Annotated in this window: 53 protein-coding genes (1 of these 53 running past the window's edge); 42 read left to right on the top strand and 11 right to left on the bottom strand. The window is 68.5% G+C overall.

All coding sequences use genetic code 11. The annotated features are described in order from the left end of the window. The 15 genes from CVH10_RS02415 to CVH10_RS02345 form a co-directional block, all read left to right on the top strand. Positions 1-252, top strand: the final stretch of a protein-coding gene (locus CVH10_RS02415) for a FimV/HubP family polar landmark protein (RefSeq protein ID WP_106487710.1). Its footprint begins 2265 nt before the window's first position; 252 of the gene's 2517 nt are visible here — the last part of the coding sequence; the start codon falls outside the window, past its left edge; its stop codon occupies positions 250-252. A gap of 7 nt (positions 253-259) precedes the next feature. Further along, on the top strand, positions 260-1207 hold the full coding sequence (truA, locus tag CVH10_RS02410; protein ID WP_035596075.1) for a tRNA pseudouridine(38-40) synthase TruA: 948 nt from the start codon (positions 260-262) through the stop codon (positions 1205-1207). Then, positions 1200-1841: a phosphoribosylanthranilate isomerase gene (locus tag CVH10_RS02405; RefSeq protein WP_035596073.1), complete on the top strand. Its 642-nt coding sequence runs from the start codon at positions 1200-1202 to the stop codon at positions 1839-1841. Before truA ends, CVH10_RS02405 begins: the two co-directional genes overlap by 8 nt. A 58-nt stretch (positions 1842-1899) precedes the next feature. Continuing rightward, on the top strand, positions 1900-3114 hold the full coding sequence (gene trpB / locus CVH10_RS02400; RefSeq protein WP_106487709.1) for a tryptophan synthase subunit beta: 1215 nt from the start codon (positions 1900-1902) through the stop codon (positions 3112-3114). A 9-nt stretch (positions 3115-3123) separates the two neighbouring features. Continuing rightward, positions 3124-3927, top strand: coding sequence for a tryptophan synthase subunit alpha (trpA, locus tag CVH10_RS02395; protein WP_046080225.1), 804 nt, complete (start codon positions 3124-3126; stop codon positions 3925-3927). Between the two features lie 72 nt (positions 3928-3999). Next, positions 4000-4983, top strand: coding sequence for an acetyl-CoA carboxylase, carboxyltransferase subunit beta (accD, locus tag CVH10_RS02390; protein ID WP_106487708.1), 984 nt, complete (start codon positions 4000-4002; stop codon positions 4981-4983). A gap of 7 nt (positions 4984-4990) precedes the next feature. Then, complete coding sequence (gene folC / locus CVH10_RS02385) at positions 4991-6337, top strand: bifunctional tetrahydrofolate synthase/dihydrofolate synthase (RefSeq protein ID WP_106487707.1); 1347 nt, start codon at positions 4991-4993, stop codon at positions 6335-6337. Beyond that, the gene (locus CVH10_RS02380; RefSeq protein WP_106487706.1) at positions 6334-7053 is read left to right on the top strand and encodes an SPOR domain-containing protein; all 720 of its coding nucleotides are present in this window, start codon (positions 6334-6336) and stop codon (positions 7051-7053) included. Before folC ends, CVH10_RS02380 begins: the two co-directional genes overlap by 4 nt. After that, positions 7050-7613: a CvpA family protein gene (locus CVH10_RS02375; protein ID WP_035596057.1), complete on the top strand. Its 564-nt coding sequence runs from the start codon at positions 7050-7052 to the stop codon at positions 7611-7613. Before CVH10_RS02380 ends, CVH10_RS02375 begins: the two co-directional genes overlap by 4 nt. A 58-nt stretch (positions 7614-7671) precedes the next feature. After that, on the top strand, positions 7672-9192 hold the full coding sequence (gene purF, locus CVH10_RS02370; protein ID WP_035596055.1) for an amidophosphoribosyltransferase: 1521 nt from the start codon (positions 7672-7674) through the stop codon (positions 9190-9192). Positions 9193-9204: 12 nt separating this feature from the next. Next, positions 9205-10401: an O-succinylhomoserine sulfhydrylase gene (locus CVH10_RS02365; protein WP_035596052.1), complete on the top strand. Its 1197-nt coding sequence runs from the start codon at positions 9205-9207 to the stop codon at positions 10399-10401. 141 nt (positions 10402-10542) lie between these two features. Then, entirely contained in the window at positions 10543-11121 is a 579-nt protein-coding gene (locus CVH10_RS02360; RefSeq protein WP_106487705.1) for a cytochrome b, read from the top strand. 27 nt (positions 11122-11148) lie between these two features. Beyond that, a complete protein-coding gene (locus CVH10_RS02355) occupies positions 11149-11733 on the top strand; it encodes a YceI family protein (RefSeq protein WP_106487704.1) in 585 nt (194 codons plus the stop codon). A gap of 205 nt (positions 11734-11938) precedes the next feature. Next, positions 11939-13219: an MATE family efflux transporter gene (locus tag CVH10_RS02350; RefSeq protein WP_106487775.1), complete on the top strand. Its 1281-nt coding sequence runs from the start codon at positions 11939-11941 to the stop codon at positions 13217-13219. Positions 13220-13440: 221 nt separating this feature from the next. Then, positions 13441-14700, top strand: a complete 1260-nt coding sequence (locus CVH10_RS02345; protein WP_035596040.1) for a D-amino acid dehydrogenase — start codon at positions 13441-13443, stop codon at positions 14698-14700. A 147-nt stretch (positions 14701-14847) separates the two neighbouring features. Here CVH10_RS02345 and CVH10_RS02340 read toward each other — a convergent pair whose 3' ends face one another. From CVH10_RS02340 to phhA, 3 genes are all read right to left on the bottom strand, one after another. Further along, positions 14848-16038: an amino acid aminotransferase gene (locus CVH10_RS02340; RefSeq protein ID WP_035596038.1), complete on the bottom strand. Its 1191-nt coding sequence runs from the start codon at positions 16036-16038 to the stop codon at positions 14848-14850. After that, complete coding sequence (locus tag CVH10_RS02335; protein WP_035596035.1) at positions 16039-16377, bottom strand: 4a-hydroxytetrahydrobiopterin dehydratase; 339 nt, start codon at positions 16375-16377, stop codon at positions 16039-16041. It abuts the gene before it with no gap. Between the two features lie 94 nt (positions 16378-16471). Further along, positions 16472-17302, bottom strand: coding sequence for a phenylalanine 4-monooxygenase (phhA, locus tag CVH10_RS02330; protein WP_106487703.1), 831 nt, complete (start codon positions 17300-17302; stop codon positions 16472-16474). Between the two features lie 286 nt (positions 17303-17588). On the opposite strand from phhA, the gene CVH10_RS02325 reads away from it, so the two are divergent. Together CVH10_RS02325 and CVH10_RS02320 are read left to right on the top strand one after the other, a co-directional pair. Next, entirely contained in the window at positions 17589-19151 is a 1563-nt protein-coding gene (locus tag CVH10_RS02325; RefSeq protein ID WP_106487702.1) for a sigma-54-dependent transcriptional regulator, read from the top strand. Further along, positions 19148-19759, top strand: a complete 612-nt coding sequence (locus tag CVH10_RS02320; protein WP_106487701.1) for a hypothetical protein — start codon at positions 19148-19150, stop codon at positions 19757-19759. Before CVH10_RS02325 ends, CVH10_RS02320 begins: the two co-directional genes overlap by 4 nt. A 4-nt stretch (positions 19760-19763) precedes the next feature. Here CVH10_RS02320 and CVH10_RS02315 read toward each other — a convergent pair whose 3' ends face one another. The 3 genes from CVH10_RS02315 to cfa form a co-directional block, all read right to left on the bottom strand. Continuing rightward, entirely contained in the window at positions 19764-21713 is a 1950-nt protein-coding gene (locus CVH10_RS02315; RefSeq protein WP_106487700.1) for an ATP-dependent DNA helicase RecQ, read from the bottom strand. An 80-nt stretch (positions 21714-21793) separates the two neighbouring features. Further along, positions 21794-22711 (bottom strand): sensor domain-containing diguanylate cyclase, encoded by a 918-nt coding sequence (locus CVH10_RS02310; protein ID WP_035596020.1) that lies wholly within the window; start codon positions 22709-22711, stop codon positions 21794-21796. A 487-nt stretch (positions 22712-23198) separates the two neighbouring features. Further along, positions 23199-24350, bottom strand: coding sequence for a cyclopropane fatty acyl phospholipid synthase (gene cfa, locus CVH10_RS02305; RefSeq protein WP_035596018.1), 1152 nt, complete (start codon positions 24348-24350; stop codon positions 23199-23201). A gap of 165 nt (positions 24351-24515) precedes the next feature. On the opposite strand from cfa, the gene CVH10_RS02300 reads away from it, so the two are divergent. The 5 genes from CVH10_RS02300 (at position 24516) to CVH10_RS02280 (ending at position 29298) form a co-directional block, all read left to right on the top strand. Next, positions 24516-24845 (top strand): MTH1187 family thiamine-binding protein, encoded by a 330-nt coding sequence (locus tag CVH10_RS02300; protein WP_035596016.1) that lies wholly within the window; start codon positions 24516-24518, stop codon positions 24843-24845. A gap of 215 nt (positions 24846-25060) precedes the next feature. Continuing rightward, positions 25061-26173 carry a 4-hydroxyphenylpyruvate dioxygenase gene (hppD, locus tag CVH10_RS02295; protein ID WP_106487699.1) on the top strand — a complete coding sequence of 371 codons (1113 nt, stop codon included), beginning with the start codon at positions 25061-25063 and terminating at the stop codon, positions 26171-26173. Positions 26174-26337: 164 nt separating this feature from the next. Next, on the top strand, positions 26338-27798 hold the full coding sequence (locus tag CVH10_RS02290) for a sodium-dependent transporter (protein ID WP_035596014.1): 1461 nt from the start codon (positions 26338-26340) through the stop codon (positions 27796-27798). Between the two features lie 161 nt (positions 27799-27959). Then, on the top strand, positions 27960-28835 hold the full coding sequence (cobA, locus tag CVH10_RS02285) for a uroporphyrinogen-III C-methyltransferase (protein ID WP_369335708.1): 876 nt from the start codon (positions 27960-27962) through the stop codon (positions 28833-28835). A gap of 121 nt (positions 28836-28956) precedes the next feature. Then, positions 28957-29298, top strand: a complete 342-nt coding sequence (locus tag CVH10_RS02280) for a septal ring lytic transglycosylase RlpA family protein (protein ID WP_046080522.1) — start codon at positions 28957-28959, stop codon at positions 29296-29298. Positions 29299-29347: 49 nt separating this feature from the next. On the opposite strand, the gene CVH10_RS02275 is transcribed toward CVH10_RS02280, so the two are convergent. Genes CVH10_RS02275 through CVH10_RS02260 form a run of 4 tightly spaced genes read right to left on the bottom strand, consistent with a single transcriptional unit; the run spans position 29348 to position 33073 of the window. Next, a complete protein-coding gene (locus CVH10_RS02275; RefSeq protein ID WP_106487698.1) occupies positions 29348-30436 on the bottom strand; it encodes an ABC transporter substrate-binding protein in 1089 nt (362 codons plus the stop codon). Next, the gene (locus CVH10_RS02270; protein ID WP_106487697.1) at positions 30436-31809 is read right to left on the bottom strand and encodes a sensor histidine kinase; all 1374 of its coding nucleotides are present in this window, start codon (positions 31807-31809) and stop codon (positions 30436-30438) included. Before CVH10_RS02270 ends, CVH10_RS02275 begins: the two co-directional genes overlap by 1 nt. Next, positions 31806-32465, bottom strand: a complete 660-nt coding sequence (locus CVH10_RS02265; RefSeq protein ID WP_035596006.1) for a response regulator transcription factor — start codon at positions 32463-32465, stop codon at positions 31806-31808. The genes CVH10_RS02270 and CVH10_RS02265 overlap by 4 nt, the downstream gene beginning before the upstream one ends. After that, positions 32462-33073, bottom strand: coding sequence for a helix-turn-helix domain-containing protein (locus tag CVH10_RS02260; RefSeq protein ID WP_106487696.1), 612 nt, complete (start codon positions 33071-33073; stop codon positions 32462-32464). Before CVH10_RS02260 ends, CVH10_RS02265 begins: the two co-directional genes overlap by 4 nt. Positions 33074-33284: 211 nt before the next feature. Here CVH10_RS02260 and CVH10_RS02255 point away from each other — a divergent pair, with 211 nt between their 5' ends. The 20 genes from CVH10_RS02255 to CVH10_RS02160 all read left to right on the top strand — a co-directional run bounded on the left by CVH10_RS02255 (position 33285) and on the right by CVH10_RS02160 (position 55496). Beyond that, on the top strand, positions 33285-34271 hold the full coding sequence (locus CVH10_RS02255; protein WP_046080248.1) for a tripartite tricarboxylate transporter substrate binding protein: 987 nt from the start codon (positions 33285-33287) through the stop codon (positions 34269-34271). Beyond that, positions 34271-34723, top strand: a complete 453-nt coding sequence (locus CVH10_RS02250; protein WP_035595999.1) for a tripartite tricarboxylate transporter TctB family protein — start codon at positions 34271-34273, stop codon at positions 34721-34723. The genes CVH10_RS02255 and CVH10_RS02250 overlap by 1 nt, the downstream gene beginning before the upstream one ends. Next, complete coding sequence (locus CVH10_RS02245) at positions 34723-36249, top strand: tripartite tricarboxylate transporter permease (RefSeq protein ID WP_035595997.1); 1527 nt, start codon at positions 34723-34725, stop codon at positions 36247-36249. The genes CVH10_RS02250 and CVH10_RS02245 overlap by 1 nt, the downstream gene beginning before the upstream one ends. Positions 36250-36628: 379 nt before the next feature. Beyond that, a complete protein-coding gene (locus tag CVH10_RS02240) occupies positions 36629-39199 on the top strand; it encodes an EAL domain-containing protein (protein ID WP_106487695.1) in 2571 nt (856 codons plus the stop codon). Continuing rightward, positions 39196-41229, top strand: a complete 2034-nt coding sequence (locus CVH10_RS02235) for a diguanylate cyclase (RefSeq protein ID WP_369335707.1) — start codon at positions 39196-39198, stop codon at positions 41227-41229. The genes CVH10_RS02240 and CVH10_RS02235 overlap by 4 nt, the downstream gene beginning before the upstream one ends. Before the next feature lie 232 nt (positions 41230-41461). Continuing rightward, entirely contained in the window at positions 41462-42781 is a 1320-nt protein-coding gene (gene urtA, locus CVH10_RS02230; protein WP_106487694.1) for an urea ABC transporter substrate-binding protein, read from the top strand. 62 nt (positions 42782-42843) lie between these two features. Beyond that, positions 42844-44448, top strand: coding sequence for an urea ABC transporter permease subunit UrtB (gene urtB / locus CVH10_RS02225; protein ID WP_106487693.1), 1605 nt, complete (start codon positions 42844-42846; stop codon positions 44446-44448). Positions 44449-44451: 3 nt separating this feature from the next. Then, positions 44452-45594 (top strand): urea ABC transporter permease subunit UrtC, encoded by a 1143-nt coding sequence (gene urtC / locus CVH10_RS02220; RefSeq protein WP_035595988.1) that lies wholly within the window; start codon positions 44452-44454, stop codon positions 45592-45594. Continuing rightward, entirely contained in the window at positions 45591-46439 is an 849-nt protein-coding gene (gene urtD, locus CVH10_RS02215; protein WP_106487692.1) for an urea ABC transporter ATP-binding protein UrtD, read from the top strand. The genes urtC and urtD overlap by 4 nt, the downstream gene beginning before the upstream one ends. After that, complete coding sequence (gene urtE, locus CVH10_RS02210) at positions 46433-47131, top strand: urea ABC transporter ATP-binding subunit UrtE (RefSeq protein ID WP_106487691.1); 699 nt, start codon at positions 46433-46435, stop codon at positions 47129-47131. The genes urtD and urtE overlap by 7 nt, the downstream gene beginning before the upstream one ends. Before the next feature lie 263 nt (positions 47132-47394). Further along, positions 47395-48300, top strand: coding sequence for an urease accessory protein UreD (locus CVH10_RS02205; RefSeq protein WP_106487690.1), 906 nt, complete (start codon positions 47395-47397; stop codon positions 48298-48300). Between the two features lie 77 nt (positions 48301-48377). After that, positions 48378-48680 (top strand): urease subunit gamma, encoded by a 303-nt coding sequence (gene ureA, locus CVH10_RS02200; protein WP_035595980.1) that lies wholly within the window; start codon positions 48378-48380, stop codon positions 48678-48680. A gap of 159 nt (positions 48681-48839) precedes the next feature. After that, complete coding sequence (locus CVH10_RS02195; protein ID WP_035595978.1) at positions 48840-49163, top strand: urease subunit beta; 324 nt, start codon at positions 48840-48842, stop codon at positions 49161-49163. Then, positions 49160-50899, top strand: a complete 1740-nt coding sequence (gene ureC / locus CVH10_RS02190; protein WP_106487689.1) for an urease subunit alpha — start codon at positions 49160-49162, stop codon at positions 50897-50899. Before CVH10_RS02195 ends, ureC begins: the two co-directional genes overlap by 4 nt. Positions 50900-50909: 10 nt before the next feature. Next, a complete protein-coding gene (gene ureE / locus CVH10_RS02185; RefSeq protein WP_106487688.1) occupies positions 50910-51425 on the top strand; it encodes an urease accessory protein UreE in 516 nt (171 codons plus the stop codon). After that, complete coding sequence (locus CVH10_RS02180) at positions 51415-52098, top strand: urease accessory protein UreF (protein WP_181244346.1); 684 nt, start codon at positions 51415-51417, stop codon at positions 52096-52098. The genes ureE and CVH10_RS02180 overlap by 11 nt, the downstream gene beginning before the upstream one ends. Before the next feature lie 93 nt (positions 52099-52191). Then, positions 52192-52827: an urease accessory protein UreG gene (ureG, locus tag CVH10_RS02175; RefSeq protein WP_035595974.1), complete on the top strand. Its 636-nt coding sequence runs from the start codon at positions 52192-52194 to the stop codon at positions 52825-52827. Between the two features lie 32 nt (positions 52828-52859). Then, positions 52860-53453: a HupE/UreJ family protein gene (locus tag CVH10_RS02170; RefSeq protein ID WP_035595972.1), complete on the top strand. Its 594-nt coding sequence runs from the start codon at positions 52860-52862 to the stop codon at positions 53451-53453. Positions 53454-53742: 289 nt separating this feature from the next. After that, positions 53743-55167: a phospholipase D-like domain-containing protein gene (locus tag CVH10_RS02165; RefSeq protein WP_106487687.1), complete on the top strand. Its 1425-nt coding sequence runs from the start codon at positions 53743-53745 to the stop codon at positions 55165-55167. A gap of 101 nt (positions 55168-55268) precedes the next feature. Next, complete coding sequence (locus tag CVH10_RS02160) at positions 55269-55496, top strand: lipopolysaccharide assembly protein LapA domain-containing protein (RefSeq protein ID WP_035595967.1); 228 nt, start codon at positions 55269-55271, stop codon at positions 55494-55496. A gap of 33 nt (positions 55497-55529) precedes the next feature. Here the strand turns inward: CVH10_RS02160 and CVH10_RS02155 are convergent, their stop codons facing one another. Further along, the gene (locus CVH10_RS02155) at positions 55530-56462 is read right to left on the bottom strand and encodes a YihY/virulence factor BrkB family protein (protein WP_052052464.1); all 933 of its coding nucleotides are present in this window, start codon (positions 56460-56462) and stop codon (positions 55530-55532) included. Positions 56463-56546: the final 84 nt, after the last annotated feature.

Genomic DNA, 56546 nt, shown 5'->3' with positions numbered 1-56546 from the left:
CCGGGCGGCGGGGGCGGCCGTGACGCGGACTCTTGGGAGGTCGAGGAGGTGGCGTTCCCGCCGCTGCCCGGGGATAATGATGGTCCCGACGACGCGGCGCCCGCGATCGCCACCCTGGACGAGGCACGCCACCTGTTCGAGGTCGGCGAGGTTCGCGAGGCGCGCGTCATGCTGGAGCGCTTCCTCGAGGCGTCCAACGACGCCGCCGCCCGGCAAGAGGCGCGCGACCTGCTCGACCGCCATCAGCCATGAAGAACGCATGACCTTCTTTCATCGTCTCGACGACAAGCAACCCCTTCGCGGCCGATTGGCCATGGCCGTGGAATACGACGGTACCGCTTACTGCGGCTGGCAGCGCCTGAAGCACAGCGCCTCGGTGCAGGCCTCCCTGGAACAGGCGATGTCCCGCGTCGCCGCCGCACCGGTCTCCGTGATGTGCAGCGGCCGCACCGACTCCGGCGTGCACGCCACCCGCCAGGTGATTCACTTCGACCCGCCTTCGCCGCGTTCGGAGAAGGCCTGGGTGTTCGGCACCAACGCCAACCTGCCCCGTGATATCGCGGTGCGCTGGGTCAAGCCGGTGGCCGACGACTTTCACGCTCGCTTCTCGGCACTGGCGCGGCGCTATCGCTACGTGATCCTCAATCGCACCAGCCCGCCGGTGCTCGAGCGCCACAACGTGACCTGGTGTCGCGATCCGCTCGACGCCGAGGCCATGCACCGCGCCGCCCAGGCGCTGGTCGGCGAGAACGACTTCTCCACCTTCCGCGCCGCCGGCTGCCAGTCGACGACGCCCTGGCGTCACCTGCACTTCATCGAGGTGAATCGCTACGGCCCGCTGGTGGTCATCGACGTCCAGGGCAACGCCTTCCTGCACCACATGATCCGCAACATCGCCGGTGCGCTGATGTCGGTGGGGCGCGGGGCCCAGGACGAGGGCCACATCGGCCGGCTGCTGACCCTGCGCGATCGCACGCTGGGCGACGTCACCGCGCCGGCCCACGGCCTCCACTTCGTCGACTGCCTCTTCGACGAGAGCTGGGGGCTGCCCGCCGAGCCGCTGGGCCCCAATCTGCTGGCCTTCCTCGGCGAGTGGAGCGGCGAGCGGGCGGTGCCCGATTCGCCCATGGCCGCCTACCGGCGCGACCGCTCCCGGGCGGCCAATGCCGCGGCGGCGCTGGCGGCGGAGGAGGGCGACGATGCTTGAGCATGGCGCGGCCCTCGGCCGCACCCGGGTCAAGTTCTGCGGCCTGACCCGCCCCGAGGACGTAGACGCCGCGGTGGCGGCCGGGGCCGATGCCCTGGGCTTCGTGCTGTGGCCCGGCAGCAAGCGGGCGGTGGGCCTCGAGCGGCTGGCCGCGCTGGCCGCCCGGGTGCCGGCCTTCGTCACCCGGGTCGGTCTGTTCGTCGACCCCGACGAGGCGCTGGTGGCCCGGGCCGCCGAGCACCTGGACCTGCTGCAGTTCCACGGCGAGGAGACGCCGGCGTTCTGCGCGGCCGCGCCCCGGCCCTGGATCAAGGCGCTACGCATGCGCGACGGCTTGGATGTTCACGCCGCGGCCCGCGACTACGTAGGCGCCCGGGCGCTGCTGCTCGACGCCTATCGCCCCGGCGTGCCCGGCGGCACCGGCGAGACCTTCGACTGGTCGCGCATCCCCGCGTGCCTGGCGAAACCTGTTATTCTCGCCGGAGGCCTGACGCCGGCCAACGTGGCCGAGGCCATCGCCGCGGTGCGCCCTCTGGCGGTGGATGTCTCCGGCGGCATCGAGACCGCGCCCGGCATCAAGGGCGGCGCGGAAATGGCCGACTTTCTCCGCGCGGTCCGGCACGCCGATGGCTGACTCCCGTGGCCGACGCATTCCCGACCATTCCCTGTTGGCGATCCTGTGAGGTGTCCTTGTGAGCAAGTTCAGTGACCTGACCCGGCTGCCGGATGCCCGCGGCCACTTCGGCCCCTACGGCGGGCGGTTCGTCTCGGAGACCCTGAGCTTCGCCCTGGAAGAGCTGGACAAGACCTACGCGCAGCTGCGCGACGATCCGGCGTTCCAGGCGGAATTCGACCATGACCTGGCCCACTATGTGGGTCGGCCGTCGCCGCTCTATCACGCCGAGCGATGGTCGCAGCGGCTGGGCGGCGCCCAGATCTGGCTCAAGCGCGAGGACCTGAATCACACCGGCGCGCACAAGGTGAACAACACCATCGGCCAGGCGCTGCTGGCGAAGAAGAGCGGCAAGCCGCGGGTGATCGCCGAGACCGGCGCCGGCCAGCACGGCGTGGCCACCGCCACCGTGGCGGCGCGTCTGGGTCTCGAGTGCGAGGTCTACATGGGCGCCGAGGACGTCGAGCGACAGAAGCTCAACGTCTATCGCATGCGCCTGCTCGGCGCCAACGTGATCCCGGTGGAGTCGGGCACCCGTACCCTGAAGGATGCCATGAACGAGGCGCTGCGCGACTGGGTGACCAACGTCGACGACACCTTCTACATCATCGGCACCGTGGCCGGGCCGCATCCCTATCCGATGCTGGTGCGCGACTTCAACGCCGTGGTCGGCCGCGAGGCGCGCCGCCAGTCGCTGGAGGAGTTCGGTCGCCTGCCCGATGCGCTGATCGCCTGCGTGGGCGGCGGCTCCAACGCCATGGGGCTGTTCTATCCCTTCGTCGAGGACGACGGGGTCGCCATGGTTGGCGTCGAAGCCGGTGGTGATGGCGTGGCCACCGGCCGTCACGCCGCACCGCTGGCCTCCGGGGCGCCACGTGGCGTGCTGCACGGCAATCGCACCTACCTGATGTCCGACGAGGGCGGTCAGGTCAGCGACACCCATTCGATCTCCGCCGGGCTCGACTATCCGGGCGTGGGGCCCGAGCATGCGCTATGGAAGGACGTGGGCCGGGTCAACTACGTGGCGGCGGACGATGATGCGGTGCTCGAGGCCTTCCGCGAGCTGACCCACGTCGAGGGCATCATGCCGGCGCTGGAGTCGGCCCATGCGCTGGCCCATGCCAAGGTGCTGGCGCCGCAGATGCGGCCCGACCAGCATATCGTGGTCAACCTCTCCGGACGCGGCGACAAGGATATCCTGACGGTCGCCAAGCTCGACGGCATCGAACTCTAGGGGACACCGATGAATCGTATCGACCAACGCTTCGCCGCGCTGAAGGAAGAGGGGCGCCGCGCGCTGATTCCCTACATCACCGCCGGCGATCCCGCGCCCGAGCACACCGTGGGCTTCATGCACGCCCTGGTGCGCGCCGGCGCCGACGTCATCGAGCTGGGCGTGCCGTTCTCCGATCCCATGGCCGATGGCCCGGTGATCCAGAAGGCCTGCGAGCGCGCCCTCGTGCACGGCGTGCGCCTGGCCGACCTGATCGAGATGGTGCGGGCGTTCCGGCGCGACGACGCCGAGACCCCGGTGGTGCTGATGGGCTATCTCAATCCCGTCGAGCGCATGGGGCTCGAGGCCTTCGCCGACGCCGCTCGCGACGCCGGCATCGACGGCGTGCTGCTCGTCGACATGCCACCCGAGGAGGCCGACCTGATGGGTCCGGTGCTCAAGGAGCGCGGTCTGGCCTCGATCTTCCTGGTGGCCCCTACCACTTCCCGTGCCCGGGCCGCTACAATATGCGCCCATGGCGAGGGTTATCTGTACTACGTCTCGCTCAAGGGTGTCACCGGAGGCGCCAGCGTCGATGCCGCGGACGTGGCCGAGCATCTGGCCCCACTGCGCGAGATGACCGACCTGCCGCTGTGCGTGGGCTTCGGCATCCGCGATGGCGCCTCGGCCGCCGAGGTCGGCCGAGTGGCCGACGGCGTGATCGTCGGCAGTGCCCTGGTTTCGCGCATCGCCGAGAACGCCGAGCGCCCGGCGGCGATTCCCGCCAAGCTGGAAGCCGTGCTGAGCGAGATGCGCCAGGCCCTGGACGCCTGACGGACCCCGAATATCGATTCGACAGTCGCCCCGCTCGGAGGGGGCGACCGCAAAAATGGAAGCGTTTCTGACATGAGCTGGCTAGACAAGATCGTGCCCTCGGTGGGCCGCATTCAGCGCAAGGACCGCCGTTCGAGCGTGCCGGACGGCCTGTGGCGCAAGTGCCCCAAGTGCGACGGGGTGCTCTACCTGCCGGAACTCGAGAAGCACCACCACGTCTGTCCCAAGTGCGAGCATCACCTGCGTCTCACCGCGCGCAAGCGCCTCGACTGGTTCCTCGACAAGGAAGGTCGCGAGGAGATCGCGGCCGATCTCGAACCGGTCGACCGCCTCAAGTTCCGTGATTCCAAGAAGTACAAGGACCGTCTGACCGCGGCCCAGAAGTCCACCGGCGAGAAGGATGCGCTGGTGGCCATGCGCGGCCAGCTGGACGGCATGCCGGTCGTGGCGGTGGCCTTCGAGTTCACCTTCATGGGCGGCTCCATGGGCGCCGTGGTGGGCGAGAAGTTCGTTCGCGCCGCCGAGCAGGCCCTGGACGCGGGCGTGCCGCTGGTGTGCTTCGGCGCCTCGGGCGGTGCACGCATGCAGGAGGCGCTGTTCTCGCTGATGCAGATGGCCAAGACCTCCGCCGCGCTGGAGAAGCTCAAGCAGGCCGGCGTGCCCTACATCTCGGTGCTCACCGACCCGGTGTTCGGCGGCGTCTCCGCCTCGCTGGCGATGCTGGGCGACCTCAACGTCGCCGAGCCCAACGCCCTGATCGGCTTCGCCGGCCCGCGGGTCATCGAGCAGACCGTGCGCGAGAAGCTGCCGGAAGGTTTCCAGCGCAGCGAGTTCCTGCTCGAGCACGGCACCGTGGACATGATCGTCCATCGCCACGAGATGCGTGAGCGCCTCGGCGGCGTGCTGCGCAAGCTGACCCACCAGCCCGCCAATGGCCCGGCCGACGCGCCCGAGGCCGCCGAGCCGGATCTGGTCGATACCGCTCAGCAGGCCGAGGATGCCCCGGTCGAGCCGGCGGACGAGGGCGCCGAGCCGCGTCAGGACGCCGAGCGTTGATGGCGTCATGAACGAGGCTCCTTCCGCTTCCCTCGGGGACTGGCTGGCGCGGCTTGAAGCGGCGCATCCGGTCAGCATCGACCTCGGTCTGGAACGGGTGGCCGAGGTCGCCCGCCGCATGGGGCTGCTCGACGGCCCCATCGCCGGGCGCGTGATCACCGTGGCCGGCACCAACGGCAAAGGCTCCACCGTGGCCATGCTGGAGTCGCTGGCCCGGGAGCACGGGGTCGGCACCGCCACCTACACCTCGCCTCATCTGCTGCGCTACAACGAACGCCTGCGCCTCGACGGCGCGGAAGCCGGCGATGCCGAGCTGGTGGCGGGCTTCGAGGCCGTCGAGGCCGCGCGTCTCGACGGCGAGCCGATCAGCCTGACCTACTTCGAGGCCGGCACTCTGGGGGCGCTGCATGCCATCCGTGAACGCTCGCCGGCACTCGCCATCCTCGAGGTCGGCCTCGGCGGTCGCCTGGATGCGGTCAACGTGCTCGACGCCGACGTCGCGGTGGTGACCACCATCGCCCGCGATCATGCCGCCTATCTGGGCGACGATCTCGAGGTCATCGGCCGCGAGAAGGCCGGCATCATGCGCGCGGGGCGTCCCGCGGTGCTGGGCAGCCAGGCGCTTCCGCAAAGCGTCGCCGCCACCGCCGAGGCGCTGGGCGCCCAGGTGCATGCCCTCGGGGCGGCATTCACGCGTGTCGAATGCCGGGGCGAGACTTCCTGCCGAGAGACGGGCGAGGGCGGCTGGACCTGGCAGGGGCACGATGCCGAAGGCGCCGTCGTGCGCCTCGAGGCGCTCCCCGATCCGGGGCTGCCGCTGGACAACGCCGCCACCGCCCTGCAGGCGTTTGCCCTGGGCGGCTGGAAGCTGGAGGCCGAGGCCTGCCGCCGAGCGCTGGCCGGCGTCGAGTTGCCCGGGCGCATGCAGTGGCGCGGGCAGTGGTGCCTGGACGTCGGCCACAACCCTCATGCCGCCGAGTATCTTGCCCAGCGTCTGGCCGAGCGGCCCTGCGAGGGGCGCACCGTCGCCCTGCTGGGCATGCTCGCCGACAAGGACGCCGAGGGCGTGATCGGCGCCCTGGCGCCGGCCATCGATGCCTGGCTGCCGGTCACTCTCGAGGGCGATCGGGCGCGTAGCGCCGAGGCGCTGGCCGCGACCCTCGAGGCACTCGGCCAGCCGGTGTGGCATCGGGCGGATTCCCCGGCGGCGGGGGTGGCATGGCTGGGCGAGCGCCTGAGCCCGGCGGACCGGGTCCTGGTGTGTGGCTCCTTCTTCACCGTGGCCGATGTACTGGCGGCCTGGGCCGAGCCGGCGCAGACTGCCATGGAGGCCGGCAGCGAGGGAACGAGATGAAGTACGGATGGCGAGAGCGGATCAGCGGTGCGCTGATCCTGTTGGCCCTGGCGGTGATCTTCCTGCCGCTGCTGTTCGATGACCCGGCGCCGCGGGAAGATCGCCCGCAGCCGACCATGAGCATCGAGCAGCCGATCGAGGTGCCACACCGCGAACCCGAAGCGCCCGAGCCGCCGGAGGAACTGTCGGCGAACGCCGAGTCTCCGGCGCAAGAGGGGGCATCCGGTGTCGACGCGATGTCCTCCGCCGATGACGTCGTCTCGGTCGAGGCGGGGCAGGCGTCGGTCGAGGCCTCGTCTTCCGATGGCGACGATGCGCCGGCCGTCCAGGACACCACGCAGCAGGCCTCGACGGAGGCCGCGTCGGTCTCTGGCGATGCCGAGTCTTCCGAGGCCGATGCGCCCGCGTCGGACCCCATCGCCGATCTGGCCCGTGCCGCCGACGAGCGCATGGCGGCCTCGGACGCACCGACCCGAGAGGCGGTCTCCGGCGGCGAATGGGCGGTGCAGGTGGGCAGCTTCGGTGAGCCGGCCAACGCCGAGCGGCTCGAGGCGCGCCTCGAGGAGCAGGGCTTTCCGGCCTATCGCCGCCCGCGCAACAACGATCTGACCACCGTGTACGTCGGGCCCTATGCCCGTAGTGAGGTCGCCGAGCAGGCGATGAGCGAGCTCAAGGCCGACCTCAATCTCCAGGGATTGCTGGTGGAGGCCGAGTGACCCTGACCTGGCTGGATTGGGTGTTCGTGGCGGTGCTCGCCGTCACCGGCATCGCCGGGCTGGTACGTGGCCTGGTACGCGAGGCCCTGGGCCTGGCGGCCTGGGTGGTGGCGCTGCTGGCGGCGCGCTGGCTCGCCGAGCCCCTGGCCGTCCGGCTCGAGGGCCTGATCGACAGCCCCGACGGTCGCCTGATCCTCGCCTTCGTGCTGGTGGTGCTGGGCGTCATCCTGGCCTGCGGCGTGGTCATCCGCCTGATCCAGGCGGCGGTGGAGTGGGTCGGCATGGGCCTGTTCAACCGCGTGGCCGGTGCCGCCTTCGGCCTGGCCAAGGGCAGCGCCATCCTGGTGGTGGCGACCCTGCTGATCGGCCTGACCCCCTTGCAACAACTCGAGGCCTGGCAGCAGGCCAGCCTGCGGCCGCCCTTCCTGCAGTTGAAGGACTGGGCGGTCGGTCGCCTGGCCGCCTGGGAAGGGCGGCTGCCGGTCTCCCCCGAATCCCTCGGCGACCCCGTCTCCCTGATGCCGTCGCAGGCACGGGATGACGAGGTCGCCACCCCCTGACATGATCGATCGAGGCGGCTCCAGCGCCGCCCAACCAAGGCAAGCGAGGTAAGGTGTAATGTGCGGTATCGTGGGCCTGATGGCCAAGCAGGCGGTGAACCAGGGGATCTACGATGCCCTGACGGTGCTCCAGCACCGAGGCCAGGATGCCGCCGGCATGATGACCTGGAACGACGGTCGCTTCCTGCTGCGCAAGAGCAACGGTCTGGTGCGCGACGTCTTCCATACCCGTCACATGGCGCGTCTCCAGGGTAACCTGGGCATCGGCCACGTGCGCTATCCCACCGCCGGCTCCTCCAGCGAGGCGGAATCCCAGCCGTTCTACGTCAACTCGCCGTACGGCATCTCGCTGGCCCACAACGGCAACCTGACCAACGCCGACCAGCTCAAGCAGGAGCTGTTCTCCTCCGACCTGCGTCACATCAACACCAGCTCCGACTCCGAGGTGCTGCTCAACGTCTTCGCCCACGAGCTGGGCAAGCAGGGGCCGCACCTGGCGCCGGGCGACATCTTCGACGCCGTGCGTCGCGTGCATCGTCGCTGCCTGGGCGGCTATGCCGCGGTGGCGATCATCAACGGCGTGGGCATGGTGGCCTTTCGCGACCCCAACGGCATCCGCCCGGTGGTGTTCGGCAGCCGTGATGAAGGTGAAGGTCAGGAAGTGATGATCGCCTCAGAGTCGGTGGCGCTGGACGTGGGCGGCTTCGAGCTGCATCGCGACCTGGCCCCGGGCGAGGCGATCTTCGTCAGCATGGATGGCGAGATCCACACCCAGCAGTGCGCCGACGCGCCGCGCCTGGCGCCCTGCATCTTCGAGCACGTCTATCTGGCGCGCCCGGATACCCTGCTCGACGGTGCCTATGTCTACGGCACCCGCATGGCGATGGGTCGCAAGCTCGCCGATCGCATCAAGCACGAGTGGCCGGAGCACGACATCGACGTGGTGATCCCGATCCCCGACACCTCGCGGACCTCGGCCCTGGAGCTGGCCCAGCACCTGGGGGTGACCTATCGCGAAGGCTTCATGAAGAACCGCTACATCGGGCGGACCTTCATCATGCCGGGCCAGACCCAGCGCAAGAAGTCGGTGCGCCAGAAGCTGAATGCCATCGACATCGAGTTCGAGGGCAAGAACGTGCTGCTGGTCGACGACTCCATCGTGCGTGGCACCACCTGCAACCAGATCATCCAGATGGCCAGGGAGGCCGGCGCGAAGAACGTGTACTTCGCCTCCGCGGCGCCGCCCGTGCGCTACCCGAACGTCTACGGTATCGACATGCCGGCGGCCAGCGAGCTGATCGCCCACGGTCGCACCGAGGCCGAGGTGGGCGAGCTGATCGGCGCCGATCGCATGATCTATCAGGACCTCGAGGATCTGAAGACCGCCTGTCGCGAGATCAATCCGGCCCTGGACGAGTTCGACTGCTCGGTGTTCGATGGCCGCTACATCACCGGCGACATCGACGACGCCTATCTGGCCGCCCTGGAAGCCAGCCGCAACGACGATGCCAAGTCGGAGCAGAGCGCCGGTGACCACGCGTTGGTGGGCATGCACAATCAGGAAGACGACACCGACTGACAGGGAGGCGCCATGCACGACGAATCCAACCCGGCGGACGACTGGGGGCTCGATACCCTGGCGATCCGCACCGGACATCATCGTACCGCCGAGCAGGAACACGGCGAGCCGATCTTTCCGACCTCGAGCTTCGTCTACGGCAGCGCCGCCGAGGCGGCGCGCAAGTTCGGCGGCCAGGAGCCGGGCAACGTCTACTCGCGGTTTACCAACCCGTCGGTGCAGACCTTCGAGCGCCGCCTCGCCGCCCTGGAGGGCGGCGAGCGCTGCGTGGCGACCAGCTCCGGCATGTCGGCGATCCTGTCCACGGCCCTGGCGCTGCTGCAGGCCGGCGACGAGATCGTCGCCTCGCGCTCGCTGTTCGGCTCCACGGTCAGCCTGTTCGACAAGTATCTGGGCAAGTTCGGCATCACCACCCGTTACGTCGAGCTCTCCGACCTGGCGGCCTGGGAAGCGGCGATCACGCCGGCCACCAGGCTGCTGTTCGCCGAGACGCCGTCCAACCCGCTGTCCGAGGTGGGCGACATCCCGGCGCTGGCCGAGCTCGCGCATCGTCACGGTGCCTGGCTGGCGATCGACAACTGCTTCCTGACCCCGGCGCTGCAGACGCCCATCGCGCTGGGGGCGGATCTGGTGATTCACTCCGCTACCAAGTACCTGGACGGCCAGGGCCGTGCCGTTGGCGGTGCGGTGGTCGGCCCCGAGGCGCTGCTTCAGGAGGTCTTCGGGGTGGTGCGCACCTGCGGGCCCTGCATGAGTCCCTTCAACGCCTGGATCTTCACCAAGGGCCTGGAGACCCTGGGGCTGCGCATGAAAGCCCATTGCGCCAATGCGCTGCAGCTGGCCGAGTGGCTCGAGGCGCATCCGGCGGTGGAACGGGTGTATTACAGCGGGCTGGCCAGCCATCCGCAGCATGCGCTGGCCGCGCGTCAGCAGAAGGCGTTCGGTGCGGTGCTCGGGGTCGAGGTCAAGGGCGGTCGTGAGGGCGCCTGGTCGGTCATCGACGCGACCCGGATGCTGTCGATCACCGGCAACCTGGGCGACGTCAAGACCACCATCACCCATCCCGGCACCACCACCCATGGCCGCCTCTCCGACGACCAGAAAGCCGCCGCCGGCATCCGCGAGGGTCTGATCCGCATTGCGGTGGGGCTCGAGGACATCGCCGACATCCGGGCCGACCTGGCCCGGGGCCTCGACGCCCTGATCTAGCCGGGCGTCATCGGCTTCCTCCGCATGCCGCCGCGGGGCGGCATGCGGAATTTCCGAACGAAGCGTTCATCTTTTTTCAGCGGAATCGCCCGCCTTGCTCGGGTAGTCTGCTTCCTCCGTGACACGCATTCGGGAGCGCTCATGTGGCGTAACACTTCGACCGGCTGGGGATGGACCAGCATCCTGCTGCACTGGCTGAGCGCGTTGGCCTTCGTCGGGCTCTTCGTGCTGGGCTGGTGGATGACCGGGCTCGGCTATTACGATGCCTGGTACAACCTCGCGCCCTGGTGGCATCGTTCCCTCGGCATGCTGGTGTTCGCCGCGACCCTGGGCCGTCTCGTCTGGCGCGCCGTTCAGCCGACGCCGTCGTTGCCCGGGTCGCGTCTGGAACGCCTGGCCGCCCATGTCGGCCACATCGCCCTCTACGCGCTGATGCTGCTGGTGCTGGTCAGCGGCTATCTGATCTCCACCGCGGAAGGTGCCGGCATTGATGTGTTCGGGCTCTTCCAGGTGCCGGCGCTGATGACCGGATTGCCCAACCAGGCGAGTCTCGCCGGCACGGTGCACTGGTACGCCGCCCTGGCGCTGATGGTGCTGGCCGGCGGGCATGGCCTGGCCGCGTTCAAGCATCACTGGGTCGATCGCCACGACACCCTGATGCGCATGCTCACGCCTCGTTACACTCGGGCTCGCCGCCGTGGCGGGTCCGCTTCCCACTGACCCATCGAGTCACGCAAGGAGTTAGCGATGTACAAGAAGACCGCCCTGACCGCCGCCCTGGCCGCCGCGTCCCTGGTGCCGCTCGCCCAGGCACAGGCCGCCGACTACGCCATCGACACCGACGGCCAGCACGCCTTCGTGCAGTTCAAGATCAGCCACCTGGGTTTCTCCTACATCCTGGGCAGTTTCGAGGCGTTCGACGGCGGGTTCAGCTATGACCCCGAGAACCCGGAAGCGTCATCCGCCAACCTGGAGGTCGAGGTCGACAGCCTGACCACCAACCACGCCGAGCGCGACAAGCACATCCTGAGCGATGACTTCCTCGACGCGGCCGAATATCCCACCGCGAGCTTCGCTTCCACCGGCTTCGAGCCTACCGGCGAGGGCGAGGGCGTGCTGACCGGCGATCTGACCCTGCACGGCGAGACTCAGTCCATCGAGATGCCGGTGACCCTGCTGGGTGAGGGCGACGATCCCTGGGGCAACTATCGTGCGGGCTTCGAGGGCTCCACCACCCTGACGCTGGCCGACTACGGCATCGACATGTCGGACTTCCCGGAGTCGATGCACGAACTCGAGCTTTATGTGACCTTCGAGGGCATTCGCCAGTAAATCTTCTCGTCCTCGACTCGTCTACGCGACACATCCCGGCCTCGGCCGGGATGTGTCGTTCCGGGCACGGCAACGCTGCGCCTCAGTCGCATGGCGACTTCGCGTAGAATGGGCCGCCCTCGACGATTCCCGCGGAGTCCCTGTGTTGCGAAACGACGCTACCTCTTCCTCGCTGGGTGTGACGCTGTGGCGTCAGACCTGGCCCATGGCCATCGGCGTGCTGTCTCTGCTGGGTTTCCAGCTGATCGACAGCGCCTTCGTGGCCAGGCTCGGCACCGCGCCGCTGGCCGCCCAGTCCTTCACCCTGCCGCTCTCCTTCCTGATCATCGGCGTCCAGGTGGGCATGGGCATCGCCATCGCCGCGCTGATCTCCCGGGCCCTGGGGGCCGGCGAGACCGCGCGGTCCCGTCGCCTTGGCAGCCTGGTGCTGGTGGTGGGGGCACTGGTCATCGCGCTGCTGGGGTTGGGGCTGTGGCTGGGCCAGGCGCCGATCTTCCGGCGGCTGGGTGCCGAAACCGAGTCTCTGGCGCTGATCCGTGCCTACTGGGGCCCCCAGCTGCTGTCCGCCTGGGCGGGGGCGGTGCTGTATTTCGGCTACAGCCTGTTCCGCGCCCACGGCAACACGCGTCTGCCCGGTTCGCTGATGGTGATCACCAGCCTGGCCAACCTGATCCTGGATCCGTTGTTGATCTTCGGGGTCGGCAACTGGCAGGGCCTGGGGCTGCCGGGGGCGGCCTGGGCCACGGTGCTGGCCATGCTGGTGGGGCTCGGCGTGATGGCGATGCGCCTGGCCGGCACCGGCTGGTTGGCCACAGGGGGGCTGTGGGAGGAGGCGAGTCAGTCGCTGCGGCCCTTCCTGGGCATCGCCGGGCCGGCCATGATCAGCCAGCTGATGCCGCCGCTGGCCGCGATGCTGGCGATCTCGGTGGTGGCCCGGCTCGGCGAGTCCCAGGTCGCGGCCTGGGGCCTGGCCAGTCGCTTGGAGACCCTGTCGCTCATGGCGGTGCTGGCGATGACCATGTCGCTGCCGCCCTGGTTGGGGCGCTGCTACGGCGCCGGCGACTGGCCGCAGGTGCACCGCCTGATGCGCCTGGCGCTGAAGGTGGCGGTGCTCTGGCAGCTGGGGCTGGGGCTGGCGCTGGCGCTGGCCGCGCCCTGGGTGGCCGCGGCTCTGGCCGGCTCCGCCGAGGTGAGCGAGGACCTGACGGTGCTGCTGCACTGGCTGCCGCCGAGCTATGCCGCGCTCGGGGTCTGCATGCTGGTGGTCTCCGCCGGTAATGCGCTGGGCTGGCCGCTGCGGGCGATGATGATGTCCGCCGCCCGGCTGTTCGCGTTCTACCTGCCGTGCCTGGGGCTAGGTGCCTGGCTGGGCGGCCTGCCGGGCCTGGCACTGGGGGCGGCAATGGGCAATCTGCTGGCCGGTCTGGCGGCCTGGGGGCTGCTGCGGCGTACCCTCGCCAGCCCGCGGCGCCAGGCGGTCGGATAGCGGGTAGTGGTTTTTTCTGTTTATGATGGTTTATATTTATTTTAAGCCCAATATTTGATGATTATTTGAATCTTGTGCAATGCGGATCGGTGAATAACAGAAAAATCATCTGAAGCGCGTCTCCTATACTCGTCTTATCGCACCGCCCGGGCCTGGCCCGGGCGGTCTCGTTCCCGCAGATGGCAGGGCGATCCAACAAGACGATCAGGGGAGAGGACGGCATGAAGGTATTGATTCTCGGCAGTGGCGTGGTCGGCGTCACCAGCGCTTACTATCTGGCGCGTCAGGGCCATGAGGTCACCGTGGTGGATCGCCAGCCGGCGCCGGCCATGGAAACCAGCTACGGCAACGCGGGCCAGGTGTCCTTCGGCTTCTCCTCGCCCTGGGCCGCGCCCGGCATCCCGCAGAAGGCGGTGAAATGGATGTTCCAGGAGCATGCGCCGCTGAAGATCCAGCCGCGCATGGACCCGACCATGGCCCGCTTCATGATGAAGATGTTCGGCAACTGCAATCCCGAGCGCTATGCGGTGAACAAGGAGCGCATGGTGCGCATCGCCGAGCATAGCCGTGCCTGCATCGACGCCCTGCGCGCCGAGACCGGCATCCGCTACGAGGATCGTCAGAAGGGGCTGCTGCAGCTGTTTCGCCACGACAGCCAGGTGGAGGCCGTGGCCAAGGACATGCAGGTGCTCGAGCGCTGCGGCGTGCGCCATCGGTTGCTGGGCGCCGGCGAGATCACTGCGGTCGAGCCCGCGCTGGCCCGGGTGCCGGGCAAGTTCGTCGGCGGCCTGCACCTGCCGGACGACCAGACCGGCGACTGTCACCTGTTCACCAATCGCCTGGCCGACTACTGCCGTGACCGCCTGGGCGTCAGCTTCCGCTTCGGTGTCGACATCCAGCGCATCCGCCGCGGCAATGCCGGCATCGAGGGCGTGATCACCAGCGCCGGCGAGCTCACCGCCGATGCCTACGTGGTCTGCCTCGGCAGCTATTCGCCGTTCCTGGTCAAGGACCTGGGCATTCGCCTGCCGATCTACCCGGTCAAGGGCTACAGCCTGACCGTGCCGGTGGTCGACGACGGCGGGGCGCCCCAGTCCACGGTGATGGACGAGACCTACAAGGTGGCGATCTCGCGCTTCGACGACCGCATCCGCGTGGGCGGCACCGCCGAGCTGGCGGGCCACGACCTGAGCCTGCCGGAGAAGCGCCGGGCGACCATCGACATGGTGGTGCGCGATGTCTTCCCCGAGGGCGGCGACGTCGACCGCGCCGAGTTCTGGAGCGGCCTGCGCCCGATGACGCCGGACTCTACCCCGATCATCGGCGCCACCCGCTACGACAACCTGTGGCTCAACACCGGTCACGGCACCCTGGGCTGGACCATGAGCTGCGGCAGCGCCCAGCTGCTCGCCGATCTGATGGCGGCGGAATCGCCGCGCATCGACCCGCAGGGGCTCGATGTTTCGCGCTACGCCGCCTGACGCAGTGTTGTACGCTGCTTGATCGAGAACGGCCCGCGCATGGCGCGGGCCGTCGTCGTATCGGGCGGCCGGATCATGGCGTCGTGGCACAAAAAAGCGCCCGGGCCATCAGGCCCGGGCGCTTTTCTGCCGAACGGCGTCAGCCGATCAGTCGTTGACCGCGGCGATCGCCTTGGCCAGGTAGGGCAGGTTCTCGTGGGAGAAGCCGGCCACGTTGGCGCGGCCGGAGCGCACCATGTAGATGCTGAACTCGTCGCGCAGGCGATCCACCTGTTCCGGCGTCAGGCCAGTGTAGGAGAACATGCCGCGCTGCTCGGCCACGTGGGCGTACTTCTCGTCCAGGCCGTACGGCTTCAGGGCCTCGACGAAGTCGCGACGCAGGGTGTTGATGCGGTCGCGCATCTCGGTGAGCTCCTCGCGCCAGACGGCGGTCAGCTCGTCGGAGTGCAGGACCTCGGAGACGATGGCGCCACCGTGGGCCGGCGGATTGGAGTAGTTCTCGCGGGCGACGATGGCCACCTGGGAGCGCACGTTCTCCATCTGCTCGGCGTTCTTGGCGACCATGATCAGGCAGCCGGTCCGCTCGCAGTAGATGCCGAAGTTCTTGGAGCAGGAGCTGGTGATGATCACCTCGTCGAGGTTCTCGGCCAGCAGGCGCGGGCCGAAGGCGTCCTCGTCCAGGCCCTCGCCGAAGCCCTGGTAGGCGAAGTCGACCAGCGGCAGCAGCTTGCGCTCCTTGAGCACCTCCAGCACCTGCTTCCACTGATCCCGGGACAGGTCGAAGCCGGTCGGGTTGTGGCAGCAGGCGTGCAGCAGCACCACGTCGCCCTCGGGGATCTGCTTCAGGGCCCCGAGCATGCCGTCGAAGTCGAGCCGGTTGTCGGCGTCGACGTAGGGGTACTTGTGCAGGGTGAGACCGGCCGCCGGGAAGATGCCGAGGTGGTTCGGCCAGGTCGGGTCGCTGACCCAGATGTCCTTGCCGGGCAGCTGGGTAGCGATGAAATCCGCCGCCAGGCGCAGCGCGCCGGTGCCGCCGGGAGACTGGGTCGCGCTGGCGCGACCGGCCTCGAGCACCGGTGAGCCCTGGCCGAGCACCATCGGCAGCACCACTTCACCGTAGGCCGGGGCGCCGTGGGAACCGATGTAGGTCTTGGTGGTCTCGTTGTTGAGCAGCAGGGCCTCGGCTTCCTTAACCGCGCGCATCACCGGGGTGTTGCCCTGGGCGTCGCGATAGACGCCGACACCGAGATCGACCTTCTGGGGGTTGGTATCCTTCTTGAAGGCCTCGATGAGCCCGAGGATGGCATCCCCGGGAACCCGCTCAATCTGTTCGAACATTTACTTCGCTACCTCGTCGGTTCTGGCGGCTAGGATGAAATCGTTCCTGTGCAGGCCCTTCATCTCGTGGGACCACCAGGTCACGGTGACCTTGCCCCACTCGGTCAGCAGGGCGGGGTGGTGACCCGCTTCCTCGGCGATCTCGCCGACCCGGTTGGTGAACGCCAGGGCCTGTCGGAAGTTGCGGAACGTGAAGACCCGCTCCAGCTGCATGATGCCATCGCGCTCGACGATCTGCCACTCGGGGATGTCGCGGCGATACTGCTCGATTTCGCTCTCGGTGACGTGGGGGGCGTCCCAGCTGCAGGCCTCGCACTGCTGTTCGGAAAGTTCGCTCATGATGACTCCTCGTTGGGCTCGTTGCGGGGGGTAGAGTTGTTGTCGTGGTGGCGATCGGCCGCTCATGCAAGGGCCGATGCCAAGGCGTCGGCGTTCAGGCGCTGGTGGTCTCCGCCGGCACGGGCTTGGGCTTCGGCGGAAAGCGCGGTTCGAACAGCCCGAGCGCCATGGCCTCGTGGACCATGCCCATGATGTCGCGGCCGGACAGCTCGTGCAGCGTCTCCAGGCTATCCAGTACGTAGTAGAGCGGCTGGAGGATGTCGATCCGGTAGGGCGTGCGCAGGGCGTCCAGCGGATCGAAGGGCGCGTGCACGGGCGCGTCGGACAGGGCATGCAGGGTCTCCTTGGGCGAGGAGATGATGCCGCCGCCATACAGTCGCCGCCCCTCGGGAGTGTCGACCAGGCCGAATTCCACGGTCATCCAGTACAGTCGGGCCAGGTAGACGCGCTCCTTGGGCGTGGCCTCCAGGCCCAGGCGGCCGTAGGTGGCGGTGAACTCGGCGAAGGCCGGGTTGGTCAGCATCGGGCAGTGACCGAAGATCTCATGGAAGATGTCCGGTTCCTGCAGGTAGTCCAGCTCCTCCGGCGTACGGATGAAGGTGGCCACCGGGAAGCGACGATTGGCCAGCAGTTCGAAGAAGGTATCGAAGGGAATCAGCGCCGGGACCTGAGCGGTCTCCCAGCCGGTGGCCTCGCGCAGTACGGCGTCGACCTCGGCGAGCTGGGGGATACGCTCGACGGGCAGCGCCAGGCGCTCCATGCCGTCGAGGTATTCCTGGCACACCCGGCCCGGCAGCAGCTCGACCTGGCGCTCCATCAGCGTGCGCCAGGTGGCATTTTCCTGTTCGCTCCAGGCGATGTGGCCGTTGTCGTCCGGCATCCTGGCCTGATAGGCGGTCTTCTTGGGGGCGCTTTGAGCCTTCATGGTTGCTCCCGTCGGTATTGGAATTGTCGTGGCCTCAAGGGGATGACCGCAGTCTAGGCGGGGGGACGGGGCGAGAGGGGCGTTCTACGGACGATCCAGGGCGTTCGCAGGGCGTTTGGTTGTAAAGAATACATGACAGTCGGGCGCCTTGGCCGGCATGATGCGGCCAAAGGCGCATGGAATCGGCGTCGCGGTGGCCTTATTGTCACGTTATCTTTACAGATGAGTCACGCCGGGCTGACAACCTTCTGCGGCCCGGTTCGTTTTTTCGACCTGCGAGCCTTTCATGCGCCTGAGATTCCACTGCCAGAACCGCATCGGCATCCTGCGCGATATCGTGGCCCACTTCGCCGACTACGGACTCAACGTGGCCCACGGCGAGGTCGGCGGCGAGCACGGCAACGCCATCTACCTGCACGTGCCCCACCTGCTGAACGCCCAGCTGGCCACGCTCAAGCCCGAGCTCGAACAGGTGCCCGGGGTGTTCGGCGTGCGACGGGTCAGCCTGATGCCCAGCGAGCGGCGCCACCTGGAGCTCGACGCCCTGCTGTCGTCGCTCTCGGATCCGGTGATGTCGATCGACATGGAGGGCCATCTGGTGGCGGCCAACCGCGCCGCCGGGCAGCTGCTGGGCGTGCGGGTCGACGAGGTGCCGGGGCTGTCGCTGGACCGCTATCTGCCCGATCTCGACCTGCCGGAGCTGATTCGCCGCAATAACGCCCGGGTCAACGGGCTGCGGGTCAAGCTGCGCGACACCGTCTACCTGGCCGACATCTCGCCGCTGCACCGCGAGCAGCAGTCGGACGTGGCCTCGCTGGCCGGCGCCGTGGTCACCCTGCATCGCGCCGATCGCATCGGCGAGCGCATCTATCAGGTGCAGCGCCAGGAGCTGCGCGGCTTCGAGTCGCTGTTCCAGGCCAGCCCCCGGCTGGAGGCGCTGATCGGCGAGGCGCGCCGCATGGCGCCGCTGGATGCGCCGCTGCTGATCCAGGGCGAGACCGGCACCGGCAAGGAGCTGCTGGCCCGGGCCTGCCACCTGGCGAGCCCGCGGGGGCAGGCGCCGTTCATGGCGCTCAACTGTGCGGGGCTGCCGGAATCCATGGCCGAGACCGAGCTGTTCGGCTATGCGCCGGGGGCTTTCGAGGGCGCGCGCCCGGAGGGCAAGCTGGGGCTGCTGGAGCTGACGGCCGGCGGCACCATCTTCCTCGACGAGGTGGGCGAGACCAGCCCGCGGATGCAGGTCAAGCTGCTGCGCTTCCTGCAGGACGGCGGCTTCCGTCGCGTGGGCAGCGACGAGGAAACCTATCTGGACGTGCGAGTGATCTGCGCCACCCAGCAGGATCTGCCGAGCCTGTGCGCCGAGGGGCGCTTCCGCCAGGACCTCTATCACCGCCTCAACGTGCTGACCCTGGAGGTGCCGCCGCTGCGGGACTGCCTCGACGGCATCGAGGCGCTGGCGACGCACTTCATCGACCGCGCCGCCACCCAGATCGGCTGCCCGATGCCGCAGCTGTCACCGGCCGCGGTGGCGCGGCTGTCGGCCTATCACTGGCCGGGCAACGTGCGCCAGCTGGAGAACGTGCTGTTCCAGGCGGTCTCGCTGTGCGAGGGCGGCGTCATCGAGCCGGTGCATCTGCGCCTGCCCGAGGTGGGCCGGGCGCCGGGGCTCGCCGGTGTCGATCTCGACGGATCGCTGGCCGACATCCTCGGCGAGGTGGAGCGCCAGGTGCTGTCGAGCCTCTATCCGCAGCATCCTTCCAGCCGCCAGCTGGCCAAGCGCCTCGGCGTCTCGCATACCACCATCGCCAACAAGCTCAAGCGCCACGGGATCGGCTCGGAGGACGGATGAGGACCGACGGCCGAGGGCGGCTGCCGCGCTGGCTGAAGGTGGCCTTCACGCTGTGGATGCTGTTCTGGGCGCCTTCGGTGGCGCTGCGCATCGGGATCCAGAACTACCTGTGGCTGTGCAACCTGGCCAATTTCCTGCTGCTGGTCGGGCTGTGGGCCGAGAGCCGCCGGCTGGTCTCCATGGCCTGTCTGGCCACGGCGCTGGTGGGAAGCCTGTGGGCGCTGGATGCCGGCGTCGCCTGGGCCAGCGGCTGGCATCCCATCGGCGGCACCGAGTACATGTTCGATGCCGGCATTCCACTGTCGGTACGGCTGCTGTCGCTCTACCACCTGGTGCTGCCGCTGGTGGCCGGTTTCGGTGTCGTGAGGCTGGGCTTCGATCGCACGGCCCTGGCCTGGCAGACCGCCCTGACCTGGGCGGCGATCCTCGCCGCCTGGTGGCTCACGGATCCCCGTCGCAACGTCAACTGGGTCAAGGGCCCCTTCGGCGGCGACCAGGCCTGGTTGCCGGACGGGCTCTATGTCATCGCGCTGATGCTGGTCTGGCCGCTGGCGCTCTACCTGCCGGTGCACCTGGCGACGCTGTCGCTGATACGGCGGCGGGCGTGAACGATCAGCGGGACAGCCAGTCGCGCACCTGGCCGAAGGGATAGGCCTCCAGGGTGGCGAAGCCTTCGAGCTGGCGCGCCTTGTGGCGGGTCAGCCGCGGCGAGGTCAGCCCGCACAGGAAGCGGGCCAGCAGCGTCGGGGTGGCGGCCTCGCCCTCGCCGGCGGCCGAGAGCCGTTCGCGCAGCGGCGCGGTCAGGGCGGCGGCGTCCATCGCGGCGAGCGGCGCCGGTGGCGGCGGGGAAGGCAGCGACGCGATCTGGCCGCGGCACCCCGAACAGTGGCCGCAGCGCTCGGGGGCGGCGGCGTCGCCGAACCAGTCCGCCAGCCGCCGGGTCAGGCAGCCTTCGCCCTCGAACAGCGCCAGCATGGCGTGCAGCCGCTCGATCTCGGCCCGCTCCTTGTCGACGAAGGCCTGGTGCAGCCTCGTGATCAGGGCCTCGTCGACGGGGCGCCGCACCTCGAAGACCTCGGTCATCTGCTTGCTTTCCAGCGTGATCAGGTCCTTGTCGGCGAAGTAGTCCAGGGCGGTGATCACCCGCTGGCGTGAGGTGTCCAGGCCGCGTTCGGCGCCGAGCCGTGTCAGGGCCTCGAGATCCAGCCGGTACCAGGTGCGCGCCTTCGCCGAGGCCTCGAGGATGGCCTCGACGAAGGCTCGTCGCTCGCCCTGGAAGCGAGCCACCAGGGCCTCTGCCGGTTCCTCCAGGCGGAAGCGGTATTCGGCGAAGTAGCTGAAGCGCGGCCGGATCACGCCCTCGAGCTCCAGATGCACCAGCAGCGTCTTGAGTGGCAGCGGACGGATGTCGCTGTCCCGGGAGAGGGTGTTGAGGGTGAAGGCCCAGTCCTCTCCGGCGGCGGGCAGGGTCGCCGTCACCCGGGCGATGGCGTCGCGCTCCGGGGTGTCGCCGTAGGTGAAGTTCTCCAGCACGCTGAGATGATCGCGGCCGGCCAGCATCAGGCATTCGGCCGAGGCGCCGTCACGCCCGGCGCGGCCGATCTCCTGGCTGTAGTTCTCCACCGACTTGGGCAGGTCGAAGTGCACCACGGCGCGGATGTCGCTCTTGTCGATGCCCATGCCGAAGGCGATGGTGGCGACGATCACCGGCGTGCGGCCGGCCATGAAGTCGTCCTGGCGGCGGGCGCGGGTCTCGGCGTCGAGGCCGGCGTGATAGGCCGCGGCGGGCAGGCCGGCGGCACCGAGATAGGCGGCCAGACGCTCGGCGGTCTGCTGCAGGGTGACGTAGACCACGGTGGCGCCGGCGCTCGGCCCCTCGACCCGCGGGCGCAGCCATTCGACCAGCCGCCGCGGGCGTTCGTCGGCCGCCACCGGCGCCACCTGCAGGTCCAGGTTGGGGCGATAGAAGCCGGTGGCGGTGACGTCCTCGGCCTCGATGGCGAAGTGGCGGCGCATGTCCTCGATCACCTTCGGGGTGGCGGTGGCCGTCAGCAGCAGCGCCTGGGGGATGCCGAGCTCGTGGCGGGTCGCCGGCAGGGTCAGGTAGTCGGGACGGAAGTTGTGGCCCCATTCGGAAATGCAGTGGGCCTCGTCGACCACCAGCAGCGAGATGGGCACGCGGCGGATGAAGGCGCGGAAGCGCTCGTTCTTGAGCCGCTCCACCGACACCATCAGGATGCGGATCTCGCCGCGGGCGACGCCGTCCATCACCGCCCGGGCCTCGTCCTTGCTCTGGGAGGAATCGAGGCTGGCGGCGGCGATGCCGTGGCGCTGCAGGAAGGCCAGCTGGTCCTGCATCAGCGCCAGCAGCGGCGAGACCACCAGCGTCAGGTTCGGCAGGTGCAGGGCGGAGAGCTGGTAGCACAGCGACTTGCCCGAGCCGGTGGGGAAGATCGCGGCGGCCGAGCGGCCGGCGACCACCGCCTCGATCACCGGGCGCTGGCCGGGGCGGAAGTCGGGATAGCCGAAGACCCGGGCGAGGGTCTGGTCGATGGTGCTCATGGCGGCTCCGGGCAATGTCGATGGGAGGGGCAGGATACACGTCATGGCCGTCGATCTCGCCCGAGCGCGGGGCGTCGTCGTCAGTCGCCGGCCACGACCCGGTTGCGACCGAGGTGCTTGGCCCGGTAGAGGCTGGCGTCGGCACGCTGGATCAGGTGGTCGAGGGTGTCACCGACCCGGTGTTCGGTGATGCCGATGCTGACGGTGATGCGCCCCGACCCGAGGCCGTCGAAGTCGTGCTCGGCGATCTCGCGGCGCAGGCGTTCGGCCAGCCGGGTGGCGTTGCGCTGTGAGGTCAAGGGCAGCAGCAGGGCGAACTCCTCGCCGCCCAGCCGGGCGAGGAGGTCTTCCTCGCGCAGCAGGGCGCTGCAGCAGTCGGCCAGCTCGCGCAGGGTGGCGTCTCCCTGCAGATGCCCCCAGGTGTCGTTGATCGTCTTGAAATGGTCGAGGTCGATCATCATCAGCGACAGCGGCGTGGCGTGACGATTGCTCAACGAAATCTCTTCTTCGAGGCGGCTGAGCAGCTTGCGTCGATTGGCGAGCCCCGTGAGGGCATCGCTGTCTGAAAGCTGTCGCAGGCGCTCTTCCTCGGCGACCTGCTCGCTGATGTCGAGCATCATGCCGTGCCAGAGCACGCCGGTCTCGATGCGCTGTGGCTGGGCGCGTGCGGCGATCCAGCGGCAGCGATCGGCGCTGAGCCGGAAGCGGAACTTGAGCGTGATCGGCGAGCCCCAGCGCGCCGAACGCTCGATGGCTGCCATCAGGCCGGGATAGTCCGCGTCGTGAAGGCGTTCCAGCGCCGGTTCGGCATTCTCGGCCAGGCGTTGCGGATCCAGGTCCAGCAGCTGGATGCCCCTGCCCATCAGCAAGGGGAAGTGGAGATGGCCATCCGCGCTGCGGTGCAGCTGGAAGATCAGCCCGGGCAGCTGATCGGCCAGATCCAGCATCCTCGTCGGTTCGAGCCGTTCCCTGCACGGCATGACATCGATGGGAGGCATGTGGTTTCCCTGATTGTGTTCCTGCTGCGTACAGGAGTGTCGTTGTCGTTGAATGCGTCGTGACCGTCGGGGGAGGAGAGCATCACGCGGCCATTCTTTTTAATTAAGGGAGATATAATACATCCGTCGCCGTTGACCGACATGACGCTTCGGGCGTAGGCGGAGTGTGACGTCGCCCGTAGGAGATCGACGACAACGTTCTCGCCAGAGGTCATTATGCAAACTGACTATTGTTCTCATCCGGACGGCGAGGCGCAAGGGCAGGGCAGCGGGAAACGGGGCGCCGTCGAGGCACCCGAAGGATGATGTGGGATTCAGTGGAAACGGGGCTCTAGCCTCGACATCAGCGAGGTACGTCGTAGCGTCCCTCGCGGCCCTTCGACAACACTACCTGCCACAGCGGCAGATGGCGGGCGCAGATGGCGCGGCACAGCAAGAGCCGGAACATAAGTCGCAGATGCCTGTTTCTACATCAGCGTGCTCTTTATCAGCGTGGCGCGTCGTAGCGTCCTTCACGGCCCTTCGACAACACTACCTGCCACAGCTGCAGATTGCGGGCGCGGAAGGCGCCGGCGCAGATGGACAGGTAATAGCGGAACATCCGCTGGGTGCGCTGGTTGTAGCGATCGGCGATCTCGTCCCAGTGGGCGTCGAAGTTCTCGAGCCAGGCCATCAGGGTGCGGTCGTAGTCGGCGCCGAAGTTCTGCCAGTCCTCCATCAGCAGGTGCTCCTCGCTGGCCTGAGCAATGTGCTTGGCCGAGGGCAATACGCCGTTGGGGAAGATGTAGCGGTTGATCCAGGGATCGGCGCTGATGTGGGAGGTGTTGGAGCCGATGGTGTGCAGCAGGAACAGGCCGTCGGCGGGGAGCAGGCGTTCCACCGTCCCGAAGTAGGTGGCGTAGTTGCGATGGCCGACATGTTCGAACATACCGATGGAGACGACGCGATCGAAGCGGCCCTCGAGCTCGCGGTAGTCCTCGAGCAGGATCTCGACCGGCAGCCCCTCGCAGCGCCGACGGGCCAGCTCCGCCTGCTCCCGGGAGATGGTGATGCCGGTGACCTCGACGCCGTGATGCCGCGCGGCGTGTTCGGCGAAGCTGCCCCAGCCGCAGCCGATGTCCAGCACTCGCATGCCGGGCTCCAGCTCGAGCTTGCGGCAGGCGAGCGCGAGCTTGGCGCGCTGGGCCTCCAGCAGGCTGCCGGCGTCCTTCCAGTAACCGCAGGAGTAGCACATGGTGTCGTCGAGCATGCGTTCGAAGAGGTCGTTGCCGAAGTCGTAGTGGGCCTCGCCGACGATATGGGCGCGGGCGCGGCTCTGCAGGTTGAAGAAACCGGACTGGAGGCGATACATCAGTCGTTCCGATTTGGACTGGGCGTGTTCCCCCAGGCCATGGCGCAGCAGCCGGTGGGCCAGTTCGTCGATGCGGTCGCATTCCCACCAGCCGTCCATGTAGGCCTCGCCGAGCCCCAGGGTGCCCTGGTGCAGAACGCGGGAGAAGACGTCGGGATGGTAGACGCGGATGTCCGCGGGGGCCGAGCCGTTGAGGGTGATGCCGGAGCCGTCGAGCAGCTTCTCGAAGACGCGCCGGGCTCGTGTGTCGGGCAGGGCGATGGGGCCGAGACGTGGGTCGCTGGTCATGGTTCCTCCTGATCCTTCAGAGTCGGGGCAGCCGGTGTGTGAAAGCGGGAGGTGGCGTGATGCCGATTGTTCTATTACAAGGCGTTAGCATAGATCAGCCATGAGCGTTTCTGACAACTCACGCCGTGGCTTTTGTATCAGGCTAATATTTATGAGGTAAGCATAATGCAGGTGATCGTGGATCTGTGCGTGGTACCGATGGGGGTCGGCGTGTCCGTCTCCCCCCAGGTGGCGGCCTGTCAGCGAGTGATCGAGGCCTCGGGGCTCGAGCATCGGATGCATGCTTACGGCACCAATATCGAAGGGCCCTGGGACGAGGTCATGGCAGTGGTCAAGCGCTGTCACGAGACGGTGCATGAGATGGGCGCGCCGCGTATCACCTCGACCCTCAAGCTCGGCACGCGGACCGACCGGGAGCAGCATATGGACGACAAGGTCGAGAGCGTGAAGCGGCTGTTGGGCGATGATGACGTCGAGGGTGTCACGAAATGTTGACGCCCTGTCAGTGAAGCTTTCCGCCGCGGCAAGACAGATCGGGGATTTGGGCGAGGTGTAACGAAATATTTACGGATGGCGCCGTGGCGGGCCGTCCAGGCGCGGCGTCGGGGCGTCGCGGCGCATTCCGGCAGGGGGCGGGTCGCACTAGTCTGGGGGCACCTCGAAGGGCCAAGGCCCGGAGACCACAATCACAAGCACCCCGGAGGTTCAGCATGAACGCCCCTGTCCAAGGTACCCCTGCCCAGGCGTCCGAGATCGACACCACCAATCCGCTCGGCACCGACGGCTTCGCCTTCGTCGAGTACAGTGCGCCCACCGCCGAGGGCATCGAGGCGCTGCGTCGCCTGTTCCTGCAGCTGGGCTTCACCGAGACCCGCAAGCACCGCTCCAAGAACGTCTTCCTGTTCCAGCAGGAAAGAATCAACTTCGTGCTCAACGCCGAACCCGGCAGCCATGCCGCCGAGTTCGCCCGCGTTCATGGCCCCTCCGCCTGTGCCATGGCCTGGAAGGTGGCCGATGCCCGCCAGGCCTACGACCGCGCGGTGGAATGCGGCGCCACGCCGGTGGACGTGCCGGTGGGCGAGGGCGAGGTCGGTATTCCGGCGGTCGAGGGCATCGGCGGCTCGCTGCTGTACTTCGTCGACGACAAGCTCGACGGCGAGGGCCGCACCATCTATGACATCGACTTCGCGCCGATCGAGGGCCGCAGCGCCGGCGACAACAGCGTGGGCCTGCAGGTGCTCGACCATCTGACCCACAACGTCGATCGCGGCCAGATGGACGTCTGGGCCGGCTTCTACACCCGGCTGGCCAATTTCCGCGAGCTGCGCTATTTCGACATCGCCGGCAAGAAGACCGGCCTCTACTCCCGTGCCATGACCGCTCCCTGCGGCAAGATGCACATCCCGATCAACGAATCCGCCGACGACAGCTCCCAGATCGCCGAGTTCCTGCGCGAATACAACGGCGAGGGCATCCAGCACCTGGCCATGGCCACCGACGACATCTACGCCACGGTACGCGCGCTGAAGGCCAATGGCATCCAGTTCCTGACCACCCCGGACACCTACTACGAGAAGGTCGATCAGCGCGTGCCCAACCACGAGGAGAACCTCGACGAGCTGCGCGAGCTGAACCTGCTGGTGGATGGTGGTCCCGATCAGGGCGTGCTGCTGCAGATCTTCACCGAGACCGTGATCGGCCCGATCTTCTTCGAGATCATTCAGCGCAAGGGCAACGATGGCTTCGGCGAGGGCAATTTCAAGGCGCTGTTCGAATCCATCGAGGAGGATCAGATCCGCCGCGGCGTGCTCGAGGACGATTGAGGCATGTCTGGCCGGCCGCCAGCCGGTCCAGGCGGGGAGGCGGAAACCAGAACAATCCGCCGTCTCCCTGCCCAACCACGACAAAATCCGTCACAATGGGCGCCCTGTACCGGCCCCATGCTGCGTGGCGGCGACAACAACAGTTCCGTGATCCCTGGTGTGACATGACTAACGACTCACAACCCCGTACTCAGTGGCTGGGCCGCTGGGGCTTCGTCCTGGCGGCGACCGGCTCCGCGGTCGGCCTGGGCAACGTCTGGAAGTTTCCCTACATGACCGGCGAATACGGCGGCGGTGCCTTCGTGCTGGTCTATCTGGCCTGCATCCTGGCCATCGGCGTGCCGGTGATGATGACCGAGATCGCCCTGGGTCGCCGCGGCCGCGGCAGCCCCATCGACGCCATTCGCCGCGTCACCGCCGAGTCCAGGGGCGCCTCGGCCTGGTCGCTGCTCGGCTGGATGGCCATGCTCTGCGGCTTCATGATCCTGTGCTTCTACGTGGTCGTGGCCGGCTGGTCCTTCTCCTACCTGTGGAAGATGCTGACCGGCGGCCTGGCCGGCTCCAGCGTCGACGACATGGCGGCGATCTTCGGCGCCAACAATGCCAACCCGCTCAATCTCGGCTTCTGGAGCACTCTGGTCACGGTCGCCACCATGGTGATCGTCGGCAAGGGCGTGCAGGCCGGCATCGAGAAGAGCGTCAGCTGGATGATGCCCGGCATGGTCGTGATGCTGCTGATCATGATCGTCTATGGCGCCTTCTCCGGCGGCTTCGGCGACGCGCTGCGCTTCCTGTTCGCCTTCAATGCCGGCAGCCTGTCCAGCGAGGGCATGCTGGCCGCCATGGGCCACGCCTTCTTCACCCTGTCGCTGGCTTCCGGCGCGATCCTGACCTACGGCAGCTATCTGCCGAACAAGGCCTCCATCGGCCGTACCACCCTCAGCGTGGCCGTTGCCGATACCCTGGTGGCGCTGATGGCCGGCCTGGCGATCTTCCCGGTGATCTTTGCCAACGGCATGGAGCCGGGCAGCGGCCCGGGGCTGATCTTCATGAGCCTGCCGCTGGCCTTCCAGGCCATGCCGATGGGCACCCTGTTCGGCGTGCTGTTCTTCGTCATGCTGTCCATGGCGGCCCTGACCTCGTCGATCTCCATGGTCGAGGCCACGGTCTCCTGGCTCACCGACAACAAGGGCATCACGCGTCGTGCGGCGGCGTGGGGTGTGGGCATCGTGCTGTGGATCATCAGCACCCTGGCGATGCTGTCCTTCAACGTCGGGGCCGAGTGGACCCTGGCCGGCAAGCACTTCTTCGGCTGGCTGGACTACCTCACGTCGCGCTGGATGATGCCGCTGGGCGGCCTGGGCGTGGCCCTGCTGGCCGGCTTCGTGCTCAGCAGCGAGGCCATGCGCGAAGAGCTCGGCCTGTCGCCGGCGGTGCATGCCCTGTGGCTGTTCATGGTGCGTTATGTCAGCCCGCTGGGCATCGTGACGGTATTCCTCGATGCCCTGGGCATTGCCACCCTGGAGTTCGGCGTGCAGTGGCCCTGGTTGCTGCTGGCGCTGGCAGTGATCACGCTGATCGGCGAGCTCGCCAGCCCGCGCCTGAAGCGTACGCTCTGCGCCTGACGGCGAGGACGCCCGGCGACCACGCGGCCCCCGCTCTTGCGGGGGCCGCGTCGTTTGATCGAGGAAAAAAGCCCCGTTCCGGGCGCTGCGGGAGTGGCATTTTGTCGCCAAATTAATTACTTTATTGCATATAAAACCTTATTTGATCGAGATATTGGAATATGTGCGCCGCGACTTCTCCGACCGTCACGCCGGATCTACGGCTTCCTCCCGCGGCGTCCGAGCTGGCACCGGGCCGCGTCAGCCTGGTTGGTGCCGGTCCCGGCGACCCGGAGCTGTTGACCGTCAAGGCGCTGCGCCGCCTGCAGGCCGCGGAGATCATCCTGCACGACAGGCTGGTCAGCGACGAGATCCTGGCCCTGGCCAACCCCGAGGCGCAGCGCCTTTACGTCGGCAAGGCGCGCTCCGACCATAGCGTGCCCCAGGAGGGCATCAACCAGGCGCTGGTCGACTGGGCGAAGTCGGGCAAGCGCGTCGTGCGCGTCAAGGGGGGGGATCCCTTCATCTTCGGCCGCGGCGGCGAGGAGCTCGAGACCCTGGTGGCCGCCGGGGTCGAGGTGGAGGTGGTGCCGGGCATCACCGCGGCCTCCGGCTGCGCCGCCTATGCCGGCATTCCGCTGACCCATCGCGATCATGCCCAGTCGGTGCGCTTCATCACCGGGCACCTGCGCAACGGCAGCTGCGACCTGGACTGGCCGGCGCTGGCCAGTCCCGGCCAGACCCTGGTGTTCTACATGGGGCTCGGCAGTCTCGAGATCATCAGCGAGCGGCTGCGCGCCCACGGCCTGGCGGCCGACACGCCGCTGGCGCTGATCGAACAGGGCACCACGGCGCGTCAGCGGGTCCACGTGGCGAGCCTGGGGGATTTGCCGTCGGCCGACGAGTTGGCTAATATCCGACCTCCAACGCTTATCATCGTCGGTAAGGTGGTGACATTGCACGACGCGCTGGCCTGGTTCGACAGCGAGCGAGCCGCCAGCCTGGGTTGGCTGCAGGGAAAGCACCCGACACCGTCCGATGCGTCTGACGGCGCCTGATCGCGGGAGGTCGATCGGCGACCCTGTCGTTACGAGGTGACAGATGGGAATTTCCGGCAAGGCGGGCCTGGCCCGCCCCAGAGGCTTTCGCCGTCTGGTGCAAGTCGGCCTGGTGGCCTGGATGCTCGGCGCCGCCGGCGCGAGTCTGGCCCACGAGGACCAGCAGGGGGCGTCGATTCAGAAAGGGGTGGCGTCCTACTACAGCGACTACTTTCAGGGCCGTACCACGGCCAGCGGCGACGCCTTCGACCAGCGTGAGCTCACCGCGGCCCACCGTACCCTGCCGTTCGGTACCAAGGTGCTGGTGACCCGGCCCGATAACGGGCGACAGGTCGAGGTGATGATCAACGACCGCGGCCCCTTCGTTTCCGGCCGGGTGATCGACCTCTCCAAGAGCGCCGCTCGCGCGCTCGGCATGCTCCATCGCGGAACGGCCCGGGTCCAGCTCAGTCTGGCCGACTGAGCCCTTCCTCCCGCGCCTTCTCCTTCTGCGCCCGACGCCGTGCCACCCGCTAGGGCGGTGTGGCGTTCGCGCGCGTGAACTCCCGTTTCCAGCGTTCCAGCAGCGCCTGGCGCTTGAGGTCGTCCAGCGTCGCCAGCAGCTCCGGCCCCAGCGATACCGGGCGCAGTGCCTCGCCGTGTGTCGCCTGCAGGGCCGTGACCGTGCCCGGTCCGTTCAGGGCCGGGTGCATGGCGCCGAGAGGCGTCGCCTCGGCGATCACTCGCTGGCCCGACTCGCCGAGCAGGAAATTCATGAAACGGCGCGCATTGTCCGGATGCGGCGACTGGTGCGAGATCAGTGCCAGGCGCTGGGTGACCAGCGCATAGTCGTCGGGCACCACCACCTCCAGCGCCGGATGGGCATCGGCCACCGCCTGGGCGTAGCTGCCCAGCAGGTTGTAGCCGAGCCAGTAGCGACCCTCGTCGAGGCCCTCGAGCATCTCGCCGGTGGTGGTCGCCAGCGCCGTCTGCGTGGCACCGAAGGCGGCCACCAGATCCCAGTAGCGCGGCGTGAGCCGCGATTCCTGAATGGCATAGCCGTAGCCGGCGCCGCTGTGCTCCGGGTCGTAGGTGACCACGCGTCCGCGCATGGCGTCGGGATGACGCTCGAGCAGGGCGAGCAGCTCGGCGTGGCTGTCCGGACGGCCGAAGCGCTCGATGAGCTCGCGGCGCACCACCATCACGATCGGTTCGAAGGTGAAGGCGAACAGCTCGTGCCGCCAGCGCGCCCAGGCAGGCCAGGCCTCGGCCTCCGGCGAAGCCAGCGGGCGGGCATGGCCGTCGTTGGCCAGCCGGTACTGCCAGGGCATGGCCGAGGACATCAATACGTCGACCTCGTCGGGATGCTCGAGGAAACGCCGGTGCAGGCCTAGGGTATCGAGGTTGCGATAGGTCAGCGCGATGTCCGGATGGCGGGCATGGAAGGCCTCGAACAGCGTGCGGGCGTAGACGAGGTCCAGGGCACCGTGGACCACCAGCTCGCCCGAGGTGCCGTCGTTCGTCGGCGTGGCGGGGTAGTGCAGGCGCTCGTCGGCGACGGCGAGCGGGGCCAGGCACAGCAGCGACCACAGTCCTATCAGCACAGGCCAGCGATGGCGCATCAGGTGGTCTCCTCCGGAAAGTGCAGGCCGACCCGCAGCCCCTGGCCGTCCAGGCCGTCATTGAGCCGCAGTCGGGCGCCGTGGGTGCGCGCGATGCCGTCGACGATGGCAAGCCCCAGCCCGGAGCCGTCGGGCTCGTCGCTGCCGCGATGGAAGGGGCGCAGCATCAGCAGGCGCTGGTCGGCGGGGATGCCGGGGCCGTCGTCCTCGACCTCGAGCACGGGCGGCGCGGCGGTGACCCGCACGGTGATGTGCGTCGCCCCGTAGCGGCGCGCGTTGTCGATCAGATTGGCCAGCGCTTCCTCGAGCTGCCAGTCGAGCCCGGCGACCGTCGCCGAGGTCTCCGAGGCTTCCAGGCCCAGGTCGATGCCGTCGCGATGACAGGCGCTCCAGTGGCGTCGCACGGCGTGCCGGGCCAGGTCGTCAAGGGCCACCGGTGCCAGCTCGGGATGGTACTCGGGGTTGTCGAGGCGGGTCAGCGACAGCAGCTGGACGGCCAGGTGCGAGGTGCGGGCGCTGGTCGCCTGCATGGCCTCGAGCGCCTCTCGCCAGCGCTGCGGGTCGTCCTGGCGCAGGGCCAGCTCGGCCCGGGCCGAAAGGCCGGCGAGCGGGGTGCGCAACTGGTGCGAGGCGTCGCCGATGAAGCGCTCCTGGTTGGCTTTCACCCGGCGCATCCGCGCCAGCAGTTCGTTGAGCGTCTCGCGAAGTTCGGCCAGTTCGCGCGGCAGCGGCAGTGCCAGGGGCGTCAGGGTGCGCGGGTCGCGGGCGCGTATGGCGTGGCGCAGGCGGCTCAGCGGGGTCAGGGCGCCGCGGATGGCCAGCACCACGACCGCCGCAGCGAGCCCCGCCATGCCCAGGATGTAGGCCAGGTTGGTGCGCAGCAGCTCAGCCGCGAGGCGTTCGCGGCCCTCCCGGGTGTGAGCGACGCGCACCTCGAAGCGCTCGCGGGTCTGCCAGTCCTCCAGGCGGGCGCGGCGCACGCCCTGGCGCAGCGAGAGATCGCGCCAGACCAGGTCGCGGAAGTGCAGCGTGCCGGCCTTCTCATCGTCGCGGCGGGGCGGGCCGGGGAGGTCGGCGTTGCCGGTGACGAAGCGTCCCTCGGCGTCGTAGAGGGCGTAGAAGACGCGCTCCTCGGCATCGGTGGCGAGCATCTCGAGTGCCGCGGGAGGCAGATCGAGCCACAGCCGGTCGTCCTGCCACTGGACCTGCTCGGCGATGGCCAGGGTGGCGGCCTCGAGCAGTCGATCGAAGGCGCGATCGGCGGTCTGGCGCGCCTCGATCCAGGCCTGCAGCACCATCAGCGCGCCCAGCGCCATCAGCGGCAGCAGCAGCCAGGTCAGCAGCCGGCGATACAGGCTGTCGCGCCGCGTCACACCGCCTCCAGCAGGTACCCCAGGCCGCGCACGGTGCGCAGGGCGACGGCGCTGCCGGCCAGGCGCTTGCGCAGGCGGTGCACGTAGACCTCGATGGCGTTGTCGCCCATGGTCTCGCCCTGGAAGGCTTCCTCGGCGAGCCGGGCCTTGTCGACCGGCTCGCCGGCGTGGCGCATCAGGCAGGCCAGCAGGCGCTGCTCGCGCGGCGGCAGCGACAGCGTCTCGCCGTCGAGGGCGAAGCGCTGGGCCGGGGCGTCGAAGGCCAGCGGGCCGACCTGGAGCGTCTGGCCGCGTTCGCGGCGGCGGAGCAGGGCACGCACCCGGGCCTCGAGTTCGTCCAGGGCGAAGGGCTTGGCCAGGTAGTCGTCGGCGCCGAGATCGAGGCCGCGTACCCGGTCTTCCACCGCGCCCCGGGCGGTGAGGATCAGCACCGGGGTGTCGGCGTCGTGTCGGCGCAGGGTCTCGAGCACCTCGAGCCCGCCGCAGCCGGGCAGGTTGAGGTCCAGCAGCACCAGCGACAGGCCGTGGTCGGCGCCATCCAGGCGCTGCCGGGCGGCCTCGCCATCGGCCAGGTGCTCGATGCCGTGACCCTCCAGCGACAGGGCGTCCACCAGCGTCTCCGCCAGCAGCCGGTCGTCTTCCACCAGCAGCATCATCGTGGGGTCTCCTTCTCGCCGGCAAGGCTTCCGCTCAGGGCGTCGCGCGCCCGGGCCAGGGCCTCGTGGGCGGCCTCCGGGGCCAGGCGCCCGGCGGGGCCGGACAGCGACAGCCACAGCGGTGCCTCTCCGGTCGTGACGGACAGGGCCAGGCAGGTCATGGCGCCGCCGGGCAGGGCGGGGCGCGGATCCGTATCGCGTTCGGTCGGCCAGCGGCTGCCGGGGCGCAGATCGTGGCGCAGCGGCGTGGCGGGCAGGGCGGCCAGCCGGCACTCCACCTCGCCGGGATGCAGCGCCAGCAGGGCCGCGGTTTCCCCGGTCTCGGCGGCCAGGCGGTCGAGCCAGGGCTGGACGCGCACGGCCAGCTGCTGCGAGGGCGCGTGGCGGCGCGCCAGGCGCATGGGGCTGCCGCCGAGTCGCCAGCGGCCGTCCTCGCCGCGCTGCACGTAGTCGAAGCGGGCCAGCGATCCGAGCAGGCGCAGCAGGGTGCTCTTGTAGAAGCCGGTGGCCTCGGCCAGTTCGGCCAGGGCGAACGCCTCCTGGGAAGAATCGAAGACCTCGAGCACGGTCAGCGCTCGCTCCACGGCCTCGACACGGTCCTGGGCCATCTCGGCTCCTTTCGGTATCTCGGTGACGGACATTCGGCGCCCTGCAACTTTGGTCGCAATTCGACGCCACGGCATTGACCCCCATGGCGTGGGCGGCCTAATTTTCCGCTCAAGGGAACGTTGTTCTGCCTTACAGAATTGTAAGGCAGGTGTCAGCGCCCGGCAAGCCCGACCCGATCCGCCAACGAAAATCATAGAGGGGACAACAACAATGTCCGTGAGAACGCCGCTCAAGTTCGTCGCCGTCGCCGCCTTCACCGTCAGCGCCGGTTCCGCCATGGCCTTCGAACCCCAGGGCAAGGTCGAGTGCATTGCCCCCGCCGATCCGGGTGGCGGCTGGGACTTCACCTGCCGCAGCGTCGGCAACGTCATGGAACAGCTGGACCTGGTGCCGGCCAACGTGCAGACCATCAACATGGCCGGCGCCGGCGGCGGTGTGGCCTACGCCCATACCGTCAGCAAGCGTGCCGGCGACGAGCAGCTGCTGGTGGCCGCCTCCACCGCCACCACCACCCGCCTGGCCCAGGGGCAGTTCCCGGGCATGACCGCCGACATGGTCAACTGGGTGGGCGCGCTGGGCGCCGACTACGGCGTGATCGCCGTGGCCGATGATTCCGAGTACGACGATCTGCCCGAGCTGATGGAGGCACTCAAGGAAAACCCGCGCAGCGTCAAGTTCGCCGGCGGCAGCGCCAAGGGCGGCTGGGACCACCTCAAGGTGCTGATCGCCGCCCAGGAAGCCGGCGTCGAGAATCTGCCGCGCATTCCCTACCTGTCGTACAACAACGGTGGCGAAGCCATGACCCAGGTGGTCGGTGGCCACGTCGACGCCTTCACCGGCGACATCACCGAGGCCCAGGGCTTCATGGAGTCCGGTGACCTGCGAGTGCTGGCCGTGCTCGCCGAGGAGCGCCTGCCGGGCGAGTACAGCGATATCCCCACCGCCCGCGAGCAGGGCATCGACGCCATCGGCCCGAACTGGCGCGGCTTCTACATGCCGGCCGACGTCTCCGACGAGGCCAAGCAGTACTGGATGGATGCCATGGACACCATCTACGAGAGCCAGGAGTGGAAGGATGTCATGACCAGCAATGGCCTGATGCCGTTCCACATGAGCGCCGGTGAGTTCGAGCAGTTCGTGACCGACCAGATCGCCGACATCAATCAACTCTCCAAAGATATCGGGCTGATCCAGTAATGACCTTCAACGACCGCATCTTCGGGGTCCTGTTGATCGCCCTGGCCGTCGCGTACGGCTGGGGCGCCAGCCAGTTTCCCGAGCCGTTCGGCGGGGCCGAGGGCGTCGGCCCCGAGACCTTCCCGCTGCTGCTGTCCGCGGTGCTGGCGCTGTCCAGCCTCTATCTGATCGTGCGGCCCGACCCGGATAACGCCTGGCCGTGGAGCCGCACCGGCATCGAGCTGGTGATCGCGGTGGTGGTGCTGATCGCCTACACCGCGCTGCTTCAGCCGCTCGGCTTCATCCTCAGCACCCTGCTGGCGGTGGGCACGCTGTGCTGGCGCATGGGCGCCTCTCCGGTCCGGGCCTACGTCACCGGCGGCGTGGCCGGGGTGGTGGTGTTCCTGGTGTTCAACTTTGCCCTCGATCTGGCGCTGCCGCTGGGGCCGCTGTCCCTCCTGGAGGTGAGCTGATGGAAACGCTGGGTTATCTGATCGACGGCTTCGGCGTCGCCCTGGCGCCGCATAACCTGATGTTCGCCCTGCTGGGGGCCTTCCTCGGCACCCTGATCGGGGCGCTGCCGGGCCTCGGGCCGGCCAATGGCGTGGCGATCCTGATTCCGCTGGCCTTCTCCCTGGGCCTGCCGCCGGAAACCGCGCTGATCATGCTCACCTCGGTCTATGCCGGGGCCATGTACGGCGGGCGCATCTCCTCGATTCTGCTCAACATTCCCGGCGACGAGCCGGCGATGATGACCTGCCTCGACGGCTATCCGATGGCCAGGAAGGGCAAGGCTGCCGAGGCGCTGGCGATCTCCGCCGTGGCTTCCTTCATGGGCAGTCTGATCGCCACCGTGGGCCTGATCCTGCTGGCGCCGCTGCTGGCCAGGTTCGCCCTGACCTTCGGCCCGGCCGAGTATTTCGCACTGTTCCTGCTGGCCTTCGCCACCCTCGGCGGCATTACCGGCAAGAACCCGATGAAGACCGTGGTGGCGGCCTGCCTGGGCCTGATGATCTCCACCATGGGCATCGACAGCACCGGCGTGCAGCGCTACACCTTCGGCGTGCTGGAGCTCTACGAGGGCGTCGACTTCATCATCGCCATTGTCGGCCTGTTCGCCATCTCCGAGCTGCTGTTCTTCATCGAGGACAAGGCCGGCGGCGGCAAGGAAAAGATGACCGTCAACAAGCTGTCGCTGAAGTGGGCCGACATCCGCGGCATCATGCCGTCGAGCATCCGCGGCGGCATCCTCGGCTTCATCGCCGGCGTGCTTCCCGGTGCGGGGGCTTCCCTGGGCAGCTTCATCGGCTACACCCTCGAGAAGAAGGTGGTCGGCAGCAAGGGCTACTTCGGTGAGGGCGACCCGCGCGGCGTGGCCGGTCCCGAGGCCGGCAACAACGGCGCCTCCAGCGGTGCCCTGGTGCCGATGCTGACCCTCGGCGTGCCGGGCAGCGGCACCACCGCGGTGTTGCTGGCGCTGCTGATCTCGCTGAACATCACCCCCGGGCCGCTGATGTTCACCCAGAACGCCGATATCGTCTGGGGCGTGATCGCGGCGCTGCTGATCGGCAACTTCCTGCTGCTGGTGCTGAACATTCCGCTGGTGGGCATCTTCGTCCGTTTGCTGTCGGTGCCGCCGAAGTACCTGCTGCCGGTCGTCACCATGGTGGCCTTCGTGGGCATCTACTCGATCAGCAACAGCGCCTTCGACCTCTACTTCATGGTGGCCTTCGGCGTGGCCGGCTATGTCTTCCGCAAGCTGGAGATTCCGCTGGTGCCGATCATCCTCGGCCTGCTGCTGGGGCCGGAGATGGAGAAGAACCTGCGTCACGCCATGGACATCGCCGACGGCGACTGGACCATCCTGTGGGACAGCGGCCTGGCCATCGGCCTGTGGGTGTTCGCCGGCCTCGGCCTGATCCTGCCCTACATCGTCGGCCCGCTGCTGCGCCGTCGCATGAAGGTGGCCACCGGCACCGGAGGCCCGGAGGGCGACTGATGGCGTGAGCCTGAACGCGTTCGCCACCTGACGGGGGCGTCGGCAGCCGGCCGACGCCCCCGTTGCGTATCCGGCGGGAAGGCATGGCGGCGCGGTCGGCCAGGGCCGATGCCGGCTGCGACCCGTGTCCACACTCGTCACGACACGGCGATCAAGACCGTCCTCCCCTTGCCGATAGAAGGGCCATGGTCAGAGGCGCCATGTCGGCACCAGGCAGATGCTATATGCTCTGTCGAGCAGGATGCCTTTGTGGCTGACGCATCCGGAGCGGGCATCGTCAGTCCCGTCGATGTCGACGATGTCCGGCAGGGGCCAGGCGTGATCCTTCTTGCTTACAGTGCCGCCAGGCCCAGCCAGCAACGTACCGGGGACCGTGCCGATGAAACGAGAGCTTCCGTGGCTGGAGGCGCAGCAGGACATCCATGAGCGGATCGCTCGGCAGCAGCCGCTGCACGACACTCTGTCGGCCATCGCCCGTTGGGTGGAGCTGGTGTTGCCCGGCGCCACTGCGGCCTTCATGCGTCACCAGCCGTCGTCGGACACCCTCAGCCTCGAGATCGGGGAGGGGCTGTCCGATGCTTACGCGCGTCGCTGCTGGTCGGTGCCGTTGAATGCCGAGGCGGCGTCTTTCGCTGCTGCGGCCCGAGAGGGGCGCTTCATCGTCTCGGATGACATCGCCCTCGATCCGCGCTGGGCGCGTCTGCGCGCGGCAGCCCTGGACGAAGGCGTGCGGGCCTGCTGGTCGATGCCGGTGGTCAGCCCCGACGATACGCTGCTGGGGGTGCTCGACGCCTATTTCCCCACGCCCAGGGAGCCCACCGAGGTCGCCGAGCGGCGCCTGCGCCAAGCGGCCGCGCTGATCTCGCTGGCCCTGATACGTGACCGCGATGGCCGAGAACACAAGGCGCTGTCCCGCTGGCATCACGCGCTGTTCGACAATCATCCGCACGGGGCTTACGCCTTCGATCTGGAGGGACGCTTCCAGCGCGTCAATCCCGCCGTCGAGCGCATTACCGGCCACTCGCCGGAGGCGATGCTGGGGACGCATTTCTGTCGTTTCGTCGAGCCTGCCTGGCGGGCCTCGGCCCAGGCCAACTTCGACCGGGCCCGGGCCGGCGAGACGCTGACCTACGAGATTCGCATCGTCCATGCGTCGGGGCGTTCCTGCCGACTGGAGGTAAGCAAGTTCCCGGTGATCATCGATGGCGAGATCGTCAGCGTCTATGGCGTCTGCCGTGACGTCACCGAAGAGCGGCGACAGACCGACGAGCTGCGCCTGCTCAAGCGCGGCATCGATGCCAGCCCGGCCGGTATGCTGATGATCGAGGCGCGCTTCGATACGCCCATCGTGTTCAGCAATCCGGCCTTCGAGGCCATGACCGGCTATGCGCAGGATGAGGTGATGGGCCGCAGCTGGGAGCTGCTTCAGGGGCCCGAGACCGAAACGGAGGCCGTCGAGGCCATGCGCATGGCGATACGCCAGCGTCGCGGTACCGAGGTCACGCTGCGTCACTACCGCAAGGACGGCTCGACGTTCTGGAACCATCTGGTCATCAGCCCGGTCTTCGATGCCGGCGGCGACTGCACGCATTTCATCGGCAGCCTGCGGGATGTCACCCTGGAAAAGGAGCAGGCCTCGCTGATCGCCTATCAGGCCACCCATGACCTGACGACCGGCCTGCCCAACCACGGCGACTTCGTCGATCGCCTGGGCGAGGCCCTGAAGCAACCCGCGTTTCTGGCGGTGATGATCCTCAACATGGACGGCTTCAAGAGCATCAACGAGGGGCTGGGGCGTCCGTTGGGCAACCAGGTGCTGATGCGCGTGGCCCAGCGCCTCAGGCGGCTGGTGGGCGAAGGGCAGGTCGTGGCCCGCCTGATGGGCGACGAGTTCGGGGTGATGTTGACCGAACTCGACGGTGGAGACTCGGTCGCCGAGCTGGCCGAGCGCACCCTCGAGACGCTGGCGCTGCCCATCGAAGTCGACGGGCAGCGTCTTCATGTCAGCGCCAGCATCGGCATCGCCGACAACGAGGCCGGCGCCTCGCAGCCCCATGAGCTGCTGCAGCACGCGGATTCGGCGCTGGAGCGGGCCAAGCGCCAGGGGCGCAATACCTGGCAGTGGTATCGCGGCCGCGAGATGGCGGGCTCCCGGGACAGCGTGCTGCTGCGCCATGACCTGCACGCCGCCCTGCAGGACGAGCAGTTCGAACTGCACTATCAGCCGCTGGTGGACGCTCCCAGCGGGCGCGTCTGCGGGGTCGAGGCCCTGGTGCGCTGGCGTCATCCCGAGCGCGGCATGGTCTCGCCGGGCGACTTCATCCCGCTGGCGGAGCAGACCGGCCAGATCATCCCGCTGGGCCGCTGGGTGCTGCGCCGTGCCTGCCGCGAACTGGCGGGGTTCAATGCCGGTCGCGAACGCCCGCTGTCCCTAGCCGTGAACATCTCGTCGCTACAGTTCCACCGCGACGGCTTCTTCGACGAGGTCTGCCGAGTGCTGGACGAGACCGGGTTGCCTCCCGGGCAGCTGGAGCTCGAGGTCACCGAGAGCGTCTTCCTCGACGGTGCCTCCCAGGTGGTCGATGTGATGAACCGTCTCAAGGCCATCGGCGTGCGGGTGGCAATCGACGATTTCGGCACCGGCTTCTCCAGTCTCAGTTACCTCTGCGACCTGCCGACGCACAAGGTGAAGCTCGATCGCAGCTTCATCGCCAGGACGCTCACTGAACGCCGCAGTGCGGCCATCGTGCAGGGCGTGATCACCATGGCGCACCACATGGACATGGTGGTGGTCGCCGAGGGCATCGAGACCGCAGCACAGTGGCAGGACATGCTGCGCCGCCGCTGCGATCTGCTCCAGGGCTTTTATTTCGCCCGCCCGATGCCGCTCACTGCGTTAGGAAATCTGCCCGATCATCTGGCCGTCGACTCGCCGATTCCTTTGACATGATGCTACCGACCTCGCTCGGGGCGCGCCTGGTCATTGCCACGGTCGTGCCCCTTCTGCTCGTCACGGCGGCGCTGGCGCCGATCTTCGTCGCCCAGCTCCAGACGCGTCTCGACGGCGCTCGGGATGCCGCGGCCACTCGGCTCGACGCCGAGTACGAGACCCTGCTTCACGACATGAACGAGAGTTTCAACCAGGTGCTGGCCGTAGCCGAGCTGCCGTTGCTGCGACGCCACCTGCGCGATGTCCATGACGGCGTGGCGATCTATCGCCAGATCTCCACCCAGACGAACCTGGCACAGCTGTCGGCGCTGCTCGATACCCTGACGACCCATTTCGGTCGCTACAGTCGCCTCGTCCTGATCGGTGTCGAGGGCGAGGAGCTGATGTCGGCCGGCACTCGCCCGTTGCCCCATCCGACCGGCGTCGACCACGCCCATGCCGACTACTTTCGCGAGGCCATGCGACAGCCGGCGCGGAATCTCTATGTATCGCCGCCCCGGGTCGGACTCAGCCGTGCTGGCGCCGAGACGGGCACCACGGCGGTGATCGACATCGCCACGCCGGTGTTCGGCGCCGACGGCCACCGTCTCGGCGTGCTGCTGTTCACCCTGGACTGGCACTACCTCACTTCGCGCCTGCCCCATGTCGTCGAGGAGGAGGAGGGCGTAAGGGCGATCATGGCCGATGCCAGCGGCCGCTGGCTGCTCCCCGGCGTGGAGGATGCCATCGGCTTCGGCGACCGTCTGGGCAAGCGCTATCCCGAGCTGTGGCGGAGTCTTCAGTCGCGCAGCCAGGGCGAGTTGCCGCTCGAGGACGAGCTGCTGCGTTTCCGCACCCATGACATGCGCACTCACCATTACCGCAGCGAGGCGGGCATGATCATGACGCGGCCGGACACCCAGCCCTGGAGACTCGGCATCCTGGTGCCCCGGCCGACGCTCTCGGCACTGTTGCTGGGCAATCCCTGGCAGCTGCTGGTGATCGTGCTGACCTATCTGCTGGCGGTGGCCGTGGGCGTGCTCTGGGTGCTCAGCCTGCAGCGTCAGCATCAACTGCGTCGCCAGGCCATGGCCTTTTCCCGCGAAGCGCAGCGCCTGGCCGGGGAGGCCCGTCAGTACGCCGACGAGGTGCAGGATCTCTACGAGCACGCGCCCTGCGGCTATCACTCCCTGGACGCCGATGGCCGCATCGTCAGGATCAACCGCACCGAGCTCGGCTGGTTGGGGCTGCGGGCCGACGAGGTCATCGGTCGTCGTCTGTATCGCGATTTCGTCAGCCCGGAGACCCGGAGTGCCTTCCAGGCGGCCTTTCGCCGCGTGCTGGGCGAAGAGGGCGAAGGCAGCGCCGAGTGCGAGCTGTTGCGTGCCGACGGCACGACGCTGCCGGTAGCGATCCAGGCGACTGCCCAGGTCACCGCGGAGGGCTTTCAGTACACCCGGGCCACGGTCTTCGATCTTCGCGAGCGCAAGGACCTGGAGGCTCGTCTGGAGGAGCAGGCCATGACCGATCCCCTGACCGGCCTCGGCAATCGCCGCTACCTGATGGAGCAGGCCGCCCTGGAGATGGCAAGGGCGCGCCGCGGCGGAATGCCGCTGAGCCTGGTGGCCATCGACCTGGATCATTTCAAGCGCATCAACGACGTTCACGGTCACGACGTGGGCGACCGGGTGCTCCAGGCCTTCGCCGAGACGGTCCGCGAGCAGCTGCGCGAAGGCGATGTGCTGTGCCGCATGGGCGGCGAGGAGTTCGTCGCCCTGCTCTGCGACACCGACGCCGAGCAGGCCATGGTGGTGGCCGAGCGGCTGCGCCGCACGGTGGCCGAAACGCCGGTGTGGGCCTCGACGAGGATCGACGACGCCTCGTCCGGCGCATCGTGGCTGTCCTATTCCGCCTCGCTGGGCGTGGCGCGGATCGATCCGGCCGAGGCCTCGCTGACGCCGGCCATCAAGCGCGCCGACCAGGCGCTCTATGCGGCCAAGCAGGCGGGACGCGATCGCGTGCATGCCCGGTTCGAGCCGGACGGGGACTGAGGTGGCACCAAAGTGGCGCGTAAGCGGCGTACCCCTTGCACCAGAAGGGCACTTTCGGCGGAGGTGGGCGCTCAGGTAGATTCTTTAAATTATTGAAAATTAACCTTTATCCCGGTTGGTCCAGAATGTGGCGTAGCTCTTGCAAAGTGGGGGTAGGGCATGGTGCACCGCGGTGTGTCAGCGCCCTCCATAACAACGCCAATACAACGTCTGGATCGACAAGGAGATCACCATGAGTTCCCATTCGCCCACCGTGCCCAAGCGCCTGTTCGCCGCCAGCCTGCTGAGCCTGGCCGTCTCGGCACCGGCCCTGGCGCAGGAAGACCCCATCAAGGTCGGCATCCTGCACTCGCTCTCCGGCACCATGGCCATCAGCGAGTCGACTCTCAAGGACACCATGCTGATGCTGATCGAGCAGCAGAACGAGCAGGGCGGCCTGCTCGGCCGCGAGCTCGAGCCGGTGGTGGTCGACCCGGCCTCCGACTGGCCGCTGTTCGCCGAGAAGGCGCGCCAGCTGCTGGCCCAGGACGAGGTCGACGTGATCTTCGGCAACTGGACCTCGGTGTCGCGCAAGTCGGTGCTGCCGGTGGTCGAGGAGCTCGACGGCCTGCTGTTCTACCCGGTCCAGTACGAGGGCGAGGAGTCCTCCGAGAACGTCTTCTACACCGGCGCGGCGCCCAACCAGCAGGCGATCCCGGCGGTCGATTACCTGATGAACGACGTTGGCGTGGAGCGCTGGGTGCTGGCCGGCACCGACTATGTCTATCCGCGCACCACCAACAAGATTCTCGAGGCCTATCTCAAGGATCATGGCGTCGCCGACGACGACATCATGGTCAACTACACCCCCTTCGGGCATTCCGACTGGCAGAACATCGTTTCCGGCATCAAGGACTTCGGCAGCCAGGGCAAGAAGACCGCGGTGGTCTCGACCATCAACGGCGACGCCAACGTGCCGTTCTACCGTGAGCTCGGCAACCAAGGCATCGATGCCGCGGACATCCCGGTGGTGGCCTTCTCGGTGGGCGAGCAGGAGCTCTCCGGCATCGACACCGCGCCGCTGGTCGGCCATCTGGCCGCCTGGAACTACTTCATGAGCGTCGATACCGACACCAACTACGACTTCATCGATAGCTGGATCGACTACACCGGCGACGAGATGGCGGTCACCAACGACCCGATGGAGGCCCACTACATCGGCTTCAACATGTGGACCGAGGCCGTGCGCAAGGCCGGCACCGCCGACGTCGACGCGGTCAAGGACGCCATCATCGGCGTGTCCGTGCCCAACCTGACCGGCGGCTACGCCACCATGATGCCCAACCATCACATCACCAAGCCGGTGCTGATCGGCGAGATCCAGGACAACGGCCAGTTCTCCATCGTCTGGGAGACCCCATCCACCGTGGCCGGCGATGCCTGGTCCGACTATCTGCCGGGCTCGCGCGACCTGATCAGCGACTGGCGCGCCCCGATGCGCTGCGGCAACTACAACGTCGTCGAGGGACGCTGCGGCGGTGGTGCCGACACCGAGGTGGCCTCGGCCGAATAAGCCGCTCCCCGGGTCGCGATCGCGGCCCGGGCCTTCCTTTCTCCCACTGACAGGACATGGTCATGAGGACGATTCGCTCCCTCGTGCAGGGGCTGCTGTGCCTGATCGTCGTCTCGCTCGCCGCGCCGGCCGGCCTGGCCGCGGCCGACGACGACGGCCGGGCACTGCTCGAGGCCCTCGACACCGATTCCTACGCCGCCAAGGGCGAGGCCGTGACGGCCATCGCCGACAGCGGCCATCCGCAGAGCCGCGCCTGGCTCGAGGCGCTGCTCGACGGCAAGCTGCAGCGCCAGCAAGACGCCGGCCGCTTCGTGGTGGTGCTCGCCAATCGCGGCCGCCACTGGCCGGTGCGCGATGCCATTAACGACGAGGAGCTCGGCGAGATGTCGCGTCGCGATCTGGATCGCATCGGCATCAACAATGCGCTGCGCGGCCAGCTGCAGAACACCCTGGCGCTGCTCGACCTGCGGGCACCGGCGGTCTCGGCGCGCCGCGAGGCGGCCCGGAACCTGCTGGGCCGTGTCGAGCCCGCGATGGTCGAGCCGCTGAACGCCCTGGTGGAGGGCGAATCCGACGACGAGGTGCGCCGGCTGCTGACCCAGGCCATCGCCATCCAGCGCCTGGAGCAGGGTGACGTCGAGGCGGTGGAGGCGCTGTCCGGCAGTCTCAATGCCTCCGTGCGCTCGGCGCTCAGCGCCGCCGCTCGCAGCGATGACACGGCGCTGTCCGAGGCCGCCACCGAGGCCCTGGCCGGCATCGAGCAGAAGCAGAAGCTGAACGACGGCATCCAGACGCTGTATTTCGGCCTGTCGCTCGGCTCGGTGCTGGTGCTGGCGGCGATCGGCCTGGCCATCACCTTCGGCGTGATGGGCGTGATCAACATGGCCCACGGCGAGCTGATCATGCTCGGCGCCTACACCACCTGGGGCATGCAGCAGCTGCTGCCGGGCCAGCCGGGGCTGGCGCTGCTGCTGTCGATTCCCGCGAGCTTCCTGGTCGCGGCGCTGGCCGGCATCGTCATCGAGCGCAGCGTCATCCAGTTCCTCAAGGGCCGGCCGCTGGAGACCCTGCTGGCCACCTTCGGCGTCAGCCTGATCCTCCAGCAGCTGGTGCGCACCCTGATCTCGCCGCTCAACCGCACGGTGGTGTCGCCGGAGTGGATGAGCGGCTCGCTGATGATCAACGAGGGCCTGTCGCTGACCCTCAATCGCCTGTTCGTGCTGGGCTTCGCGCTGCTGGTGTTCGCCGGGCTGATGCTGGTGATGCGCCGCACCCGGCTGGGCCTGGAGGTGCGCGCCGTGACCCAGAACCGTGCCATGGCGCGCTCGATGGGCATCCGCGCGACCCGGGTCGACATCCTGACCTTCGCGCTGGGCTCCGGCGTGGCGGGTCTTGCTGGCGTGGCGCTGTCGCAGCTGACCAACGTGGGCCCCAACCTCGGCCAGAACTACATCATCGATTCGTTCATGGTGGTGGTGTTCGGCGGCGTGGGGAACCTGTGGGGCACCCTGGTGGCCGGGCTGTCGCTGGGCGTCATCAACCAGGTGCTCGAGCCCTGGGCCGGCGCCGTGCTGGCCAAGATCCTGGTGCTCGTGTTCATCATCCTGTTCATTCAGAAACGCCCCCGCGGACTCTTTCCGCAGAAGGGCCGTGCGGCGGAGGGCTGATCCATGCTGGCTTCGAGATCCTGGCTGTCGCGGCCGCTGCGCGAGCGGTCGACGCAACTCTTTCTCGGCGTGCTGCTGGCCGCACTGGCGGTCGTCACGCTGCTCAACCTGATCGTGCCGGCGGGGCATCCGCTGCACGTCTCGACCTATACCGTGACCCTGCTCGGCAAGTACCTGAGCTTCGCGCTGCTGGCGGTGGCGCTGGACCTGGTGTGGGGCTATCTCGGCATCCTGAGCCTCGGCCACGGCGCCTTCTTCGCCCTGGGCGGCTACGCCATGGGCATGTACCTGATGCGCCAGATCGGCGACCGGGGCGTCTATGGCGACCCGGTGCTGCCGGATTTCATGGTGTTTCTCGACTGGGACAGCCTGCCCTGGTACTGGCAAGGCTTCGACATGGCCTGGTTCGCCTTTTTGATGGTGCTACTGGCGCCGGGGCTGCTGGCACTGGTGTTCGGCTTCCTGGCGTTCCGCTCCCGGGTCACCGGGGTCTATCTGTCGATCATCACCCAGGCGCTGACCTTCGCCCTGATGCTGGCCTTCTTCCGCAACGAGATGGGCTTCGGCGGCAACAACGGCCTGACCGACTTCAAGGAGCTGCTCGGCTTCGACCTGCGCAGCGACGCCACGCGACTGGGGCTGTTCCTGGCCTCGGGGCTGGCGCTGGCGCTGGGCTACGTGCTGTGCCGGGCCATTGTCGCCAGCAAGCTGGGCCGCGTCAGCGTGGCCTGCCGCGACGCCGAGGCGCGCACGCGCTTTCTCGGCTATCGCGTCGAGCGCGTGCAGCTGTTCGTGTTCGTGGTCTCGGCGATGCTCGCCGGCGTGGCCGGCGCCCTCTACGTGCCCCAGGTCGGCATCATCAACCCCGGCGAGTTCTCGCCCATCTTCTCCATCGAGGTGGTGCTGTGGGTGGCGCTCGGCGGCCGCGGTACCCTCTACGGCGCGGTGATCGGGGCGCTGGTGGTCAACTACGCCAAGACCGTGTTCACCGGGGTGATGCCGGAGGCCTGGCTGTTCGCCCTCGGCGGGCTCTTCGTGGTGGTCACGGTGCTGCTGCCGAAGGGCGTGGCCGGCCTGCTGGCGTCGCTGCGCCGCCGCCGCGACGACGTCGCCTCCGAGACACCCGCGCAAGGAGCGAGCTCATGAACCTGCTCAAGGAGATGGCCAGTCGCGATCGCGTCTTCGATTTCATGGCGCCGGCGCGCTCGCCGGTGGACGTGCGCCACGGCCCCATCCTGTATCTGGAGGACGTCAGCGTCAGCTTCGACGGCTTCCGCGCCATCAATGACCTGAACCTGACCATCGACGACGGCGAGCTGCGCTGCATCATCGGCCCCAACGGCGCCGGCAAGACCACCATGATGGACATCATCACCGGCAAGACCCGGCCCGATCACGGCTCGGTGTGGTTCGGCAGCCGCCACGACCTGCTGACCATGAACGAGCCGCAGATCGCGAGCCTCGGCATCGGCCGCAAGTTCCAGAAGCCGACCGTCTTCGAGGCGCTGACGGTGTTCGAGAATCTCGAGCTCGCCATGGCTGCCGACAAGCGCATCTGGCCGACGCTGACCGCCCGGCTCTCCGGCGAGGCGCGGGACCGCATCGACGAGGTGCTGGTCACCATCGGCCTGACCGCGCACCGCGATCGGCCGGCCGGCATTCTCTCTCACGGCCAGAAGCAGTGGCTGGAGATCGGCATGCTGCTGATGCAGCGGCCGCGGCTGCTGCTGGTCGACGAGCCGGTGGCGGGGATGACCGAACAGGAAATGGAGCGCACCGCCGAGCTGCTCATCGGCCTGGCCGGCAAGCAGTCGGTGGTGGTGGTCGAGCACGACATGGGCTTCGTGCGCTCGATCGCGCGCACCGTGACGGTGCTGCATCAGGGCAGCGTGCTGGCCGAGGGCAGCATGGACCAGGTGTCGAGCGATCCCAAGGTGGTCGAGGTCTATCTCGGCACCGAGTCGGACAACACGGAGGATGCCCGATGCTGAGCATTCGCGCACTCGATCAGTACTACGGCGAGAGCCATACCCTGTGGGGCGTCGACCTCGAGATTCCGGCCGGGCAGTGCACCTGCGTGATGGGCCGCAACGGGGTGGGCAAGACCACCCTGATGAAGGCGGTGATGGGCGAAGTCGCGGTGGCCTCGGGCAGCCTGCGCTACGCCGACGACGTGGAGTTGACCAAGAAACGCGTGGAGGATCGCTCGCGGCTCGGCATCGGCTACGTGCCCCAGGGGCGCCAGATCTTCCCGCTGCTGACCGTGGAGGAGAACCTGCGCACCGGCCTGGCGGCCCGCGGCGACGGGGCGAAGCGCATTCCCGAGCGCATCTACGAGCTGTTCCCCGTGCTCGCCGAGATGCGCCACCGGCGCGGCGGCGATCTCTCCGGCGGCCAGCAGCAGCAGCTGGCCATCGGCCGTGCCCTGGTGCTGGAGCCGAGGCTGCTGATCCTCGACGAGCCGGGGGAGGGCATCCAGCCCAATATCGTCGCCCAGATCGGCGAGGTGATCCGCCGGCTGATCCGCGAGGACGGCCTGACCGTGCTGCTGGTCGAGCAGAAGCTGCCCTTCGCCCGCAAGTATGCCGACCGCTTCGCGATCATGGATCGCGGGCGGCCGGTGGCCGAGGGGGCGATCGATGAGCTCGACGACGAACTGATCAAGACCCACCTGACGGTCTGACGCCTGTCGTCCGATGACTTGCGCCCGCCCGGCCCGGCCGAGGCGGGCGTCTTGCTTTATATCAGTGCAAGCGAAACTCTCTTGCTCGATAGCGGTGCGCGATCAGGGCCTGAAACGACTCGCCATGGTGCATAAAGTGGCTGTATGCCGTTTTGTATCCAAAATAAGGCATTGATTATAAATGAGTTATTGGTGAATTCACCAGTTTGGTACGTCACTTGCTGAAGGTCTGCCATCAGCCACCTGACCGACAGGACCCGTCGATGACCGCCATTCCGCGTGCCCTCCCGTCGCCCGCCGAGTCGGGCCACCGCTTCGACGGCGAGCGACGCTGGGCGGCGTCGCTGTCGCTGGCCTTCGATGCCCGCGACGATGGCCATACCCGCATGCTCAAGGCCCGCCATCAGGGCCCGCTGCGCGTGCAGCGCCCCTTCTATCCGGAGGCCTCCGACGAAGCGGGTCGGCCAGGCGCCTGCCACGTCTATCTGCTGCATCCGCCCGGCGGACTGGTCAGCGGCGACGAGCTCGCCATCGAGGCCCGGCTCGCGCCCGGGGCCCAGGCGCTGCTCACCACGCCGGCGGCCAACAAGCTCTACCGTGCCGACAGCCAGGGCGTGCGCTGGCATCAGCACACCCGGCTCGACGTGGCCGAGGACGCGCTGCTGGAGTGGCTGCCCCAGGAGACCATTGCCTTCGACGGCTCGAAGGGCAGCCAGGTCACCGACATCGAGCTGGCCGGCGGGGCGCGCTGCCTGGGCTGGGAGGTGCTGGCCCTGGGCCGGCCGGCAAGCCGGCTGCCCTATGTCTCCGGCGCCATCGAGCAGCGTTTTCGCCTGACCCGCGAGGGGCGCCCGCTATGGTGCGAACGCCAGGTGCTGGATCCGACCCATCGTCGCTTCCGCGGCGCCTGGGGGCAGGGGGGCGCCGGGGTACAGGCGACGCTGTGGGCGGTGGGGCTCGATGACGAGGCCGGCGCGATCGCCGAGCTGCGCGAGGCGCTGCCGGCAAGCCGGGAATGGGCGGTGACGGTGCGCCAGGGGGTGCTGCTGTTGCGCTACCTGGCCAATGAACGCAACGACGCCTGGGCGCTGTGCCAGCGGGCCTGGGCAGTGCTGCGCCCGCGGCTGGCGGGGCGGCCGGCCAGCGTGCCGCGTATCTGGCTGACCTGACGGACTGACACCAGCCGGGTCCTGGCCCGCCACGCCCCGGCACCGAACGCTCACGATTTGGCGAGGGAGTGACCGCGATGGAACTGACCCCGAGAGACAAGGACAAGCTGCTGCTGTTCACCGCCGGCCTGCTGGCCGAGCGGCGCCGCGACCGCGGCCTGAAGCTGAACTATCCGGAGGCCGTGGCGCTGATCAGCTGCGAGATCATGGAAGGCGCCCGCGACGGCAAGAGCGTCGCCGAGCTGATGGGCGCGGGCCGCGAGATCCTCGGTCGCGACGACGTCATGGAGGGCGTGGCCGAGATGGTCGACGAGGTGCAGGTGGAGGCGACGTTCCCCGACGGGACCAAGCTGGTCACCATCCATCACCCCATCGTCTAAAAACTGGCTGCACTCGATCAGGCCGTGTTGGCTTCGCGACGAAAAATGCTCATTTACTAAAGTAAACTCCGCTTTTTCGCCGCTCGCCGCCTTGCCTGATCGTCGTTCGCTCAGTTTTTCGTCAATGGGATAACCGCCAATAACGAAGAGGGAGCATCGATGATTCCCGGTGAATATCGGCTTCAGGACGGCGAGATCGCACTCTGTGAGGGGCGTGAACGGATCACCCTCGAGGTGGCCAATACCGGCGACCGCCCGGTGCAGATCGGTTCCCACTATCACTTCGCCGAGGCCAACCCGGCGCTGGTCTTCGATCGGGACCTGGCGCGCGGCCGGCGCCTCGACGTGGCCGCGGGCACGGCGATCCGCTTCGAGCCCGGCCAGTCCCGCGAGGTGACGCTGATCCCGTTCGTCGGCCATCGGCGCATCTACGGCTTCCGTGGCGACGTCATGGGCAGCCTCGATCAGGGAGAAACTTCATGAGTGCATCCAAGGACGCGCCCAACACCACCCCCAGCAAGATCAGTCGCCAGGCCTATGCGGACATGTACGGCCCCACGTTGGGCGACCGCGTGCGCCTGGGCGACACCGAGCTGTGGATCGAGGTCGAGCGCGACGCGACCCATTACGGTGACGAGGTGAAGTTCGGCGGCGGCAAGGTCATCCGCGACGGCATGGGCCAGAGCCAGCGCGTCGACGACGCGGTCATGGATACCGTGATCACCAACGCCCTGATCCTCGACTGGTGGGGCATCGTCAAGGCCGACGTGGGCCTCCAGGGCGGGCGCATCTCGGCCATCGGCAAGGCCGGCAACCCGGACACCCAGCCCGACGTGGAGATCGTCGTCGGCCCCGGCACCGAGGTGATCGCGGGCGAGGGCAAGATCCTCACCGCCGGCAGCATCGACGCCCACATCCACTTCATCTGCCCGCAGCAGGTGGAGGAGGCGCTGGCCAGCGGCGTGACCACCATGCTCGGCGGCGGCACCGGCCCCGCCACCGGCTCGAACGCCACCACCTGCACCCCCGGCGCCTGGCACCTGGGCAAGATGCTGCAGGCGATCGATACCCTGCCGATGAACATCGGCCTGCTCGGCAAGGGCAACGCCAGCCTGCCCGAGGCGCTGGAGGCCCAGCTCGAGGCCGGTGCCATGGGCCTCAAGCTGCACGAGGACTGGGGCACCACGCCGGCCTCGATCGACACCTGCCTGTCGGTGGCCGAGCGCTACGACGTGCAGATCGCCATCCATACCGACACCCTCAACGAGTCGGGCTTCGTCGAGGACACCCTGGGGGCGTTCAAGGAACGCGCCATCCACACCTATCACACCGAGGGCGCCGGCGGCGGCCACGCGCCGGACATCCTGACCGCCTGCGCCAAGCCCTACGTGCTGCCGTCGTCGACCAACCCGACCCGGCCTTATACCGTTAACACCATCGACGAGCATCTCGACATGCTGATGGTGTGCCACCACCTCGACCCGAACATCCCCGAGGACGTGGCCTTCGCCGACTCGCGCATTCGCCGCGAGACCATCGCCGCCGAGGACATCCTCCACGACCTGGGGGTGATCTCGATGATCGCTTCGGACTCCCAGGCCATGGGGCGGGTCGGCGAGGTGATCTGCCGCACCTGGCAGACCGCCCACAAGATGAAGATCCAGCGCGGCCTGCTGCCCGAGGACGAGGCGCTCGGCGCCGACAACTTCCGCGCCAAGCGCTATATCGCCAAGACCACCATCAACCCGGCCATCACCCACGGCATCGGCCACGAGGTGGGCTCGGTGGAGGTCGGCAAGCTGGCCGACCTGGTGCTGTGGGACCCGGCCTTCTTCGGCGTCAAGCCGGCGCTGATCCTCAAGGGCGGCATGATCGCCGCCGCGCCGATGGGCGATCCCAACGCTTCGATTCCGACGCCGCAGCCGGTGCATTACCGGCCGATGTTCGGCGCCTTCGGCCGCGCCGCCAGCGCCACCCGGGTGACCTTCGTCAGCCAGGCGGCGCTGGAGGCGGGGATCAAGGAGCGGCTGGGGCTCGACAGCGAGCTGATGGCCTGCCGTAACGTGCGCGAGGTGCGCAAGGGCGACATGAAGCTCAACGATGCCTGCCCGGAGCTCAGCGTCGACCCGCAGACCTACGAGGTGCGCTGCGACGGCGAGCTCCTGACCTGCGAGCCGCTGGCCGAACTGCCCCTCGCCCAGCGCTATCACCTGTTCTAAGGAAGTGACGATGCTGACATTGACCGAACGCCTGGGGCCGATCGAGGCGAGCGCCGCCGTCGATACCCTGACCCTCGACTACGCGACCCGCACTCGCGGGCGCTTCAAGGCCAGTTCCGACGGCGGACGCGAGGTCGGGATCTTCCTCGACCGCGGGCCGGTGCTGCGCCACGGCGACGGCCTGACCGGCGAAGACGGCCAGACGATCCGCGTCCAGGCCGCCGTGGAACCGGTGGTTACCGCGCGCCTCGAGGCGGGCCTGCCGCTGGCGCGGTTGAGCTATCACCTGGGTAACCGCCACGTGCAGCTCGCCATCGGCGCCGATGCCGATGCGGGGGCTACTGGTCTGGGCTGGGTGCGCTTCCCGCCGGATCACGTGCTGGAGGAGCTGGCCGAGCGCCTGGGCGCGCGGCTCGAGCACCACGATGCGCCCTTCGATCCCGAGCCAGGCGCCTATGCCCGCGCCGGGGAGGGCGGCCATCACCATCATCACGGCCACCATCACGGTCATGACCATGCCCACTGAGTCGAGCGACGATCTGGCGCTGCTGGGGCTGATGCAGCTGGTCAGCCCGGCGTTGCCGATCGGCGCCTTCGCCTGGTCCCAGGGTCTGGAAAGCGCCTTCGAGCTCGACTGGGTGCGCGGCGAGGACGACCTCGGCGAGTGGCTGGAAGGCGTGCTCGACGACGGCCTGGCACGCTGCGAGCTGCCGGTCCTGGCGCGCTTCATGGTGGCCTGGGCCGAGGACGACGTCGAGGCGCTCGAGCACTGGAACGGCTGGCTCGCCGCCACCCGCGAGACCGCCGAGCTCGCCGCCGAGGAAGCGCGTCTCGGCAGCGCCCTGACGCGGCTGCTCACGAGCCTCGAGCTGACACCACCCCAGCCGTCGCGCCTCACCGGCATGGGCTATGTCGGCGTCTTCGCCTGGCTGGCGCTGGCCCGGGGCGTGACGCCGCGCCAGGCGCTGCTCGGCTTCGCCTGGGCCTGGCTCGAGAACCAGCTCGCCGTGGCCTGCAAGGCGCTGCCGCTCGGCCACACCGCCGCCCAGCGGCTGATCGAGCGCCTGCGCCCGTCGCTGGTGGCGGCGACGGACGCGGCCCTCGAACGCGACGACGATGAACTCGGCCCGATGCTGCCCGGCCTGGCGCTGGCCAGCGCCCAGCACGAGACCCAGTACTCGCGCCTGTTTCGAAGCTAGAAGGCGACCGCTGGTGTGGTGAAGCCAGCGCGTCGCCAGCACCGGGACCGCTTCAGGAACACAGAAGGTTCAGGAAAGTAAAGGAGAGACAACATGACCCATTGCCTGCGTATCGGCGTCGGTGGCCCGGTGGGCTCCGGCAAGACGGCGCTGCTCAAGCAGCTGTGCCGGGCCCTGCGTGATCACTACGATATCGCCGTGGTCACCAACGATATCTACACCCGCGAGGACGCCGACTTCCTGACCCGCCACGAGGCGCTTCCGGCGGATCGCATCCTCGGCGTCGAGACCGGCGGCTGCCCGCACACCGCCATCCGCGAGGACGCCTCGATGAACCTCGCCGCCATCGACGACCTCCAGGCACGCCACCCCAGGCTCGAGCTGGTGCTGGTCGAATCCGGCGGCGACAACCTGTCGGCGACCTTCAGCCCCGAGCTCTCGGATCTGACGCTCTACGTGATCGACGTCTCCGCCGGCGACAAGATCCCGCGCAAGGGCGGTCCGGGCATCACCAAGTCGGATCTCTTGATCATCAACAAGATCGACATCGCCGAGCAGGTCCACGCCTCGCTCGCGGTGATGGAGCGCGATTCGAAGATGATGCGCGGCGAGCGGCCCTTCGTGTTCACCAACCTGCACGACGGGGTGGGGCTCGAGGAGATCATCGCCTTCATCCTCGACCGCGGCATGCTGCCGGAGCGCCGGCCCCAGCACGCCGACGCCGACTGAATCCCTCTACTCACCACGGCAAGGAGAACGCCATGAACCTCTCATCCCTCGTTCGCTCGCGTGCCCTGGGCGCCGCATCCCTGGTGCTGGTGGCCGGCAGCGCCTGGGCCCATCCCGGCCACGAGGTCGCCGGCGGCGGCTTCGCGGCGGGCCTGAGCCACCCGCTGTTCGGCCTCGATCACCTGCTGGCGATGCTGGCCGTCGGCCTGTTCAGCATGCGTCAGTCGGCCGCGATGGGCCGCGTCGTGCCGCTGCTGGCGGTGGGCGGCATGCTGCTCGGCGCCGGCCTGGCCTGGGCCGGCGTGGCGCTGCCGGGCGTGGAGTTCGGCATTGCTATGAGCGTGCTGCTGGCCGGCGTGCTGGTCGCGGCCCTGGCCCGTGTGCCCGCGGCGCTGGGCAGCGTTGCCGTGGTCGCCTTCATGGTCTTCCACGGCCATGCCCACGCTGCCGAGATGCCGCACGGTGCCAGCACCCTGCTGTACCTGGCCGGCTTCAGCCTGGCGACCCTGGCCCTGACCGTTGCCGGTCGCCGCGTCGCCGGCTGGCTGATGACCCGCGAGCAGCGGGTGCTGCGCGGCCTGGGCGCGGCCATCGCCGCCATGGGCGCGCTGTTCGCCATCGGCTGATCGCCCGATGCAGCAAGTCTGCGCGCCCGGCCTCGTGCCGGGCGCGTTGCGTTTGGGCGGCTGTGCCAGGGGCGCGCTGTAGTCAGGGGGCTGTACCAAGGGGCGCGCTGTAGTCAGGGGGCTGTAGTCAGGGGCTGTACCAAGGGCGCGGGGATCGGCGCGCTGTGGTGAGGGGCGCGCTGCGTCGAGGCCGGGCCCGCGCTATGCTGGCGGCGATGAGCGAGGGCGATGATGCCCTCGGTGGCCGCCAGGGAGGCGCGACATGAGAAGCGGGACGAGGAGACGACGGATGTGGCCGTGGTGGCTCGGGGTGCTGCTGCTGGCGTGGCTGGCCATGGGCGTCTGGCAGCGCTACAAGCCGCTGCCGGAGGGCGTCGGCCAGGCTCATCCGCTGCGCGTGGCCGAAGCGCCGCGACTGCTGACCGACGAGACCTGGTACGACGCCGCGGGCGAGCGCCATCGTCGCCAGGCGATCTTCGACGAGGCGCTGGCCATGATCGGCCAGGCGCGGCGCCTGGTGGTGGTCGACATGTTCCTGTTCAACGACTTCGCCGGAGCGGCCGACGGCGTCGATTTCCGCCCGCTGTCCGCGGAGCTCACCGAGGCGCTGGTCCGCCAGCGGCGCCGCCATCCCGAGCTGCGCGCCATCCTGATCACTGACCCCCTGAACACCCTCTACGGCGGGCTCGAGCTCGACCACCTCGAGCGCCTGCGCGACGCCGGGGTGGAGGTGGTGATCACCGAGCTGCAACGGCTGCGGGCCTCCAACCCGCTGTGGTCGGGGCTGTGGCAGCTGGGGCCACGCTGGCTGGGCAATCAGGCGTCCGCCGGCTGGCTGCCCAATGCCCTGGGGCCGGGAGACGTCACCCTGCGCAGCTATCTGGCGCTGGCCAACGTCAAGGCCAACCATCGCAAGACGCTGGTGGTGGACCGGGGCGACGGCTGGGCGGGGCTCGTGACCTCGGCCAACCCCCACGATGCCAGCAGCCTGCACGGCAACGTGGCGCTGCGCGTCGAGGGCGCGGCGGCCCTCGATCTGCTGGCCTCGGAGCGGACGGTGGCGGGCTGGTCCGGCGTCAGCGTGCCCGGCCCTGCGCCGCCGCCCGACGAGGATGACCTGCCCGGCGCTCGCCTGCAGCTGCTGACCGAGGGTGCGATCCGCGATGCGCTGGTCACCGCCGTGGAGCGGGCCGGGGAGGGCGACCGCCTCGACGTGGCGGTGTTCTATCTGGCCCATCGCGAGCTGATCGAGTCACTGATCGCGGCGCGTCGGCGCGGCGCCGAGGTGCGGGTGCTGCTCGATCCCAATCGCGAGGCCTTCGGCCTCGACAAGGGCGGCATTCCCAATCGGCCGGTGGCCGACGAGCTGGCGGCGGCCGGCATTCCGGTGCGCTGGTGCGTGACTCGCGGCGAGCAGTGCCACACCAAGCTGCTGATGCGCCGGACCGCCGACGGTGGCGAGGTCGAGCTGATCCTGGGCTCGGCCAACTTCACCCGTCGCAACCTCGACGACCTGAACCTGGAGACCAGCGTGCGGCTGCTGGGCCCGCCGAGCCTGCCGGCGCTGGCCGACGCGGCGGCCTTCTTCGCCCGCCGCTGGCACTCCACGCCGGAGCGCACCACCAGCCGACCCTACGATGAGACGGATGCCGCCGGGCCGGTGGGTTACTGGCGATATCGGCTGATGGAGGCCTCGGGGCTATCGAGCTTCTAGGCCAGGCCCAAGCGTTGGCGATTCGCCTTTGACAGCCGGGTCGGGGCCGACCAGCCTTCAGGAGGCTTCAAGGCAATCCGACATCTCAAGGGAGTGTTGCTATGGATCGGTTCTGGCTGGGGGTGAAACTGGTGCTGTTGGCGCTGGTGGTGGTATTGATCGTGCAGAATCTCAATCTGGTGCAGGTGCACCTGCTGACCTGGAGCTTTTCGATGCCGCTGGCGCTTCTGATCGCGGCCCTCTACCTGCTGGGCATGGTCAGCGGCCGCAGCCTGATGGGGCTGGTGCGACGGCTGCGCGGCCAGCAGGGGCACGCCAAGCACCACTGAGACTCAGTTGCCGGAGGTTCGGGCGGTCATCCACTACTCGACGTGGGTGACCGCCTGATGCCGTGAATCCAGATGCCACGGCAGGCCCAGTCGGGCGTTACGCTCAAGCTCGGCGATCACCTGGGCGCCGAGCAGCAGGATGATGGCGCCCACTTCCAGGGTCAGCAGCACCACGATCAGCGTCGCCAGCGAGCCGTAGACGGCGTTGACGAAAGACAGATGGGCGAAGTAATAGACCAGCAGCAGGCGAGCGCCCTCCCACAGCAGGGCGGCGACGAAGCCGCCCACCAGGGCGCGCCTGAGGGCCACCTTGACCACCGGCATCACCTTGTAGATGGCGCTGAACAGCAGGAACACGCCGGCGAAGCTGGTCAGGTTCAGCGCCGTGCTCGAGAGCCCCGCCAGGGGCAGCTCCCTGCCCAGCAGCGCCATCCACAGCGTATTGACCGCATCCGCCAGGCTGACCAGCAGCGTCAGCCCCATCAGTCCCGCGCCCAGCACCACCATGAAGGCGTAGGGCATCAGCACCGAGACCCAGGCCGAGCGCCCGACGTGGGCGTCCGGGGCGTGGAAGATGATCGCCAGGGCGTCCTCCAGCATGCGAAAGGCGAAGGAGCTGAACACCAGCAGCACCGGCAGGCCCAGCACGCCGATCGCCTCGCGCGAGTCGAGCAGCGAGCGCACGGCGTCGAGCAGCACCTCGGCGTGGGCGGGCGTCAGGTGACGCGCCTGGATGGCCAGCAGCGTCAGCAGCTGCTGTTCGTCGACCACCCGCGCGAGCAGGACCACCATCACCGCGAACAGCGGCACCACCGACAGCAGGATGTTGTAGCCCACGCCGCCGGCCAGCAGGATGCCGCGATTGCGCAGGAAGGCGCCGAGCACGCGCCAGACGAAGCTCAGTACCCGCCGGGTGTGGCGAAAATGGCGAGACGACGAGGTGGCGCTGGCGGGAGGCGGTGTCATGGCGGGGCCGGGTCGAGGAAGTCTGTCGGCATGATAGGCCGCTCGACGGCGTTGGCGTCAATCCCGCCGCGGCCGGCGGCTGAT

This window comes from Halomonas sp. ND22Bw, assembly GCF_003011945.1.
In the GTDB taxonomy this organism is placed as follows: Bacteria; Pseudomonadota; Gammaproteobacteria; order Pseudomonadales; family Halomonadaceae; genus Halomonas; species Halomonas halophila.
The sequence above is the reverse complement of the archived record's forward strand: the minus strand, read 5'-3'. Positions and strand labels throughout refer to the sequence as shown.

Bases quoted from the DNA above. Each gene is read 5' to 3' on its own strand.
- CVH10_RS02165 (WP_106487687.1), top strand. From the start codon at position 53,743: ATGTGGCCGTGGTGGCTCGGGGTGCTGCTGCTGGCGTGGCTGGCCATG.
- CVH10_RS02355 (WP_106487704.1), top strand. From the start codon at position 11,149: ATGTACAAGAAGACCGCCCTGACCGCCGCCCTGGCCGCCGCGTCCCTG.
- CVH10_RS02255 (WP_046080248.1), top strand. From the start codon at position 33,285: ATGTCCGTGAGAACGCCGCTCAAGTTCGTCGCCGTCGCCGCCTTCACC.
- truA (WP_035596075.1), top strand. From the start codon at position 260: ATGACCTTCTTTCATCGTCTCGACGACAAGCAACCCCTTCGCGGCCGA.
- cfa (WP_035596018.1), bottom strand. From the start codon at position 24,350: ATGACCAGCGACCCACGTCTCGGCCCCATCGCCCTGCCCGACACACGA.
- CVH10_RS02405 (WP_035596073.1), top strand. From the start codon at position 1,200: ATGCTTGAGCATGGCGCGGCCCTCGGCCGCACCCGGGTCAAGTTCTGC.
- CVH10_RS02315 (WP_106487700.1), bottom strand. From the start codon at position 21,713: ATGAGCACCATCGACCAGACCCTCGCCCGGGTCTTCGGCTATCCCGAC.
- CVH10_RS02260 (WP_106487696.1), bottom strand. From the start codon at position 33,073: ATGGCCCAGGACCGTGTCGAGGCCGTGGAGCGAGCGCTGACCGTGCTC.
- CVH10_RS02180 (WP_181244346.1), top strand. From the start codon at position 51,415: ATGCCCACTGAGTCGAGCGACGATCTGGCGCTGCTGGGGCTGATGCAG.
- CVH10_RS02290 (WP_035596014.1), top strand. From the start codon at position 26,338: ATGACTAACGACTCACAACCCCGTACTCAGTGGCTGGGCCGCTGGGGC.
- CVH10_RS02320 (WP_106487701.1), top strand. From the start codon at position 19,148: ATGAGGACCGACGGCCGAGGGCGGCTGCCGCGCTGGCTGAAGGTGGCC.
- ureG (WP_035595974.1), top strand. From the start codon at position 52,192: ATGACCCATTGCCTGCGTATCGGCGTCGGTGGCCCGGTGGGCTCCGGC.
- accD (WP_106487708.1), top strand. From the start codon at position 4,000: ATGAGCTGGCTAGACAAGATCGTGCCCTCGGTGGGCCGCATTCAGCGC.
- trpA (WP_046080225.1), top strand. From the start codon at position 3,124: ATGAATCGTATCGACCAACGCTTCGCCGCGCTGAAGGAAGAGGGGCGC.
- urtE (WP_106487691.1), top strand. From the start codon at position 46,433: ATGCTGAGCATTCGCGCACTCGATCAGTACTACGGCGAGAGCCATACC.
- urtA (WP_106487694.1), top strand. From the start codon at position 41,462: ATGAGTTCCCATTCGCCCACCGTGCCCAAGCGCCTGTTCGCCGCCAGC.
- CVH10_RS02300 (WP_035596016.1), top strand. From the start codon at position 24,516: ATGCAGGTGATCGTGGATCTGTGCGTGGTACCGATGGGGGTCGGCGTG.
- CVH10_RS02170 (WP_035595972.1), top strand. From the start codon at position 52,860: ATGAACCTCTCATCCCTCGTTCGCTCGCGTGCCCTGGGCGCCGCATCC.
- CVH10_RS02275 (WP_106487698.1), bottom strand. From the start codon at position 30,436: ATGCGCCATCGCTGGCCTGTGCTGATAGGACTGTGGTCGCTGCTGTGC.
- CVH10_RS02160 (WP_035595967.1), top strand. From the start codon at position 55,269: ATGGATCGGTTCTGGCTGGGGGTGAAACTGGTGCTGTTGGCGCTGGTG.
- CVH10_RS02350 (WP_106487775.1), top strand. From the start codon at position 11,939: ATGGCCATCGGCGTGCTGTCTCTGCTGGGTTTCCAGCTGATCGACAGC.
- urtB (WP_106487693.1), top strand. From the start codon at position 42,844: ATGAGGACGATTCGCTCCCTCGTGCAGGGGCTGCTGTGCCTGATCGTC.
- urtD (WP_106487692.1), top strand. From the start codon at position 45,591: ATGAACCTGCTCAAGGAGATGGCCAGTCGCGATCGCGTCTTCGATTTC.
- CVH10_RS02335 (WP_035596035.1), bottom strand. From the start codon at position 16,377: ATGAGCGAACTTTCCGAACAGCAGTGCGAGGCCTGCAGCTGGGACGCC.
- CVH10_RS02310 (WP_035596020.1), bottom strand. From the start codon at position 22,711: ATGCCTCCCATCGATGTCATGCCGTGCAGGGAACGGCTCGAACCGACG.
- purF (WP_035596055.1), top strand. From the start codon at position 7,672: ATGTGCGGTATCGTGGGCCTGATGGCCAAGCAGGCGGTGAACCAGGGG.
- CVH10_RS02265 (WP_035596006.1), bottom strand. From the start codon at position 32,465: ATGATGCTGCTGGTGGAAGACGACCGGCTGCTGGCGGAGACGCTGGTG.
- ureE (WP_106487688.1), top strand. From the start codon at position 50,910: ATGCTGACATTGACCGAACGCCTGGGGCCGATCGAGGCGAGCGCCGCC.
- CVH10_RS02155 (WP_052052464.1), bottom strand. From the start codon at position 56,462: ATGACACCGCCTCCCGCCAGCGCCACCTCGTCGTCTCGCCATTTTCGC.
- CVH10_RS02280 (WP_046080522.1), top strand. From the start codon at position 28,957: ATGCTCGGCGCCGCCGGCGCGAGTCTGGCCCACGAGGACCAGCAGGGG.
- CVH10_RS02325 (WP_106487702.1), top strand. From the start codon at position 17,589: ATGCGCCTGAGATTCCACTGCCAGAACCGCATCGGCATCCTGCGCGAT.
- hppD (WP_106487699.1), top strand. From the start codon at position 25,061: ATGAACGCCCCTGTCCAAGGTACCCCTGCCCAGGCGTCCGAGATCGAC.
- CVH10_RS02240 (WP_106487695.1), top strand. From the start codon at position 36,629: ATGAAACGAGAGCTTCCGTGGCTGGAGGCGCAGCAGGACATCCATGAG.
- phhA (WP_106487703.1), bottom strand. From the start codon at position 17,302: ATGAAGGCTCAAAGCGCCCCCAAGAAGACCGCCTATCAGGCCAGGATG.
- cobA (WP_369335708.1), top strand. From the start codon at position 27,960: ATGTGCGCCGCGACTTCTCCGACCGTCACGCCGGATCTACGGCTTCCT.
- CVH10_RS02245 (WP_035595997.1), top strand. From the start codon at position 34,723: ATGGAAACGCTGGGTTATCTGATCGACGGCTTCGGCGTCGCCCTGGCG.
- urtC (WP_035595988.1), top strand. From the start codon at position 44,452: ATGCTGGCTTCGAGATCCTGGCTGTCGCGGCCGCTGCGCGAGCGGTCG.
- CVH10_RS02360 (WP_106487705.1), top strand. From the start codon at position 10,543: ATGTGGCGTAACACTTCGACCGGCTGGGGATGGACCAGCATCCTGCTG.
- CVH10_RS02250 (WP_035595999.1), top strand. From the start codon at position 34,271: ATGACCTTCAACGACCGCATCTTCGGGGTCCTGTTGATCGCCCTGGCC.
- CVH10_RS02345 (WP_035596040.1), top strand. From the start codon at position 13,441: ATGAAGGTATTGATTCTCGGCAGTGGCGTGGTCGGCGTCACCAGCGCT.
- folC (WP_106487707.1), top strand. From the start codon at position 4,991: ATGAACGAGGCTCCTTCCGCTTCCCTCGGGGACTGGCTGGCGCGGCTT.
- CVH10_RS02235 (WP_369335707.1), top strand. From the start codon at position 39,196: ATGATGCTACCGACCTCGCTCGGGGCGCGCCTGGTCATTGCCACGGTC.
- CVH10_RS02380 (WP_106487706.1), top strand. From the start codon at position 6,334: ATGAAGTACGGATGGCGAGAGCGGATCAGCGGTGCGCTGATCCTGTTG.
- ureC (WP_106487689.1), top strand. From the start codon at position 49,160: ATGAGTGCATCCAAGGACGCGCCCAACACCACCCCCAGCAAGATCAGT.
- CVH10_RS02340 (WP_035596038.1), bottom strand. From the start codon at position 16,038: ATGTTCGAACAGATTGAGCGGGTTCCCGGGGATGCCATCCTCGGGCTC.
- ureA (WP_035595980.1), top strand. From the start codon at position 48,378: ATGGAACTGACCCCGAGAGACAAGGACAAGCTGCTGCTGTTCACCGCC.
- CVH10_RS02205 (WP_106487690.1), top strand. From the start codon at position 47,395: ATGACCGCCATTCCGCGTGCCCTCCCGTCGCCCGCCGAGTCGGGCCAC.
- CVH10_RS02195 (WP_035595978.1), top strand. From the start codon at position 48,840: ATGATTCCCGGTGAATATCGGCTTCAGGACGGCGAGATCGCACTCTGT.
- CVH10_RS02365 (WP_035596052.1), top strand. From the start codon at position 9,205: ATGCACGACGAATCCAACCCGGCGGACGACTGGGGGCTCGATACCCTG.